A 44,981-nucleotide genomic window follows, 5' to 3' on the forward strand; every position below is an offset into this window, starting at 1 on the left:
GATTTGCGTTCCAATGAGACTCGCTCACAGACGCGCAAACGGATTTGCGTTCCAATGAGAGTTGCTCACTGACACACAAACGGATTTGCGTTCCAATGAGACTCTCTCACAGACCCGCAAACGAATTTATGTGCCAATGAGCGACACACAGACAGCAAACAACAAAAAAAGGATTTGGAACCTTCACAAAGTAAGATTCCAAATCCATTTCTCTTATGGTGGTGCATATTTCTCTCGACCCACTAAAAAATCTAGTCAACATAATCAAACACGACTTCATCCTTGTCGTCATCGTAATCTACCAATAGATTTTTATCTTTGAAGAACCATAAATCTTCTTCATATACATAAAATGTGATGCCGTCTTTTTCAGTCGACACTGAATCTGATTTAATGTCGCTATCGATTTCAAAGCCTAGCGAGTAATTCTCTTGGATTGTACTCGTCCCGTAAATTCTGACATAGAATTTAACCATGTCTCCTTCAGAGAGTTGAACATCTTCTTTGAACCAATTAATTGCTGCGTCTGTAACAGTTATATTCATCAACGATTCTCCTTGTCGTTTGTGATTTCTTAAATTAATTTTAAAGGATAAAAGTCTAATAAACAAAGTATTAAGATTAAAATTTGTAGAGCGGAGGAAACTATGGATTTAACTCAATATGGAAAGCCACTACACCGTGGTTCTGCAAATGTTTGGAAACGTGGTGAGCCGGTGCGTGGAAAGTTGTATCTCTTGGAACAGGCGCTCATCCACCAGCAAGAGGGTCACCATTTAAGATCGGATACCTTTATCATCGAGCTAAAAGATGTTGAAAGTGTGTCGTTTAAAAACTTTTTAGGATTCATTCCAAACGGCCTTTTAATAAAAACGATGGATGGTGAAGCGCACAGCCTCGTGGTCAACCGTCGGAAAAACTGGAAAGAGAAAATTGACACGCAACGCCAAACGCTCAAGCAATTGTAAATTTAATGTTAAAATATTAATACAAACTCAACATTATCATGTATGATGAACGTATTAAACTGTATAGGAGTATTCTATGATAAGATTCCAGAATGTTACCAAAAAGTATGGTGAGAAGACAGTAGTAAACGACCTTAATTTCGAAATTGAGCAAGGTGAAATTTTTGTGCTTATTGGTCCTTCAGGCTGTGGAAAAACGACGACTTTAAAGATGATTAATCGATTGATCCCACTTACAACTGGAACTATATTCTTTAAGGATAAGATGATTAGCGAATACCCTGAATTTGAAATGCGCTGGGATATCGGATATGTACTGCAACAAATCGGGCTATTCCCACACATGACAATTGAAGAAAACATTGAACAAGTACCTTTGATGAAGGGGTGGGATAAAGATAAAATCGATGCACGTATTGATGAACTGCTCGAAATGGCAGGACTTGATTCGAAAACGTATCGCAAGCGATTCCCATCTGAACTTTCTGGTGGACAACAGCAGCGCGTCGGTGTTGTGCGTGCATTAGCTGCCGACCCACCGGTGATTTTAATGGATGAACCGTTTAGTGCGCTCGATCCAATTACGCGTGTGCGTCTTCAAGATGACTTGATTGAACTGCAATCGCGCATTAAAAAGACAATCGTCTTTGTGACACACGATATTAATGAAGCGCTGAAACTTGGCGATAGAATTTGCTTACTTAATGCTGGTGAGATTGAACAGCTCGGAACACCAGATGAATTCATTAACAATCCAGCATCGGACTTCGTCAGAGATTTCCTCGGTGACATCGATACGTTCTTGCTCAACCAAGTGAAGTTAAAAGATGTTATTAAAGATGTACCACCGCTCGAATATCATGACAATGTCGATTATCCTGTCGTGAGTGGTGATTCCTACTTATCTGAAGTGTATGAGGAACTTGCGAATGCAAGTCCGATTTTGGTGAAGTCTGGTATGGAACTACGCCTACTGAAGCGAAAAGATGTCTTCCGAATTCTTGCAGACAGCAAGCGAGGTGACGCTTCATGAATGAACTAATTAACACGTTCTCAGCTCGAAGCGATCAGTTGTTATGGGCGCTTATTGAACACATTCAATTATCGTTTGTGTCTTTAATTATCGCTGCAGTGATCGCAATCCCACTCGGAATTTGGTTGACGAAAACACAAAAACTGGCAGAGATTATCATTAACATCACTGCAGTACTGCAGACGATTCCATCACTTGCCATTCTCGGTTTAATGATTCCGCTCTTTGGTATAGGAAAAGTGCCTGCAGTGATCGCATTAGTCATTTATGCACTACTTCCGATTTTAAGAAATACATATACGGGGATAAAAGGCGTCGATGCATCCCTGTTAGAAGCTGCAGACGGTATCGGAATGAATCCGATGAAACGTCTTTTTAAAGTTGAGTTACCCCTAGCGATGTCAGTCATCATGGCTGGTGTACGGACGGCGATGGTACTGATTGTTGGTACAGCAACGCTCGTTGCCCTTATCGGTGCAGGTGGTCTCGGTGATTTAATTTTGCTTGGTATCGACAGAAATAATTCTGAGTTAATTTTACTCGGTGCAATCCCTGCAGCAATTTTAGCGATTACACTTGATTTCGTGTTAAGAGTGATTCAAAACTTATCATATAAGCGAATTGTTCAAACACTTGTTGCGATGTTACTCATCATGTTACTCGTTTCGCTCATTCCGTTCATGTCGAACCGTGGTAGCGATATAAGCATTGCTGGTAAATTGGGTACAGAACCATCAATTATCACGAACATGTATAAGATATTAATTGAAGAAGAAACGGACTATACAGTGCGTGTCAGAGATGGACTTGGACCGACTTCATTCGTCTTTAATGCACTCGAATCGGATGAAATCGATGGCTATTTAGAATTTACAGGCACGGTGCTCATGGACATTGTGGATAGTCCGCCTGAAGAATATGACGCTGAAGCAGTATATGAACAAGCACGTGATGCAATTTTAGAAAGTCACGACCTTGCATTGTTAGAACCGATGCAATTTAACAATACGTATGGCCTAGCAGTGAAACGTGAGTTCGCGGAAGAACATAACCTAGAATCAATCAGTGACTTAGGCAGCATTGAAAGTCAGATCGTTGCAGGCTTTACGGCAGAATTCAACGACCGTGAGGATGGTTATCCAGCCATTCAAGAGACATATGGTCTAGAATTCAATGAAGTATTTACGATGGAACAACAGATGCGATTCACAGCGATCGAATCAGGTGATGTGAACTTGATGGAAGCTTGGGCAACCGATGCTGCACTTGTTGAATACGATCTTGTCGTACTTGAAGATGACCGAGATGTCTTCCCACCTTATCAAGGTGCACCATTATTTAAACAAGAATTCATCACAGAATTTCCTGAGATTGAAGAGGCACTGAATCAATTGTCAGGACTCATTACAGATGAAGAGATGCAGGAGATGAATTATCGCGTCCAATTTGAAGACGAAGCACCATATGATGTTGCCTATGAATTTTTATCTGAAGCAGGGCTTATAGATGAATAATATATGATGGAGGCGTACGAATAGATGAATTTTACAATAAACTATTTTAAAGTTTCCGCATTGATTATTGCAGGTATTCTATTCATCATATATTTCTCAATTGTTGGTTCAAACGCATTTGAGCCAGGTATGCTCACGTTAACGGTATACTTAGTCATCGCAATATTTGCATTTCCATTTGTTGCAGATAACTATAGTAAACAATTAAAAGAGAAATACTTTATGAGAAGCCTGCTCTATATTGTACTTTATATTTTTGCACCATTTATATTTATAATCCTGTTGTTTATCCCAGGAAAAGATAAACATCAACAAGAAAAGCAGAAATGAGGGTGGGAGTATGAATCAATTGCCGAATTGTCCGGAATGTAATGAGACATACACTTATGAGGATGGCGAGAATTACGTCTGTCCGATGTGTGGACACGAATGGACGAAAGCATCGCAAGCTGAAGCGGATGAAGCATCGATTGTGCGTGATGCAAACGGAAACGAATTGCAAGATGGTGATACCGTTTCGATCATTCGTGATTTGAAGATAAAAGGCTCGTCCGATTCTATTAAACAAGGTACCAAAGTTAAAGGCATACGATTGATTGAACCTGTTGATGGTCATGATATCGACTGTAAGGTACCTGGATTTGGTGCCATGAAGCTAAAGAGTTCAGTCGTTAAAAAAATAGATTAACAAGCTTGCTATGGGCAATCGCTCATAGCAATTTTTAATGTGTTTAAGTTTCTGTTTACAGGTTAAACGTAGAATATGTTTATTTGAAACTTTTCTGCTATAATTTTTAATTGACTAAATAAGAGAGCGAGTGATATCCATGCGAAAAGTAATAGCAACAAACTTAGCAAAGCTAGGACGAAGAGTCAGTCGTTTAAGAGGTGGAGAAGGCTCGACAATTCCTGGTAAAATTGCACAAAGGGTAGACCCAGATATTGCAAAATCTGTAACAGCAGGATTCGATGATATCATTTTTATCTCGGGAACGAATGGGAAGACGACGACGAGCAATTTAATCGGCCATATACTGAAAGTTAGCGGTCGAGACATCGTTCATAACATTGAAGGATCAAATATGTTTGAAGGTATATTATCGAGTTTTGTTATTCAAAAAAATAGTAAAACAAAAATTGCAGTCATTGAAATCGATGAAGGTAGTATTGCGAAAACATTTAGACACTTTCAACCAACAAAGATGGTCTTCACGAACTTTTCGCGTGACCAGATGGATCGATTTGGTGAATTAGATACACTTGTAGACCAAATTATTGATTGTCTGAAAGACCAAGATATCTCGCTTATTTTAAACAGTGACGATCCATTTGTCAGACGCTTAGCAAAAGCGGGTAATGATGCCATCTACTACGGTATTGATGCAGGGATTTATGAATTCCAAGAGGCGAATATGACGGAGAGTAAATTCTGTCCGAAATGTGGTAAGCCACTAGATTATTCATGGATACACTACAGTCACATTGGCCACTACACATGTGAATGTGGATTCAGCCGGAAAGAACCTAAATACGCGATAACAGCGCTAAGTTCCGGTTTATCTTTAGATATGTCAATCAATGATATACCATTAAAAACGCGTGTTTCTGGCGACTATAACGCGTATAATGTGTTGGCATCATACGCTGTTCTGCGAGAAATTGGACTGAGCGAAGAAGAAATTATAGAAGGTATCGAATCATTCCAACTGTCAGATGGGCGCATGCAGTACTTCAAAAATGATAACCAAAATGCAATGGTGAACTTAGCCAAAAATCCAGCAAGCTTTAACATGAGTCTGACGATCGGTCATAATATTGTGTCTGAAGAAAATGAAGCGGTCAGCTATTTGATGGCACTTAATGACTATGGTGCAGATGGTCGAGATGTTTCGTGGATCTGGGATGTTGACTTTGAACATTTAAACAATGAAAACATTGATTTTATTATCTGCACTGGTTCTCGCGCAGAAGAACTTGCGCTCAGACTTAAATATGCAGGATTACCAAAAGATAAAGTGTCATGTAACCAAAATATTGTTGCAGCAACGGAACAAGCATTAAAACAATCGGTACATCTCATTGCAATTCCAAACTATACAGCCCTAACTCCGATGCATCGCAGCATTGAGAAATATTTTAAGGAGAGATAATTATGAGTAAAACAATTAAAATATTTCATTTCTTTCCAGATAAACTGAATCTATACGGTGATATCGGCAATGTGACGGCACTGAAGAAACGTGCGGAATGGCGCGGACTGAATGTTGAAGTCGTCAATGTCACAGCGTCTGAAAAAGTGGATCTCTCTGAAGCGGATATATTATTTATTGGCGGCGGGAGCGACCGTGAACAAAAGATTGCAACGCTCGACATCTTCAATGTGCAAGAAGAGTTTAGAGCATTGATTGAAGATGGTATACCAGCACTGATGATTTGTGGCGGCTATCAATTTTTAGGACATAGTTATGTGACAGCTGATGGTACAGAACTCGAGACATTAAATATTCTTGACTTCCGTACGGAATCTAAAGTGGACCGTCTGACTGGAAACATCATTTTAGAATCAGAACAGTTCGGAAAAATTGTTGGATTTGAAAACCATGGTGGTCGTACGTACCATAATTACGAACCGCTTGGAACAGTCGTCAGCGGTTACGGAAATAATGCTGAAGACGGTGGTGAAGGTATCCATTACAAGAATATGATCGGCACGTATTTACACGGCCCACTGCTCCCAAAAAATCCGAAAATTACAGATTATTTAATCGACAAAGCGTGTGAAAGAAAAGGGTATAGTGTGCCACCTGTGTATGAAAATAATGAAATTGAAGAGCGTGCAGCTGAGGTAATGATTGATCGATTGCTCTCAAAAAATAAATAATTAGTCATAAAACGTCTTCGGACGTTTTTATTTTTGTGAAAGTAACGCATAGTTATTGTATACTAGCTATGATTAGAGAAATGTACATTTATGAACGGTGGTGTTTATATGTTATGCCCGTACTGTGACCATGAGCTATCAGAAAAGGATGAAATTTGTCCCAATTGTGGTGAACATGTTGAACGAGAAACAGAAGAAGAAATAGATGAAGAAATAGAAGTGACAGAAGAAGAGGACTTATTAAAAGAAGATAATGCATTCATGGTAATCACGCGAGGAATACTCAGCGGTCTTGATTTTACGTGGCGAGCATTAATACGCCCTGATCAATCATTATCAAGAGATAAGACGCCAATACTCATCTCAACGATTACAGTCGCAGTTCTACTGTTAATTTCAACGCTCATGCTCTATATTTACTTGAGTGGACAACCACTTGATGGTGTAAACATATTATATTGGTTAGAGATGTCGGCGGTATTACTACTCATCTTTATCCTTACATTCGGTGTGATATATACAATTACCAAATTGCTGATCTCAAGAGAAATTTCGACATACCGAATCATTCAAGATTTTAGTACTTTATCAGTATTTACGGCTGTATTTTTAGGACTTGGTGTCGGTGCTCTATTCTTTGGTTTAAGTGAAGTGTTCTTACTATTCATGTTAATTGTATTTAGTTTAATCGTGATCAACCCAGTCGTATTAGTAACGAAATATATGATGACTTACAAAGCAAAAATTGGTCTTTATTTCACTAATCTTTTGACGGTTTTACTTGTGTTGACGCTATTCATGCTCGGATTTTATGTCTCATTGTATGACGTCGTATTTAAGTTAATCCAAATACTTTAAGAGGTGAATGAAGTGGATAAATTACTCGTAAAAGCGAATGCAACAGCAGACGATAAATGGAATCGTTTAGTCGATGCACTGTATAGTGAAGAAAGTTTCGACAACGTGGCGCTCAATCATTTGTTAACGTCGCTTGATTTCTACAATGAAGTTGCATCAGGTGGTTTTGAAGGCGTATTAGAAGCCTATGAGGAACAGATCGATGAAGATGGTATCAACGCGACAAAAGAAGCGATTGCAGAAAGTCTAAATTATATTGATGCAGATCGGGCAGCTGGCATTGTGAGCTCAACATTTCCAACGTTAAAAAATGCGATGGAGAAGTATGACCGTGCATTAGAAAACCGTGAACTGACACAAGTTCAAGAAGAGGGTTTTGTCATTACGTTTAACAACGTCATGAAGAAGTATAGAAACCTTGGTGAGGGGTACTTACACGATAAAATTGTGAACTTTATCAGTGAAAACGATCAGGAATTATTTTCAATCGAATAGATAATCATGCTAATATTCAGTGTATATATGTCATGTCAATGAGTAATCCAATGAATTCGGTGATTGAAGAAGGTGTATATACATTATGAAACGCGAACATAATATTGTGAGAAACCAACATAAAACAAGATATATGCCGGGACTCGACGGGCTACGTGCTGTTGCAGTCATCGCCGTTATCATATACCACCTGAATCCACAGATACTATCTGGTGGATTTCTTGGTGTGGACACGTTTTTTGTAATTTCAGGTTTTTTAATAACAAGCTTACTCTTACATGAATATCGAGAGACGGGCAGCATCGACTTAAAAAACTTCTGGATACGACGATTTAAACGGTTGATACCAGCAGTTGTATTTTTACTGATGGTCCTCGTATCATATATGGCCATCTTCCACTTGGAGCGACTGGCTGTAATTAAAGCAGACTTCATTGCAGCGCTCATCTATTTGGCAAACTGGTGGTTTATCTTTGAAGACGTGAGTTATTTCGAAGCGCTCGAAGCAAACCCGCTCAAACACTTATGGTCGCTAGCGATAGAGGAACAGTTCTATATCATCTGGCCGGTGATATTACTCTTATTACTTGTGCTTGTAAAACGCATGAGTAGAATCTGGTTGATTACATTCGGAATCTCGCTCGTGTCGTTGATTGTAATGATCGTTTTGAGCGTACCGCTCGAGGACAACTCGCGTGTCTATTTTGGTACAGACACACGTGCGCACTCATTGCTTATCGGTGTGTTGCTCGCATATATTTTTCCGCCGTTTAGACTGAAAAAAGAAATAGATACAGGCTCTAAAGTCGTTCTAAACTTAATCGGATTCGTTACTTTAGGTATTTTGATTTATATGTTTACTTTTGTTAGCGCAAGCCACTACTGGATATATGCCGGTGGTCTGTATGCAATCGCTGTATTAACATCATTATTGATTGCAGCAAGTGTCCATCCGTCAACATTCTTTGCGAATAAATTGTTAGGGAACCCGATGTTTGTTTTTATTGGACAGCGGTCATATTCATTGTATTTATGGCATTACCCAATCATCGTGTTATCGAATACGTACTTTGTAGCAGGACAAGTGCCGATTTACGTGATTATTATTCAAGTCATTTTGACATTTGTTATGGCAGAAGTGTCATATCGATTTATAGAACAACCATTCCGACGAAATGGATTTAAAGCATTTGGATTTTCAGACGTGATCAATCGAACTAGACTAATCGTCGTCGGCGCGCTCGGTGTTATGATGGTGTTGTTCTTAACAGGCGTGCTCGATGATCCAATCGATAAAGTGCTAGAAACACGCGAACAACAAAGAGACTACGAAGAGATGGCATTCACCAGCTCGATAAAAACCATCGAACAATCCATTGTGAATGAAGAGTCAATTCGCACACTCGAACCGCTCTTTATCGGAGACTCTATTACTGTTGATATACAAGATGAAGTATTATACAGAATGCCATATGCGACAGTCGATGGCGAGATTGGTAGACAGCTGTGGGATGTAGAGACATTGATTCAGGGGAACTATGCGAATTACACAGAAACAGACGACATCGTCGTGCTGCAGCTTGGTACAAATGGCGTTATTGCAGTCGATGACATGCAGGCTGTGATTGATCAGTTAGATGAGGCGACGATATATGTGATCAACACACGCAGTCCGAGAGACTGGCAAGCCGATGTGAACAGCATGCTGAACGAGATTACAGAGAACAACGAGAACGTACATCTGATCGACTGGTTTGGTATAAGTGAGGGACATCCAGAATACTTTAGTAATGATGGTGTGCACCTGACACCGCTCGGCAAACAAGTCATCGTCCAAGAAATTGTGGATAAGATTGATGAAATGAGTTTGGAATAGATAGGAGTTTGTTAGGTTAGTGGTGTAGTATTCATTTAACGGACTATGAGCAGAACTCATAGTCTGTTAAATGGATTTGCGCGCCAATGAGAGTAGCTCATAGTCCGTTAAATGGATTTGCGCGCCAATGAGAGTGGCTCATAGTCCGTTAAAAGGATTTGCGCGCCAATGAGAGTAGCTCATAGTCCGTTAAAAGGATTTGCGCGCCAATGAGAGTAGCTCATGGTCCGTCAAATGGATTTACGCGCCAATGAAAGTGGCTCATGGTCCGTCAAATGGATTATCGCGCCAATGAAACTGGCTCTTAGACACGAAAACCCAGTTTAAACTTAATAAACCCAACAATTGCACAACCAACTCAATCACCCAAACAAAAAAGTAAGCCCATTATCTGCACACAACCGATAATGGGCTTATTTAATTTTAAAATGAAGCTAATTCAATAGACTTGCCATTGTTCAAACGTGATTCTTCTGCAGCAAATGCCATCAAGTGACTTTGTAGTGATTTATCGATTGAAGATAAACTTTCAGAACCGGTTTCTTTAGGTCCAATTTGTTGAATGAACTGTTTCATGATTCGCTCATCACCACCGCCATGACCGCTTGTTGGTACAGGAAACTTAATCACAGTTTCTTCTCAAAAACTGTATAGATCATTCAGCAGCTGATTGTATTTAGACGGTAAAACAAATGTCCCTTTACCATGTCTACGCACGACAAGCTGTTCCTGTTCAAGCAATTCGAGTGCCTGTCTAATCGTAATACGACTTGCTTCGTAGTGTTCACACAAATGGCGTTCTGACGGCAGTTTATCGCCTTCGTTATATACGCCGTCTTTAATCTGCTGCCTTAAATCATCAGCGATATTTCTATAAAGTACAGTAGACAATGGTCAAACCTCCAGACATTTATACATTTACACTAGATTAACATAAAAAGTTGTCTTTAGAATATATAAATAATACGATGGTTGTAAATAAGGAGGCAGCACCATGTTAATTAAAAACGTCACAATCGTTACGCACGAAGAAATTCTATATAATCATTGGATACATATACAGGATAATACCATCCAATCAATTGGTAAAACCGGCGACGAACCTGAAGATGCCGACGTATATGATGCAAAAAATCAATATGCGCTGCCCGGCGCAATCGATATACATATCCACGGTTCACATGGTGTCGATGCGATGGACGGGAATGCGGCCTTCTTCAACGAAATGGCGGCACAATTACCGAATATGGGCACGACATCTTATCTAATGACGACGATGACAGAAGCTCTTGAGACCATCCGGCATGCACTGGCATCTGTTAAAGATTACCGCTACGAATCCGGTGCTGAAATGCTCGGTATTCATGTGGAAGGGCCGTTTATTAATGAAAAGCACCGTGGTGCACAAAATGCTGAATACATTATTAAACCCGACGTCACATTAATGAAAGAATTCATGGCGCTTACTGAAGACAAAATTAAAATTGTGACATTTGCTCCCGAACAAGATAAAGAGCTGGCGCTTGCGAAATATCTTCATCAAAACAATATTATCCCTTCAGTCGGGCATAGCGATGCGACATACGACACACTAAAGGAACTGGAACAACTCGGCGACACGCATCTTACACACTACTTCAATGGTATGCGCGGCATCCATCACAGAGAACCGGGTGTTGCAGGGTTTGGCTTGATGGGTAGACCGTTCGTTGAGTTAATATGTGACGGTATACATGTGTCAAAAGACATGGTGAAGTTTGCATATAATTTCATTGGACCGGAGCGCTTGATGCTCATCACCGATGCGATGCCCGCGCAGGGATTGGAAGACGACACGTACCCGTTCGGCGGACAGGAAGTCGTGCTTAAAAATGGCGAAGCTCGCTTAAAATCAGGATCCCTCGCAGGCAGTGTGGTGTCTATAAAAGAATCCATCAAGAACATGAAAGAATTTACAAATTGCACTTGGATGGACATCGTAAAGATGACAAGTTATAACCAGTCAAAACGACTGCATCTGGAAGACCGTGGCGTAATTGAGCCAGGGAAGCTTGCGGATATTGTGATTTATGATGATGAAGTTGAGTTAAGAGAGACGATTGTGCAGGGGAAGGGGGGTCAAAGAACTTTAGAAAGTGACTAAAAATTAGCTTCTTAGGAATCCCCGCTCCCCCCGAAAATATGTTTGAATGTTACCTCAGTAATACACATATAAGTTATAATGATTGCTCAAAATCATCCAAAATAATATTAGTAATGAGAAATAACGATAAGGCATTGAGTCCTAAATATAAATAAGCAACTGTTTGCTATTCACAAAGTAGTCGCTATGATTTAACTCAAGATAAGTCCGACATAATATTTCACAGATGCTTTAAATGTCATAATCACCTTAGATAATACGGTGTTTATTTATTTTTGAAGTCGTCGAACTAGGTAGAATTTTCTTTGTCAACAACTAATGGTTTACCATCCTCAAATATATACAACTCTAGGAAGTTTTCAGTAAATTGTCGAGGATTAAATGTGTGTTATTCAAAATTTTGAAATTTGATTTGTATCTCACTATTTGTTTCAACGAGCATACTTAATGTCAATATTTGATGCTCTAAAGTATTTGATACTACTAACCTCTCTTATTCTGAGCCATCGAATATTGGTACAGATAAATTAAGAGACCCGTTTTTAACCAAAATAGGCAGTTAGAAAAACTTCTGAAAAATATTCAGTATCCATTTTTTCACTAGACCTTCTAACCAAACAGCCTCAGATTGACCTATGAGAGAGTCTTCATCACTATCAAATGCGTCCAGAATTAAAATTAAGAAGAGTATTATGGTTAATTCTTTCACAATCACTATTCAGTCCTCACATCAATGTTTATCTGAGTATCCTACTAGTTAATTCTCGCATTTGATGTATCTATTAAAGTCTCTTCAATATTATGTAAACCTTAATATATTTTTAAAAATAACAATATGAGTTCCGTGTAAACTGTTGCAAAAATTAGAAGGATTGGAGTAATAAAGACTATTAAAACAAGTGCAGTTAAAAATGCAAAAGCACTTTCATAAAATAGCGAACCTATTATCAAAACAATAGCTGATAATATGACTAATGCAAATAGTATCCAAAACAACATAACAAAGATTGATGGTGTGATAAAATGCTCTAATCTCAAAAGCTTCTTAATATAATCTACACTTGTTCCTCCCCAATATTATTATTCCCAAATTAATACTACAATATAGTTTCTAAAATACTTCATAAAAATACTGTGGCCATAAATATATATTCTAATATTTGTGTCTTAGTTAACTCTCAACTAAAAACTTATACATATGAACATATGAATATTAAAAATGTGTGCTCATGTACAATAAATTGATTAAAATCATTCTAATTTCTAACATTTTACATTTAGGAGATATGTTATAATTTATGATAAATATAACAATTTAAAGGAGATAAGCATGAAAAAAATATTACTATCTTTTCTTGTTACAACTATTTTCTTTACATTCTCTAATAATCAAATTTATGCTAACAGTGATTCTGATTTATCTGATGAACAGATTGTTGCACTCGCTTTGATAGCAGAGAAAGAAGATCCATATTTTTACCCTCGTGAAATGTTTGAACAAGGTTGGTATGAAAGTTGTTATCCAGGTGTTTCAGAGAGTATGCGTGATATACCCTTTTATAAAATTCCTATAGTAGAAAGATCAAGTCAACTAGATATGATAAATGCTCCAGGTGATATGCGTGGCTTTAGCTTGCCCCCTTTTGGATGTCGTTTAACACCTGAAATTTTTTTCAATGATACTGATATTTTAATTAGGGATAGTGGTAGCGGTGTAATGCTTCCTACAGAATACGGTGACCCGAATGATACTTCTAGTCATTTATTCAAGGTGGAGGAATTATATGAGTTACACAAGGACGATCCATTGTTTGAGAAAGTAACTAACATGATCGTTACGGATAACTCAGCCGGGATTGCATATTTTCTTTCAAATGAAAATATTGCGAAGATAATTGCTCTTAGTTATGGGAAAGACACTCAAGAGTTTAATTCCTTCAAAATTGAAGAAGCAAGACTTATGAATGAATTCAAAGATTTTTCTTTTTCCACAAATCTAAGAATTACTGCATCTAATGAATCTCAACAAGATGTAATTGCTTTCGAATTGTTAAGAGATGGAACAATTATAGTACTAGATATGGATAGCGTGAATCATGTTCGTTATTCTGAAGACCCATCACTCGCTTATGAAGAATCAAAGAAAGCAGCCTTAGAAACGTCTCAAGAATTTCATCTAAAGGATGCTGAAAACATAGATATTAGTGATATATTACCACTAATAGATAGTTCTAATATCAATGATTACATTAATGATACCTCAATAAGACTTGTAGGGAGAGAACTGATTGAACTCTTTTTCGATTCTTATTTCATAGAATTAAATAATGCCTATAGAACTAGTGATTTCTCAACAATATCTCAATACATTGATGAGGACTCTAGTTACTATAACCATATCCAAGATAGTGTAACAGATGATACACGGACAAGTTCTTTGATTAATGATTATGAGATAGTTGAGTTTTATTCTCACTCGGATTCTTTAACAGTTATAGTACATGCTGCATTACATACTGGTACTTCAAGTCCCTTAGTGTATTATCATACATATTCGATAGATAACACAGGTGAAAGACTTAAAATCCTCTCCTATACAAGAGATGTGGATCCGGAGTCGTTTGCAATGAGTTTCTTTCGGACATTCTTTTCAAACTTAGAATTAGCATATGAAACTGCTGACTTTAATTATATTGCGAGTGATTTATTAGAGAACACTGAGTACTACAATAGTATGAAATATAATGTTGAGAATCAGTTGTTTAATAATTTTGTAGTTCACAACATAATAATTGAGGAAGTTATTAGTTATGATGCAAACGAAGTATATATAAGAGTAAATACAGATCGAGAGCATGATCTCTCTGATGGTATAGTGAATCTTATCGGAGAGTATACCGTGAGAGTGGATGGCATTAGTAATTGGAAAATTGTTGATTACAATTCATATGCGCAATAATGGTTCAGTATATTTATTATCATATGACTGTATTACTTTATTAAGGCATAACGGCTAGAATAATATAACTCTTGTCATATTTTTAAAATTAGATAATTAACATAGATAAGGAGTTTTTGTGATGAAAAAATTAGTCAGTATTTTATTGTTATCTGTATTTTTACTTATTGCTTGTGGAAATGGGGATACTTTAGAAACTAGCGAAAATGAAGAAAATAACGAGGACATAGTAGGAGTTTCTAATAATATGTAAAGTAATGAAAATATAGAAGAAATAATAGAGTCAAACGAAAATAGTGATAATACAGACGAAGAAGCTATTAAGAAGTTAGAAGAAGCATATGAAAGGGCGGCGGAAGAAGCTGCATGGGAGTCTGATGAGTTAGAATTAGAAGAAAACATTACTTTTGAAGATGCTAAAAATTACTATTTCTACCATGAAATTGAAGGCATAGATGCTAATATCCCAGAATATAGAAGTGATGAGTGATACGGATGAATTGGTCGGTCTTTACTATCTTTATGATGAATATAAATACAAAGATAATATGCTATATAAGACTCCAGAACGACAGTATATAGAAATAAATAATGATGGAACATTTACAATGTATGAATACAGAGAACCGGATATTGTTTATGAAGGAGATACTGACAGTGCAATTAACTTATCTCTTGAAAGATTTTTAGAAAGTACTCCAGATGTAAATAAAGAAATGGTGAGATCGAGAAATGACGTTGTATATAATTATTTTCTAGAAGGTTCGTATTACATTGATAAGAATAACAACGTAAATCAAAGTTTTGACAATCTTACACCGTTGTCGGATATAACTGTAATTTCAGGTTATTTAAAACAAGAGTATGGAGAAATAAATCTTCAGTTTTTGGATTATGTCTCGTTTAATGTAACCAACAACCAAGATGGTGAAATTGATTTTTTAATTATCGTTGGTGAAAGTCATCACCTAACTAGTTTTAATAAGACAAGTGATAGTGTATTGGAAACCGAGAGATTATTGAATATTCCATTCGGAGAACCTAGTGTTACTTTGTTTAATAAGGAGTCTTTTCAAAGAATATCAATGAACGAGATTCCATTTGAATTCATGATAAAAGATAATAAATTAAAAAGTGCAAACCAATTGCAAACAGAAGTAAATATTGCGGCACAAGAGCGAGAAAATCTTTATAATTTAAACGAATCTGAGCATGGTACAGGAATTTACGCAAAAAAAAATTTTAAATCCAAATAACTAAGCTTTCCATCCTTGGTTAATGAGATATTTTCTAATATTTGAATAGTTGGATCTTTTTTTGTAACTCTCATAGCAATTAATATAGGTATTACTTTTAATAATTCAGGTTGATTATTAAATAAATAACGTGCTTCCTCTTTAATATTTTCCTTGCCGAGCAGATAATTAAGTGTATTTAAAGATATAGATAATTCTCTGACTTTATCATTAACTCTACTCCAATTCACGAAATACTCAGCATTTTTATTAGAAGTAGCTAAATTACTGATAAAATAATTGAATTGTTCTTCGCCGTTTAGTTTACGAAATTCTTCAAATGAATACATAGCATGCCTCCCGATTTAAATTTAGATAAAACATGGATTATTTATTCCCATCAATAAACCTAAACATATTGTAATCAACAGTATGTTTCAAAATGAAATTCATCTTAGCAACCTTATGTTGATCATCATGCAAACCAATCATTGTATTTTCTGCTGAATCCAAGTCAATATCTACTTCTCCCATATAGTAATGATACACACCCTCGTCATCATCTCTTTTTACAAACAGGTATATGGCGGTATCATTATTCTGGTAATCTTTGATAATTTCTCTATTGATTTTTGATTCTAGATTTGTCCCTTTTCTCGTATACCACTGAAAGATATGTGAATCCAAGAATCTGTCATCATATCGTACAGATTCATCGATATCATCTGACTTATGATAATTCACAAAGATAGGTGTCGTATTATGTTTGTTCTTATAACCATAAATCGTGCTCGTTTCATCTTTCTCCCAATTCAACAATCGACACACATCGGTTCTACTATATTTTTCATTTAAAGTCAGTTGGACAGTTTGGTCGTATTCTTCTGATTGTAGTAACCCAAGCTCAATCACATCTTCTACTTGTGCTTTAAAATAGTCATCGTTTAAAGAAGATCTAAACTCTTGTGTTAGTGATACAAAATCCCCATTAACTTCTATTAAAGGATAAGCGTATTTCGTCCGTTTTTGTTGTGTATAGAATTCTAATGTAAACATCCTAATTATCGACGTCATCGTTGAATCATTCATAAAGTATCTTTTCTGATACATATCTTTTTGGAAGTCTGCGATGTTAACTGGACCTTTTAATAATTCTTTTAAAAGTAAAATCTCAGTCACTCTTTTTCCATCTACGATTTCCTGAGACAGGAATGTAAGAATACGATCTTGTCCATTTGTTAATGGTTCGGTTTCTTCTTTGAGTTTCCCTAAGAACGTAACATAATGATCATATTTGTTAAGAACGAGCATTGGGTTCATAGCTTCTTGATCTTTATGGAGATCAACTAAAGTAGGAATCTTACCAAGTTTATTTTTAGTGTAGCTATACATGCGTCTTAAATTTGCCAGAGAATCGAGTGTTGCTTTTGAAATTGAATTAAATATTCTATCTTGAGCAATGCGTTCAAAATTAATTGTCGACTCACCAGTAATTACAGTGCCATCAATCACATCTTTTCGCAGTCTGTCTTTGTTAAAAGATTTATCACCTGTTAGTGCGACAGGGATAAGATAGTTATTTTTATAGTTACCAATAAAATCTATGACAGTCAGAAATTCTTTATCTTCGTGTTTACGTAATCCACGGCCAAGTTGTTGAACAAAGATGATGCTTGATTCTGTTTGTCTTAACATTACAACCTGGTTTATAGACGGAATATCTACACCTTCATTAAAAATATCTACAGTGATTAAGTAATCTAGTTTATTTGCTTCAAGTAATTCAACCGCGTCTTCACGTTGCTGTTGGGTATTAAGTCCAGTTAAGGATTTAGTTTTATAGCCTCTTTGGTTAAGCAACTCTGAAAGTTGGTGTGCTTCTTCTCTATTGGATACAAACATTAGTCCACGAACATGTTCCCCAGCGTGGGAGTAGTAATGTAATTTATCAATGATGTGTTGTATTCTTTCTTCATCTAGAAGGTCTTTCAATGAACTAGTATCACTAATTGTTTCTCCGTCAACAATGTAATCTGTAACACCAAAGTAATGAAAAGGCGATAATATTTCTGCCCCTAATGCCTGTTGAAGTCTAATTTCATAAGCGATATTGAAGTCGAATAACCCAAATATCTCATTATCATCTGTTCGTTCTGGTGTAGCTGTCATTCCTAATAAGAATTTCGGTTCAAAGTAGTTAATGATTTTCTCATAAGAATTTGCACTACTTCGATGGGCTTCATCTATGATGATGTAGTCAAATCTATCGCTAGCGAATTGTTTTAGGTGATTGTCTTTAGAGAATGTCTGTATGGTTGCAAACATATATTTTGCATCTGCATCTCTTCTAGCACCTGCATAAATACCATAGTCAGCTGGATCTCCACCAATTAAGTTTCGATAATCGTTTAAGGATTTATTAAGGATTTGTTCACGATGTGCAATAAATAATACGCGGTCTGGATTCATACTTTTTACATCGAATGCTGATAAATATGTCTTACCAGTACCTGTAGCAGATATTACTAATCCCTTTGTTTCACCCATTAATCGCAAGTTCTTTAGAGAATCTAATGCTTCGACTTGCATAAGGTTTGGGGTGATTTCTTTAGGATCTAGATTGTTAAAATGGTAAGGTTGTTTTGTTTCTAATATCTTTAAGACTTTCTCATCATGCTTTGACTCTTCATAAATCTTTTCGTAATCATTTATCCAAGTAGTTGTTAGCGGTTCTGAAGCTTCCCATAATTCATCAAATTGTTCTGAGAAATGCTGAATAACCGCACCGTTATCGAGTGAAGTTAATTTTAAATTATATTCATAGTTTTTCTTTAATGCAGAGTCAGTGAGGTTAGAGCTGCCAATAAACATGATGGAATATTTCTTTTTCTTAAATACATATCCTTTTGCATGAAAACCTGATTGTCTTGTAATATGAACATCTACATTTGGAATTTTTAAAAGTTCTTTAAAGACTTTTGGTTTATTAAAATTTAAATATGTTGAAGTGATTATGCGTCCTCTCACGCCACGTTTATTCAGTTCGTACAGAGCTGTTTTCAGTGAAGCAATGCCTCCCTCTGTAATAAATGCGACAGAAATTATAAAAGAATCACATGATTCCAGTGCGTCTAACATTGGTGATAATACATTTTCTTCTTTCGAATTTATAATTAATTCAGGTGGATGATGTGATGTCTTAGGTGTAAAACGGTCTATAAATCCTCGCTCATAAGCATTTAATAAGTTTATTTTTTTCGCTTCCATAGCATCCCGTCCGTTCGGTTGTATATGTATACATTATATGGTAGTTAAATTGATAATGAAAGATCTGAAAACATTATTGTGAAATTTCTTTTAGAGAAGCAGCGATAATATATTATTAAATTTTATTTCTACAATATTATCATTATAATAAAATAAAACATTATTGTTAATATTCAGAATATTGTGTAATATAAGAATTGAATTTCTTCATATATATAAATAACGGAGGATGATTATGGAAACAAGAATAGATAATGTAGTAGATAATTTCCACGGCACAGATGTGGCAGATCCTTATAGATGGTTGGAAGATGAATCGTCAGAAGAGGTAAAAGAATGGACGAATAAGCAGCAGGAACTAACTAAAAAGTATTTTGATAAAATTCCAATTAGGGATTCAATTAAAGATAACATCATAAAATACACTGATTTCCCTAAATACTCTTCACTTAAAAAGAAGGGTGACTATTATTACTTTTTTAAAAATGACGGACTGCAAAATCAACCTGTTTTTTATAGAAGCAAATCATCGAATTTGAGTGATCTAGAAGAAATAATTAATCCAAATGAACTTAACGACGAAGGTACAGCAGCGGTCACAAATATTTCTTTCAGTCCTGACAATTCAATGATGGCTTATGCAATCTCATACAACGGCAGTGATTGGCAGGAAATCAGAATAAGAAATTTAGAGACTGGCCAGGATTATAATGAGCTGTTAGAAAAGTGTAAGTTTACGAATATCAGCTGGGATAAAGACAATGGTGGCTTTTATTACAGCTGTTACCCGAATGCAGATGATTTCTCTTTAGCAGGCGGTGCTGATCTTAACTCGGTGTATTATCATGTTGTAGATACGCCGCAAAAGGATGACAAGTTAGTTTATCAGGATAAGGAAAACAGTCAATATTCTTATGTCGCAACTGTGTCTGATGATGATAAATACATCATACTAAGCAGGTATTATGGCACTGAGCTTAAAAACAATGTGTATTATAAATCACAGGGTTCGGACGAGGATTTTACGGGTTTAATTGAAGATGGTGAGGGTTATTACTCATACATAGCGAATGAAGATGATGTCTTTTATTTTTATACAACAAACAATGCGCCAAAGGGCAGGGTTATAGCTATAAATATTAAGCATCCTGAGAAGGAAAATTGGGAAGAGGTGATTGCTGAAGGTAAAGACACGCTCTCAATTATAAAACTAATAAACAACAAATTTGTCATTACTTATTTACATGATGCTTACAGCATCGTAAAAATCTTTAACATGGACGGTTCTGAAGAAAAGCAGCTGCAACTGCCTGATTTCATCAGTGTGTATGAAGTGAATGGCGAGAAAGAAGATACAGAGATGTTTGTCGGGTATACTTCTTATGCTTATCCTCTGAAGATAGATAAATACGATTTTGAAAAGGACGCACTTGTATCTGTTACAGAGGAAATCAAGCATATAAAATCTGAATCTTTTGAAACAAAACAAATATTCTATACTTCTAAAGACGGTACAAAAATTCCAATGTTTATTACGCATAAGAAAGGATTGAATCTTACCGGGGATGTTCCGACATTACTTTATGGATACGGTGGATACAATGCCAGCATGACACCGTCCTACTCTGCATCTCAGTTAATGTGGCTGGAATCTGGCGGGGTTTACGCGGTGGCAAATATCCGTGGTGGTGGAGAATATGGTCAGGAATGGAACCATGCCGGTATTCTCGAGAAAAAACAAAATGTCTTTGATGATTTTATCGCAGCAGCAGAATGGCTAATTGAATCCGGATATACAAAACCGGAACGGCTTGCAATTATGGGCGCAAGTAACGGTGGGTTGTTGGTCGGTGCATGCATTAATCAACGTCCGGATTTATTTGGGGCTGCCCTATGTATGGTACCAGTTACAGATATACTTAGATTCCACCGTTTTACAGTTGGTCGTTTTTGGACAAAGGAATTCGGTAACGCTGAAGAAAACCCGGAACATTTTGAGTTTATGTACAAATATTCACCGCTTCATAATGTTAAAGATGGTACGCGTTACCCGGCGACTCTTATTACAACTGCCGATACAGATGACCGTGTTGTCCCGCTGCATGCAAAGAAATTTGCTGCAAGATTACAGGCAGCGCAGGCAGGTGAGAATCCAATTTTGTTAAGAGTGGAAAAAAATGCTGGACATGGGATGGGTAAGCCGACTTCAAAAGTAATAGAAGAACAAACTGATTTATATACTTTTCTATTTAATGAACTGGATATTCAGCACGATTTTTAAGGAATTGAATATAAATATTTGTATATGAAATATCCCGGGAGTTTATTCTTCCGGGATATTGCCTTTGTAGATTTAATTATTCGTTCGATACTTTACTTATTGCCTGTAATACTGCCCCGCGTGCGCCCTGCTGGTTTTGGGCTTTTGAAATATACGTACGGTTGAGTATGTGTGCCTGGTCGGGCAACAGCATGTCACTTAATTTTTGTTTAATGGCTTCTAAATACTCCGGGTTGTGTGTAATGACACTGCCACCGAATACAATTGTGTCCGGATCAATCAGAGCATTGACTTGATATAATGCAACAGCCATCATTTGAGCAGCCTCGTCGATAATAATTTTTGCATCTTCATTGTCTTTGTAATGATTAAAAAGGTCTTTTGTGTTCAAGAGCCCATTACCGGTAACGGCTCTGTATCGATTCCTGAGTGCAGGTCCACTGATAATATTTTCAAGGCGTTGATATTCCCCATTATGCATGAAGAATGTTTGTCCAAGTTCGCCTGCAAATCCATTCCCCCTGAAAATCTCGCCATTTATAATTGTCGTGATTGCAATGCCCGTGCTGATTGTCACGTACACAAATGTTTTGCTCGATTGTACATTATGCCACTCATTATATGCAGCCACAGCCACATCATTATCAATCGTGACTCTGACATTTCCAAAGTGGTCTGACATTCTTTTAACTACTGGAAAGTTTTGCCACGGAATATTGCTCTGATAGACAGCAATACCTTTTTTAGCATTTACCAAACCTGGCACACCGACACCTATCGCTGTAATATCGTTATGATTCATATTTTTACTTTGTAGAAGACTTTCTATGGATATAACCACCGAATCAAATAGATGCTCTTCTGAGCTTGTATCTGTTGCAACTTGATAATCGCCGATAACTTCTTTATTTTCATTCATCAATACAGTTAATATCTTTGTACTATCGATATCAACGCCTATATAGTACTTCATGTTTACATCCCCTCAGATCTAATATCATAAATTTACTATACTTGTATTGAAAGCTAATTAAGACATCTTATAAAGTAAATCATAAAAAAACACCAAACAGGTTATGACCTGTCTGATGCTTTTATTGTATGTCTGAGAATATCTTCAAGTATATATGTCTCGCCATGCTTTGCTGGAAAGTGGTTGGCACCCTTCAGCCTGTGCGTATTTAACCCATGCACAGCGGTATATGCTTTAGGATTAATCTCAGTGATCATATGCTTGATTTGTCCCGCTTCTGCATGCCCTGACGTCCCATGATTCACAATTTCCAGATTGTAATATCTCAGCCAGTCAAGCAGCACGTTATAGTTTGAATCGTATGGACCGAGCGGTGTGCCATTCAAATGTAAATAGCATGCACGTTCGAGATTAAACCGCTTTAGGGCTGCGATATTTTCGAAACTGTTTTGTACAAAGCCACGCGTGATGACCTCGATGTCCACTTTTTGAATGGTTCTCGGTGTATTTTCTGACGGTGTGTCATAATAATACACATTCGATTTCTCACCATTGTTTAAATAATTCTCTAGCAGACGTGCTGTCTTCTTCTCAAAGACAATCGGCTGTCCATGTTCTGTTGCGTAACGGACCAGATATTTTAAACGGTTGATATCACGATGATATGCATTAAAGATAAACAAATCATAATTGAGCATTGCCACGCCTTCAAGCAGTTCGCTCGAATCGATATTTTCAGTCAATTCTTCTGTTTCCACGTAATCTTTATCTTCAAAGAAGCCGGTGGATTCTATGATGAGATAATCTGTGTGCTTAACACGACGCATCCATTCGCGTGTTTCCTTATCGTGTTTATGCAAGCGCACATCTCCTGAGAATACGACTGTACCATCTGGTGTTTCAATCATCATGCTTGAAGCACCGGGAACATCATGGTTCACAGGGATAAAGGTCACGCTGATGTTCGGTGTGACCTTAACTTTCGTATTATAGGTAATGCCGCATGTATTTTTAATGTGACTGCCAGTCTCTTCGTTAATATAAATGAGCTGTTCGTATAATTTTTTCGACGGTTCACTCATATAGATTGCGATGTCATTCGGCAGGTAATCGAGCATACCCGTGTGATCGATGTGCAGGTGTGACACACCAACGGCTACGATCGCATCTTTATCGTGCATGCGTTTGATGTCTGGAATATACCCAATATCTTTTAAATCCGCTCGGCTGAGGTGGATATCTTTTGAAAATAGTGGGTGATTCATCGGTTTACCATAATCACAAATGAATGATTCTTTGCCGTAAGACACCTCAAAAATAATACCACCAATTGTATCTATGCCTCTATAAAATGTGATGGAAGTTTCCATAGGCGCTTACTGAGCTCTGTCGATTTCGTCTTGTGCAGCTTGGCTCATTTCCTCAAGCGTTGTTTCTGGGTCTAAACCTTCATAGATCATACTTTCAAGTGAAGTTTGCATTGCGTTTTTCATAGCGAATGCACCAGGTACACGCTCTTCGATGAAGCCGATATCAAACTGGCTTGCAGGTGCAGCGAATACTTCGTTTTCTTCCACATAGCTTGTCCACTCTTCACTTTCAAGTGCACTTTCTCTTACCGGTAAGTAACCTGTTGTCTGTGCCCAGCTCACAGTGTTTTCACCGTTTACTAAGAACTTCATGTATTCGAATGCAGCTTCTTGTTCACCTTCAGTCGCTGAAGCGAACATCGTGATGTTTGTACCTTGGAATGGTGCAGCAGCTTCAACATCAGTTGGAACAGGTGCAGTTGTCCAGTTCATGTCACCCGCGTCGTTTTCAACGAATGGGATACCAGCAGATGAACCGATGTACATTGCAACGTCACCTGTTGTGAATGGACCAGATAAGTACTCATCTTCACCAGCGATACGACCGAAGTCACTGTTGATTAAGTCGTTAATGAAAGTTAATGCTTTTAATCCTTCTTCTGAGTTGAATAATACTTCATTGTTTTCTTCGTCAACGAATTCTCCACCCGCTTGTTTTACCCACATTGGGAATTCGTGCTGTAATCCATTTTCGAAACCGAATCCGATAACGCCAGCTTCTTCATATACTGTTTCTGAAACTGATAAAAGATCATCCCAAGTTTCAGGTGCTTCAACGCCAACTTCTTCAAGAAGGTCATTGTTTACAAATAATACACGTGTCGATTTGTTGAATGGTAAACCGTAAACAGCGTCACCAAATGTATTGTCCTCACGGAATACTTCGAAAATATCTTCGTATGGTTCTTCTTCATCAAAACCGTTCTCAATGAAATCAGTTAAATCAACAAGTTGATCATTTGCTTCGTAATCTAACATCCACTCACCATATGCCTGTGAGATTGTTGGTGCAGTGTTACTTCTAACTGATGCAAGTAAACTTTGAGATAAAGCACCGTAGTTACCTTGGTTTTCAAGAACAACAGTAACGTTATCATGTAAACTATTAAATTCTTCAGTTGCTTCAACTAACCAATCTTGGTGCGCGTCATTCATTGCATGCCAGAATACAACTTCAACTTCTTCTCCACCAGCGATTTGATCGTCCTGTGCATTAACTGTTTGGCTTAAGCCAACACCTAAAAGTGCAACACTTGCTAAAGAAACAAGAGATAATTTAAACTTCGAATTCATGATAGAACCCTCCAAATATTTTTGTGCGCGAGTGCTAGAGTGACGGTATATATTATTTAAATTGCCTTTTTATCCTTTAAGACCGGAACGCGAAACACCACTGATGATGTAGCGTTGTAAAAAGACAAATAAAATAATCATAGGTAAGATGATCATTGCTGATGCGGCCATCAACAATTCATAGTTCGTACCAGCCTCTGATGTGAATGCAGTTAAACCGACTGGGAGTGTACGCATATTCGTTGAGTTCGTGACGATAAGCGGCCATAGGAATGCGTTCCATGAGCCGATTGCTTTAAGCAGTGTGATCGTGATAATCGCTGGCATCGCGATCGGTACCATCACTTGCCATAAGTATCGCCAATCGGTACAACCGTCTATGCGGGCGGCATATCCGAGTTCATCTGGGACAGACTTGAAAAACTGTCTCAGTAAGAAAATCGAAAAAATTGAAGCAAGCCACGGAATAATTAATGCTTCATATTGGTCAATCCATTGAAAGTTTGCAAGGGTTACAAAGTTCGGTATTAACAACATCTCGCCTGGTATCATCATCGTTGCAATGAGAATGGCAAAGAGTACATTTTTCCCGAAGAACTGAACTTTAGCAAATGCATAGGCTGCGAGTATTGTCGTCATGAGCTCACCGATCGTGCTGAGCACGGTAACAATCATTGAGTTCATGAAATATGTTGCGAACGGTGCGACTTCGAATGCAATTAAGTAGTTGTCAAAACGAAACTCACTCGGTATCCATATCGGTGGCATCACACGTACTTCAAAGGATGGTTTAATGGATGTTAATAACATCCAAACGAATGGGAGTAACATTAACAAGCTACCAATGATTAAGAAAGTGTATATGAACGTCTTAGATAGTGGTTTCATGTTTCTCCTCCTAATATGTGACGCGTTTGCTTCCGATGTACATCTGTATCATCGTGAAGATGAATATAATGATGAACAATACGAGCGCGGCAGCGGATGCGACACCAAAGTCCCATTCGCCATAGAATTTGTTGTACATATAATACACGACGGTTAATGCGCTATTTGCGACACCTGGTCGGTCGTTGAAAAGTGCGTATACTTCATCAAACACTTTAAACGCATTGATAATCGAAATAATTGAGATAAAGAACGTCATCGGTGCGAGCTGTGGCAATGTGACATTTAAGAAGCGCTGCCACGTATTCGCACCATCGATCTGTGCGGCGTGGTAATACTGTGTATTGACCATCTGTAAGCCCGCCAGGAAAATGATGATGTTATAGCCAAGTCCCTTCCATATTGAAAGGATAATCAATGCCGGCATATTCCAGTTCGGATCGGTCAGCCACCGGATTGGATCGATGCCGACTAAACCTAAAAAGTAGTTCATCAAACCGTAATCCCCGTGGAAAATCCAGCGCCAAACGATAGACACCGCAACGACACTCGTCACAAACGGGATAAAATAAATCATCCGAAACAACGGTTTAAAATTAATCTTTGTATTTAAGGCCATCGCAATTGCCAGTGACAGTATGATCGATACAGGTACGACGCCGAGCACATAAATAAATGTGTTACGGAGTGCGCGATGAAATAGTGGGTCTTCCCATAAATAGATGAAGTTATCGAATCCATATGCATAGACAATGTCATTAAAGAAATCATAATCTGTGTAAAATGCCATGACGACAGATTTATAGATTGGATATAGCGTAAATATGGCAAGTATGACTAGAGCCGGTAAGACATAAAGCCAACCTTTAATATGACTTTTCTGTTTCATAGGCTTCACCTACTCGCTTGCCACGCGCATCGAATAATAGTACATGTTCATCACGCGCATTGAGATAAATATTTTGTTCCACTTCTAAGATGTGGTCTTTCTCGACATAGAAACGAATTTTTCTCTCATTATGTTCTGCAACGACGAGCGTATCTTTTCCTTTTTGTTCAATAATCGTGATAACAGCTGGAATCCCTTTATCGTCGACATAAAGATGTTCCGGTCGAATTTTAATCGATTCAATCTCTTGATTTAAATATTTAGCAAACGGAGTGTCGTCTAATTCTGAATTCTTTAAGTTGAATGTATTGATTTGAGGCGCACCAATAAAGTCAGCAACGAACTCTGAGTTCGGGTGATCATAGAGATTATTTGGAATTCCATGTTGGATGATATTGCCGTTTTCCATAACGATGATACGGTCGGAAATACTCATCGCCTCTTCTTGGTCATGTGTGACAAAGACAGTCGTAATACCAAGTTCTTGCTGGATACGTCTAATTTCTTCGCGCATAGTGACGCGCAGTTTCGCGTCTAAGTTTGAAAGTGGTTCATCGAGCAATAGTACGTCTGGTTTTCTAACGATTGCACGTGCGATTGCAACGCGCTGTTGCTGTCCACCAGATAATTGACTTGGTTTACGTTTACTTAAGTGTGCGATTTCTACGAGTTCTAGAGCTTCCATCGCTTGTTTTTGGCGTTCACGACGTTTCACACCGTGCATTTTTAGTGGAAACATAACATTTTGTAACACAGTCATATGAGGGTATAGAGCATAGTTTTGGAACACCATACCAATGTTTCTTTTTTCGGGTGTAATTTTTGTTACTTTTTTATCGTTGAAATAAATTTCGCCAGAATGAGGTGTATGTATACCTGCGAGCATAAATAGTGTTGTGGATTTTCCACATCCAGAAGGGCCAAGTAATGAAACGAGTTCTCCTGTTTCAATTTTAAAGTTGATGTTATTAACAGCTGTTACATCATCAAACTTCATTGTAAGATGATCAATCCTAATAGACATGTGTAACCTCCTGATTACTTTGTGCGTCATTTTTTAGATTACCAAATGAATGCTAAGTAACTATAAATATTTTGTAAATATTGAGTAACGATAGTAACTTTACGTTTAATTCTTGAAACGATAAACGACAGATGTTATAATTATCTCGAATTCGAGATAATAAAAGGAGTGAAATGGAATGACAATAGAACTATTAGGACTACACCACGTAACAGCAATGACAGATGACGCGAGTCGCAACTACAAATTTTTCACAGATGTATTGGGTATGAGACTTGTTAAGAAAACAGTGAACCAAGACGACATTCAAACATACCACACTTTTTTTGCAGATGATGAAGGCAATGCGGGAACGGACATGACATTTTTTGATTTCCCAGGACAACCGCAAGGAATTCGTGGTACAAACTCAATTTCAAGAACGAGTTTTAGAGTGCCAAATGATGAAGCAATTGAAGTATATAAGAAGCGTTTCGAAGAATTTGATGTAGAACATGGAGAAATAGAAACATTATTCGGTCACAAAGTACTAACGTTTGAAGAAGAAGATGGTCAGAGATTCCAGTTAATCAGTGACGAGAATAACGAAGGTGTTTCTGCAGGTATTCCATGGCAAAACGGACCCGTTGATACAAAACACGCAATTTATGGACTTGGTCCAATTGAAATTACAGTCACTTATTTCGATGAATTTAAAGAAGCATTGACTGAAATTTATGGTATGACGGTCATTAAAGATGAAAGCGAAGTTGCATTACTTGAAATGGGCGAAGGTGGAAACGGTGCGCAAGTCATCTTACGCAAAGATGATACATCACGTCCAGCGATGCAAGGATATGGTGAAGTACACCACGTGTCGTTTAGAGTAAAAGATCACGATGCAATTGTTAAATGGCATGAAAAGTACAAAACACATCGCATGGGTAACTCAGGCATCGTCGACCGCTTTTATTTTGAAGCACTTTACACGAGAATTGGTCACATTTTAATTGAGTTATCTACTGATGGACCGGGATTTATGACAGATGAACCGTATGAAACGTTAGGAGAAAGTTTAGCTTTACCACCTTTCTTAGAGCCAAAGCGTGAAGAAATTGAAGCACAAGTGAGACCATTTGATACGACGAGGAGCGATAAATAATGGAACATATTTTTTTAAAAGGCAATAACGACCGTGTTTTAATCACATTGCACGGCACGGGTGGAGACGCACAAGATATTGCCGGACTCGGCCGAGCAATCGATGAAGACGCAGCGATTTTAAGTGTTAATGGACAAGTAATGGAAGGCGGCATGCGCCGTTTCTTCAAACGTCATGGTGAAGGGGAATATGATGTAGAAGATTTAAATCTTAGAGGAAAAGAGTTGCTCGACTTTTTAGTTGAATCGAGTAAAGAATATGACTTTAAGTTAGAAGATGCTGTACTTGTCGGATTTTCTAACGGATCTAACATTGCAATCAACATGATGTTAAGAGAAAATTCTCCAGTAAAAAATGCACTTTTATTCGCACCGTTGTATAATGTAGATGTGGATGAAAATGTAACGCTTGAGAATGCAAATGTATTCTTATCGATGGGTGAAATGGATCCGATTGTACCGAAAGCAGCGAGCGAACATGTCATTTCGTTGTTCGAATCAAGAGGCGCCAATGTTGAAAAATATTGGGTTGGCTCACACGAGATCACTGCTGGCGCAGTAAGTGCCTCACAGGCATTTTTATCTAACCTATAAACTGAAAGTGGGAGACACTCGATCGATATCAATGAATATTTAGACGGTTACAGCGAGACTCAACAAGCATTCGTGCAAGAGATTTTTGATTGGATTAGTGAAAAGTATCCCCAGTTAAAGCAAGAAGTAAAGTGGAATCAACCGATGTATACGCATGAAGGTACGTATATTATTGCATTTAGCTTATCGAAAGCGCACATGTCAGTTTCTCCTGAATTTAAAGGGATGGATGTGTTCAAAGATAAGATAGAAGCGGCAGGCTATACACATTCAAAGATGTTATTCCGCATTAAATACACGGACAAAGTGGACTATGACTTACTCAGCGAAATGATTGAGTTTAACATCGAAGATAAGGCTGGCTATACGAAGTTCTGGAGAGGTTAAAATAATGCCGAACACTATATAAGAGTGCTCGGCATTTTAATTAGGCGTAAATATAAGCCAGTACTTCAATCGCTTGATCGATTGTTTCAACGGTAACATTTGCCTTGTTCGATAACTCTTTCATCGCGTGGATGTGCTCTTTCGGACGAATGATGATAAGCGGTTTACCTAAGTTGATCGCTGTTGTTGCGTCCATCGTCGTGTTCCATTGTTTGTACTTGTCTCCGAACAGCGCGATGACAACATCTGATTTCTGCATTAAAACTGTTGTTCTTAAATTGTTGATGGCACTTGCAGCATCATCTCTAAAGAAGTCATTCGGTTGTTCGCCTAATATATTTTCACCGATAGCATCTGATAGATCATGTTCAGTCTGTGGATGAACGAACTGAATGGGTAGACCTTTATCCTTTGATGCAGCTTTTACAACTTCGCGCCAATCACCATGTACGTGACCTGCCAAATATACAGTTAATTCCATGATAAAAACGCTCCTTTTAAAGTCTATATTCTTATGTTCAGTCTTCCCTATATGATAAAATAGAAACATAAATATATTGGGGGAAGAAGTCATATGAAAGTCGCACTATTTGATTTTGATGGTACGCTATATCCAGGTCAAACGTTTAATGTTATGCTCAAACATCTAAAAGATCACCCACAATATAGTAAAAACTATCTTAAGTTTATGAGTCGTTTCAGGTTGGTATATATCGGCTATAAACTTAAACTCGTTTCAAAGGATACGATGCGTTCAGAAGCAATGAAACTCTATATCCTTTCTTTTAAGGACAATACGAAAGAAGAGATCGTCGACTACTTCAAAGAACTTGGACAAGAAATTAGGCAAGATCTGTATCAACCGTTAATCGAAAAGGTAAAGGCGTTAAAAGCAAAAAATGTGTATACAATGGTTATTTCTGGTGCATATACAGAGCTGCTTCAAGGCATTCTAGAAGATGATTTTGACCATTTGATCGGTACAACAATTCCATTTAAAGAAGATAAAATTGACACATCCAATGAGATTTTGCATATGCAATCCGATGTCAAAGTCAAAGAAATTAAGAAGCATTTAGAGGATAAGGATGTTGACTGGGCAAACAGCTATGCGTTTAGCGACAGCATTACAGATTTAGACATGCTACAACTTGTTGGTAATGCATATGCAGTCAGACCGGATGATGAACTTAGACAATATGCAGAAGTAAATGGATGGGGGATTATTTCAAATGAGTGAAGTTGATATTTTAAATATTACAGAATCAGATTTATACCCAACTGAACGTTTCGGTCCGAAACTCGTTGGTACGATGCTATACAAACTTGGTGAAACGAGTGCATTCAAAACAGCGTATATCACAACAAATGAACGTCTAATTATGAATGCAGATATGAATGGTGAACTTTACACACGCGTGTTCAGCTATCAGGATATTGAAGAAGCGACGTTTGAAAAAGATGGTGTGATTATCACATTTAAAAATGGTATGAAAATTCCAATGGTAGAAATCATTGATGGAAATACAGAGGCATTTCTAGAATTTGTTAAAGAACGTCTTTAATTAAAGCACCCACATCGATGGTAATTATCGGGTGGGTGTTTCACGTTTAAGAGATTGGTTGTATAATGGAAATATATATATGGAGAAAGAGGGAAAATGATGTCGGAAGTTAAAGAACCGAGAGAAGTCGTGCTTATCGGTGGCGGAATCATGAGTGCAACGCTAGGAATATTGCTGAAAAAATTAGACCCAAGTGTGAACATTACAATATTCGAAAAACTGAGTGGTCTGGCTATGGAGAGTACGGATGCATGGAACAATGCGGGTACTGGCCACGCAGCACTCTGTGAGTTGAACTACACAAATGAAAATCCTGATGGGACAATGGATGTTTCAAAAGCGCTGAAAGTTAATGAACAGTTCAATGTATCAAGACAATTCTGGGCTTCATTAGTTAAAGAAGGATTGATAGAAAATCCTGCTGAGTTCATTCGTTCAGTCCCACATATGAGCTTTGTAATCGGTAAAAAGAATATTGAGTTCTTAAGAAAAAGATATGAAGTGTTAAAACAATATCCAACATTTAAAGAAATTGAGTTTACAACTGACAATGTAACGCTGAGCCAATGGGTGCCACTGATGATGGTGGATAGAGATAACAAAGAAGAAGTTGCAGCAACGAAGATGGAACAAGGTACAGATGTTAACTTCGGTGCCCTATCTCGTAAGCTGTTCAAAAATCTCGAAGAACAAGGTGTAAAGATTTTTACAGGACATAAAGTCGAAGATTTAAAGCGCAACAGTGATGGTACTTGGCAAATCAAAGTGAAAGACTTAAATGCGAACGCACAAAGCTTTGTAACTGCTGACTTTGTCTTCGTTGGTGCAGGTGGTAATGCGCTGCCACTATTACAGAAAACAGGTATTCTAGAATCTAAACATATCGGTGGATTCCCTGTCAGCGGATTATTCTTAAAGAGTAAAAATGAAGATCTCGCTGTTGCTCATAGTGCAAAAGTTTACGGAAAAGCAAAAGTTGGTGCACCACCGATGAGTGTACCGCACTTAGATACACGATATATTGATGGAAAAACTGAAATATTATTTGGACCATTCGCTGGATTCAGTCCTAAGTTTTTAAAGACAGGTAAAATGTTAGACTTACCACTTTCAGTTAAAACATATAACCTCACGACGATGCTAGCTGCAGGAATGAAAGAGATGGGCTTAACAAAGTATCTGATTCAACAATTGATGTTAAGCCATAGACAACGCATGGATGACTTACGTGAATTCATACCATCAGCAAAAGATGACGAATGGGAAATTGTAAAAGCTGGTCAACGTGTACAGGTGATCAAAGATACACAAGATAAAGGAAAAGGTACGTTGCAGTTCGGTACAGAACTGATTACAAGCGAAGATGGAACTATTTCAGCATTACTAGGCGCATCACCTGGTGCATCTGTTGCTATCTCTGTCATGTTAGAACTTGTTGGAAAATGTTTCCCAGAATTAATCGAAACGAATGAAGATAAGATTAAAGAAATGATTCCATCATACGGTCAAAATTTATATGAGAACGAAGAACTATTCAAACAAGTTATGGAATATTCAGCAAAAGAACTTCGTTTAACAAAGTAATCTATTTTTAAATTTAACGGTATATCGAAAAGATATACCGTTATTTTCTTTTTCTAACGTTATAACGCATAAAATATATGGATTTACCATAGAAAATAAAGGGAGTTATGCTACACTAACGTTATAATGTTAATAGATAAACGAATGTGGAGGCCGTATAATGGAGAATAATAGTACGATTTTTTTTACGACAGCACAAGTTACAGAAATGGTCGAGTTATCCGATCAAAACGTCCGTAAGTATGTGCGTCTACTTGAAGATAGAAATTATGAAGTGACGAAAGATGAACACAATCGTCGCTTATTTTCAGGTGAAGATATTGCTGTGTTAAGAGAACTAATTAAACTTGCTAAACAACCCGGTTATACACTTGAAACAGCTGCAGACCATATAGCAAGTAAAGCAACTGGCGATGTTGTACAATCAAACTCGAGAGTACCAGTCGTCGAAACTAATAATGAAGTGACACAATTATTAACCTCAGTTGTTGATAAAATGCAGGAAATGCAAAATGACCATCAAGAACTGAGAGAAAAGATGGACCAACTCTTAAGTAAGCTGGATGAGACGTCAGTTGCACTAGAAAATAATAATCAACTGCGTGAGACGAATGATTCTAAAGTTGGTGCTGAGGTAGAAGAAGAAGTATCTCAAGAAGAGGAATCAGAAGAAGAAACTTCTAATGAAGAAGAGAAAGACGCTGAAGAACCTGTAGACACTGATGAAGTTAAGACTGATGAAACAGAAGAGAAAGAAGATACAGAAGAAAGCCAGTCAGAAGATCCGACTGGAGAAGAAGCACAAACAGTAGAAAAGTTTGAAGCACATAAGAGAGAAAATGAAAGAAGTGTTGATATGTCTTCATATGAAAATGAAAAACCTGAATCTTCATCTGACAATGGTGGAGCAACATCAGAGCAAGTAGAAGAAAAAGGTGCCTTTAGTAAGTTTTTAGATTTTTTAAGGGGTAAATAATTAACATATAAAGGACCGAGTGTATGGTAAATAAAGCATGGTTTCAGACAGCAACAGCCATTGTCATGACGCTAATCATCATCACACTTGTGATGAATGTCGGTGTACTTTTCCAACCCGCTGCCATCGTATTGAGTACGGTTTTTATCCCGCTCCTAGCAGGCGGTCTCTTATACTACGTCACCATGCCAATTCAGAAGTTCTTAGAACGAAGAGGTGTAGGGCGTGGGTCTAGTATTTTTACTATCTTCGTCATCATACTGATTGTTATTACTGCTTTAGTGTTGATTATTGCACCGATGATAGTGAATGAGATCCAAAAATTTGTTGCGCGATGGCCACTTATCCAACATGAAATAGCGTATCTGTTTGATTTTGTTCTAGAACAAACTGAGCGCTTTGATATTGATATTGGTAACCCAATCAATGAGTTAGTTGATCAGGGTTTATTTCTATTGAGACAGATCACGGTGAACTTCTTCTCTATTGTAGCTAACACCGTAACTGCATTATTAACGTTGATCTTAATACCGTTCTTTTTCTTTTTTATGCTGAAAGATCACGAGAAATTAATACCGACAATTACAAGACCACTTAAAGGAAGCTTTCGTGGATTCGTTGTAAAGTTGTTAAACAATATCGATAAAACGCTAGCATCTTTCGTGCAAGGACAAATTATAGTGAGTATCATCCTAGCTGCGCTGTTGTATATCGGTTATACATTAATTGGATTGGAGTACGCGTTGTTGCTCGCGATATTTGCTCTATTTATGAACGTTATCCCATTCATCGGTCCGTGGATAGCATATTTTCCGGCATTGATTTTAGCACTTATACAAGATCCAATCTTAGTGATTGGAGTGAGTATCATTACACTCGTAGCCCAGCAAATCGACGGGAACATCATCACACCGAATATTATCGGAAATACATTGAAACTACACCCGTTAACCGTAATAACAATTGTGCTCGCTGCCGGAAACATAGGTGGTTTCATCGCAATGCTCATTGCCATTCCATTTTATGCAGTCGTTAAAGTTATTGTTGTCAGCATATACGATTACCGCGAGGATCTGCGAGAGTCGATGTTTAGGCATATCGAGTAAGTTGTTTTCAGCACAAAAGACACCCCAGAAGTAAACCTCACTTCTGGGATGCCTAATACTTACAAAAAAATTATTTCTTTACTTCAATCTCATCTTTAAATCCGTCGTAACCTTTCAACACGTTCTTCGCATTTTTATAACCGCGCGCTTTCAACACACTAACTGCGATTGCTGAGCGTCCGCCACTTTTACAATGGACGAGAATTTCTTCATTCTTATCGAATGGGATATCTGCATCTCGCATAGTGCCGTGGTGTCTGTGTATACCATGACCAACGTGGCCAGCATCATATTCGCCTTGTCCGCGTACATCCAATATATTCGCATTTTCATACTTATCAACAAATGTTTCTGGAGATACTTTTTCGTAGCTATCATTAACAAGCGATTCAATAGAATCTTCAGGAACGATTCTCGCAATATCATCAAAACCAATAGAAGCTAGATCCTTCTGATATTGTTCAGATAACTCTTGTTTCCCAATAATCGTCAACGGCTGATTGTAATCGATAAACCACCCCGCTTGTTTAACAAAGCCAGTATTGTAAGGGATGTTAATCGATCCCCTCACAAACCCATCAGCAAATGCATTGCTATTTCTTAAGTCAAATACTTGTCCATTTAATGTCTCTGGTGTTTCTACAGGTACATCTTTCAAATTGAACGCTGGTAATCCTTCTTTGTTAACGCGTTTCATCTGTGCGAAATAATTTGGTGGCTCAGGTTGTGCGTTTGTAATTTCTTTTACGAAGTCAGCCTTGCTCGGACTTTGTAATGCCCAGTTAAACTGACGCTCGTAACCGAATGTAGATAAAGGAACCGCACCCAGTGATTTACCACAAGCACTACCCGCACCATGGCCAGGCCAAATTTGTAAATGGTCATCGAATTTTTTTATCTTTTGTAATGAATCATATAAATCTTTTGCACCGATTTCTGTCGTGCCTTCAAAATGTGCAGCCTTTTCAAGTAAATCAGGTCGACCGACATCGCTGACGAACAAGAAGTCGCCTGTAAAAATACCCATTGGCTCATCGACGCCGTTGTCTGTAAGTAAGAAAGAAATACTTTCAGGCGTATGTCCAGGTGTTGCGAGTACTTCAAATTGGATGTTTCCAACTTCAAAGATATCTCCACCGTTTAGGAATACAGTATCCTTCGGCATGTTTTGGTATTTCCAATCTGCATCTCCTTCATCCGATACGAATAAAGTCGCATCAAATTTACGCGACACATCTCGTAAACCCGATGCGAAGTCTGCATGTATATGAGTTTCTGTAGCATGTGTGATTTTTAAACCTTCTGCGTCAGCAACAGCCTTGTACTCATCTAATACACGAGCTGGATCGATAATGATTGCTTCACCCGTTTTCTGACAACCGACTAAATACGAATATTGCGACAGCGTACTATCAAAAAATTGTCTAAAGAACATGATTAAGTGCCTCCTTGAGTAAATAAGACATGCTATTATTATTACATAAGTAATCGAGATAAGTAATCAGAAGGGCGTGAGATTATCGATATTCTAATTGTTATTTTAATTATTGTACTCATTGTGTTATTCTTTGTCAGTCGCTCGTCATTAAAAAATGCTTCGCAAAAGGTAGAGCACTACGAAAGGTTACAAGAAATGTACAAGACCGTCTTTGAACTAGAAGAAAAAAGATTAACGGATGATGAGATTATAGATAAGTTACAAATGAAATATAGATTAAGTTATAATGAAGCAAAATACTTATTAAATAAAAGTAGAAAATAATCAGTGAGATAATTGCATTTTTTGTAATTCACTCTATAATTAGATACAGGACTTTGAAGCAAGATAATATTTTAGTTGTTAAGCTTTAATGTAATATTAAAAACGAAAAGGTGAGGCTGTTGGATACTAATCCAGATATTTCTTTGATAATTGATAAGTTAACGCCATATCAAATAAGCCAAGCATTAGATATATCATTAGATGATGCAACAGCGTTGATAGCAGGGAAACTTAAACTAGAAGAACTCGACGAAAACACATCTAGACTATTAATTGATTTGAACGATAAATTAGGAAGCTGATGCTTGGGCATCGGCTTTTTTAATTCTTTTAAATGTATTATTGGCACAATGAATGATAGAATATGATTGTTAATTTTTAGAGGAAAGGCGGGGTTGTATTGGCGAAGAAAAATCAATTGGTATGGGATAAGCGTGTCATGTGGGCAATTACTGCATTGATTGTTCTATTAATCATCGCGTTCTTTATATCCAGCCGAAGCGATCAGTGGTTTTTAGATCGCGGCGAAGATATTGAACAATTCGAAGGTCCATTATTTGAAAATGCAACGCATCGTCAATATAATGCATCGTCACCACCGATGGTACATACCGGTGGACCCGCATTGTTTGAAAGAGCAAACTTACTCGAAGTGCAAGAGGCGATGCAAATCAATGAGAATCGTCCATTAGAATTTCTCGATTTAAGAGAAATGGTGAGAATTAGTGAAGATGAATTAAATGAAGTACTTGAAGATAAAGGAATTCTAGCAGGTCATGGGGACTCATTCCTACGTGCGCAAAGAAACTATAATGTCAACGTGTTTTATCTTATTGCGCATGCGCTGGTTGAGACGGGACATGGTGAATCCGAACTTGCTGCTGGCATCGATCATGAAGATGAAACGTATTATAACTTCTTTGGAATCGGTGCGTTTGACACAGGTGCTGTGAGTGAAGGCCATGCCTACGCAGTGAATGAAGAATGGACATCGCCAGAAGAAGCGATACTCGGTGGTGCGAAGTTTATTAGTGAGAGCTATGTGCACAATAATCAGTTCACGACATATGCGATGCGTTGGAATCCAGAGAATCCGACGAGCAACCAATATGCCACGGATGTCAATTGGTCACGTGTCATCGCAGAGATTACTGAAAGCTACTATGATTACTTTGACTTAGAACCGAGCCGATTTTATAGAAATTACTACAATGAATAATCCAGCGACTACTTCATAAGGTCGCTGGATTTTTTGTGTGAACATTTATTTTGTTAAGCTTACAGATTCATCGACACCAAGTGCTGAAGTATCGATGCGCATCGGATGACTGTAAACATTGAATGATTTGTTGCGGATAAAACCGACAGTCGTGATGTTTAAATCCTCCGCTAATTTAATCGCAAGATCAGTCGGTGCAGATTTACTCAGAATAATTCCGACTCCGATTTTTGAAGCTTTCGTCAATACTTCTGACGAAATCCGACCGCTAAACACTAAAATCTTGTCGCTCACTGAGATTTTTTTCTCTAAACAATACCCATATAACTTATCAAGTGCATTATGTCGACCGATGTCACCGCGGTGGATGAATGTTGCTTCAGGTGTTGCAAGACTGGCGTTGTGAATCCCACCCGTCTCTTTAAAGACAGTCGAACTATCCTGCATCTCTTTCATCAGCTGGATGCACTGCTCAGGTGTAATCTTCGTTTTAGACATGGATATTTTTGCAGTTTCCATATCACTTTGGTGATAGAATTGACGGCTTTTACCACAACAAGATCCGAGCACACGTTTCGTAAATTTGAAAAAGTCTGTTGGGATTTCTTTATGAAGTTCTATGTGACAATATCCGCCCTCTTCATCCAAATTGAACGATTTAATCTCATCGCGTTTTCTAATGACGCCCTCTGATGCAACGAATCCAATCACTAATTCTTCCAAATACTGAGGCGAGCAAACGAGTGTTGCGAATTCGACATCGTTTAGAAAAATCGTTAACGGAAACTCTTCTGCAATCGTATCCTCAGCGGTAGACAGCTGCTCGTCACTATATCTCCAAATTTCTCTACGCGTTGTAATCTCCATCATAATCACCCTCGTTGGTTTTTATCGTATTACAAATAGTATACCAACTTTACAACAATTGATAAAAAAGAAAATTCCAGATTATGTGTAGTTAGAGATTGAATAGTTTCTAAGGGTACTTGAAATCAATAGAATGTAGTATAATGTAAACAAATGATTTTAGTGAAAGGGTGTAAGAAATGGGAAAAACACTTCATACAGGTCCGATTAAGAAGACGAAAAAGTGGGACCCGAGTCTGTGGGTAAGTAAAGTACCTTTTGGATTGACGAAAGTAAAACCACGTCATATGACTGACACTGCCAAAATCGCATGGAAGAACAAAGACAACTTGTTCTATGCTACGAATATAATTACACAAGGTGTTTGTGATGGATGTGCACTCGGAGTTGGTGGGCTTCAGGACCAAACGTTAACAGGTCCACACCTTTGTACAACGCGCTTGAACGTATTGCGCTTAAACACTGCACCGCCGATCAAGCCAGAGATTTTGCACTCGGATATCAATGAGTTAAAGAAATATACGAGCGCCGAATTACGTGAACTTGGACGTATTCCATATCCAATGATTCGTAAAAAAGGCGACGATCGATTCGTCAGAATTTCATGGGATGAAGCGATGGATACAATCGCAAGCAAGATGAAGGAACTCGACCCTAAAAATTTTGCGTTCTATTTAACGAGTCGCGGTATTACGAATGAATCATATTACGTTGCTGCGAAAGTTGCGCGTTACTTAGGAACGAACAACATCGATAACGCATCACGTATATGTCACTCGCCATCGAAAACAGCAATGATGCGTTCTGTTGGTGTTGGTGCTTCGACGTGTAACTACAAGGACTGGTTAGGTACAGACCTATTAATTTTCTGGGGTTCAGTTGCAGCGAACTCTTCACCAGTTTCTACGAAGTATATGATGGAAGCTAAAAAGCGCGGTACAAAAATTGTTGTCATTAATCCATACAAAGAACCTGCAATGGAAAATTACTGGGTACCATCTGTGCCAGAATCTGCATTATTTGGTACAAAAATTGCAGATAAGTTCTATGAAGTAAGAATTGGTGGCGACATTGCATTCATGCATGGAATCATGAAGCATTGGTTCGAGATGGAAGAGAAAAATCCAGGCTCAGCAATCGATCATGAATTCGTAAAAGATCATGTGAATAACTTTGAAGATTTAAAAGATAAAGTCCAAGAACAATCATGGGATCATATACTAGAGTCATCTGGGATTTCTAAAGATGAGATCGTAGAGTTTGCTGAAATGATCGCAAGATCTAAAAACGGTGTTCACGTTTGGGCGCTTGGTTTAACGATGCACAAACATGCGACAGATAACATTTCACAAGTTGCAAACCTTGCGTTACTACGCGGATGGTTAGGACGCGAGCATACAGGTTTAATGCCACTCCGCGGACACTCAAGTGTTCAAGGATCTGGAGAGATGGGTGCAGATCCATTCTCATTACCAGGCGGTGGTTGGGAGCATCCGAACGTCGATCGCATCCAAAATGTATGGGGCTTTGATTTACCAGACTGGCCAGGAGATACAGTCGGTGTAACGATTGAGAATGCGATGTTACCAGAAGGTCATGAGCGTAAACTTAAAATGTACTATATGTCTGGTGGTAACTTCTTAGAAACAATGCCAGACCCAGCATTCGTAGAAAAAGCATTAGCAAACTTAGAAATTCGCGTGCACCAAGATATCATCTTGAACACGTCGACATTAGTTGAAGCAAAAGAAGCGGTCATCGTATTACCTGCGAAGACTCGATTCGAACAAGATGGCGGTGGTTTATCGACGTCGACAGAGCGTATGGTGTACTACTCTCCACCAATCAAAGGTAACCGTAACCCAATACGTGAAGCACGCAGTGAATGGAAGATCTATTTAGACTTAGCGAAGCGTGTTAAACCAGAACAGTATGATCTCGTACATTTCAATTCAGGTCAAGAAATCAGAGAAGAGATTGCGAAAGGTAACCCGAACTATGATGGTGTTCAGTACTTGAGAAAGTCTGGAGATGTTTATCAGTACGGTGGTGCATGGTTATGTGAGGGCGGTATTTGTCCGACAGATGATGGCCGTGCAAGATTGATTTCAGTCGACATTCCGGACAATAAAAAGAAACCTGGTAAATTTACTCTGTTGATGCGTCGTGGTAAGCAGTTCAACTCAATGGTTTATGGCGATCACGATGCATTTAATGCAATGGGACGCTATGATGTGTTGATCAATGAAAAAGATGCGAAGCGAGAAGGAATTATCGACGGTGAAGCAATCGTACTTTACAACGATAATGGTACATTTCAAGGATTTGCGAAGTATGCGGACATAGCAGTGGGTGATTTAGGCATGCAGTTCCCTGAAGGGAACCAGCTCGTTTCAAAAGGTATTTATGAGTCATTCGCTAAAATGCCGGATTACGTTGCAGATGTAACGATGGAAAAGGCAGAGCGATTCACAGCAAATAAAGACCGTCAATACTATGAAAAACCAATCCCGGAATTAGAAGATAATCCGAACTAATATTCAATTTAGCCGAGATAATGTCTCGGCTTTTTATATGCAGTCACACATATTTATGGTAGATTTATGCTAATAGAAAAAAGGGGTGAAGCGTATGGAAAGAGCACAGTGGGGCTCAAAAATTGGATTTATACTTGCAGCAGCAGGATCAGCGATAGGACTTGGAGCACTGTGGCGTTTTCCATATATGATTGCAGAACATGGTGGTGGCGCGTTTTTAGTCGTCTTTTTAGTGATGACAATCTTTATTGGTCTACCATTACTATTGTCAGAATTTATAATCGGGAAAGCCAGTCAGAAAAGTCCAATCGAAGGCTTACAAATGCTTGGTGGACGTAAAGTGTATGGCCTATTCGGTCACCTGGGTAACGTTGGTGTATTTTTACTTTTATCGTTTTATAGTGTGATCGGCGGTTGGTTACTCATCTATTTGATCATATCCATATTGACAATGTTCAATATCATGACAATCAGTGACTATGACAATCTGTTTAATACGGTGATATCAAATCCACTCTATGCGATCGGTGCACAAGGATTGTTTATATTTTTGACTGCTATAATTGTTACAGGTGGTGTTGAAAAAGGTTTAGAACGCGCATCGAAAATTATGATGCCACTGTTGTTCATATTATTTATTATCATTATTATCCGTTCACTTACATTACCCGGTGCAATGGATGGTGTGTCATTCTTCTTAAATCCTGATTTTGGTGAATTAAATACAGAATCGATACTCTATGCGCTCGGTCAATCATTCTTTGCGCTAAGTGTCGGGGCAACGACGATGATGACATATGCTTCATATACGAGTGATAAAATGAACATCACACAGTCAGCAGTATCAATTGTTCTTATAAACATATCGATTGCGATACTCGCAGGTCTTGCAATATTCCCAGCATTGTATTCGCTCGATGTTGAATCAACGTATGGCCCGGGTTTAATATTCGTCGTACTTCCTGCCATTTTCGCTGAGATTCCATTTGGCGGTATCATATTTGTAATGTTCATCATAGCGTTTATATTTGCAACAGTGACATCATCGATTTCGATGTTAGAAATCAATGTCGCCAACTGGATAAAAGGCGATGATACAAAGCGTAAGAAACGAGCATATACAGTTGCAGTACTCGTGTTCATCGTAGGTATTCCATCGGCTTTAAGTTATGGTGTGTTGTCAGACGTCATCGTTTTTGACAGGTCGATATTCGATAATGTCGACTTTTTAGTATCCAATATACTGCTGCCGATTGGAGCATTGTTCGTGACGATCTTCGTGGGTTACATTATGGAGAAACGGATTGTCATGCAGCAGTTAGAATTAACGCATGCAGAAAATATATTCTTTAAAGTGTTTATTGCTTTACTGAAATATATCTTACCAATCGTGATTATTGCGATATTTATTGCACAATTATTCGGTATTTAGACTCGGAATCGCTCCGGGTCTTTATTTTAAAAGCTCATGTTAGATTTTCTAACATAGATTTTGTGAGATAAAAATAATATGCTAATATTCCCTTGTGAGGTATTTTTACAATGAATAATGACAAGCTTAGACGCTCCTCACCTGTCTTTCCAATTTCCTCTGCAATACGATTGACAGGGCTTACCGCTCGGCAGATTCGCTATTATGAAGAGAAACAACTTGTTTTACCCGCTCGTTCAGAAGGTGGTACTCGTATTTTTTCGATGAATGACTTGGATACATTGCTAGATATAAAAATGTATTTAGAAAAAGGATTCAAGATGGAACGGATCAGTGAACTACTTCGTCCACGTGACGAATCGATAGATATTTCACAACTTCAGGCGCGTGGAAAAACGCCTGTAAACCGTAGTGATTTATCTAGATTCTTTAAATAAAAAGGAGAAAGCACATGACAAATTTTACAAGAGAAGACATCCACCGCATCATCAAGGAAGAAAACGTTAGGTTTTTACGCTTGCAGTTTACGGATATTTTAGGAAGTATTAAAAATGTAGAAATACCAGTGACACAACTCGATAAAGCCCTGGACGGAGACATGATGTTTGACGGTTCTTCAATCGAAGGATTTGTCCGTATCGAGGAGTCGGACATGTATTTAGTTCCAGACATCAACACATTTAAAATTTTCCCATGGTATACGGATTCTAAAGCGAAAGTGGCGCGTTTTATCTGTGATGTGTATGACGTCGATCGTAAGCCGTTCGAAGGGGATCCACGCTCGAACTTGAAGCGTGTGCTAAAAGAAATGGAAGAGATGGGTTATACATCTTTTAACCTAGGGCCAGAGCCAGAATTTTTCTTGTTCAAATTAGACGAAAAAGGTAAACCGACGATGGACTTAAATGACAACGGCGGTTACTTCGATTTAGCACCGACAGATTTAGGAGAAAACTGTCGTCGAGATATCGTTTTAGAGCTTGAAGATATGGGCTTTGAAATCGAAGCATCGCACCATGAAGTTGCAGAAGGTCAGCATGAGATTGACTTTAAATATGCGGATGCAATTACTGCGTGTGATAACATTCAAACATTTAAATTAGTCGTAAAAACAGTTGCGCGTAAACATAATCTACATGCGACATTTATGCCGAAACCTTTGCACGGCTATGCAGGTAACGGGATGCACTTCAACGTCTCGCTATTTAAAGATAAAGAAAATGCCTTCTATAATCGGGACATGGAAAATGGGATGAGCGAAGATATGCTGAGCTTCATGGCAGGTATATTAAAACATGCAAGAGGTATGACGGCAGTGTGTAACCCGCTTGTGAACTCGTACAAGAGACTTGTGCCAGGATATGAGGCACCGTGTTATATCGCTTGGAGTAACAAAAACCGCAGTCCACTATTGCGTGTACCTTCTTCTAGAGGATTATCCACACGCGCTGAAGTACGTTCAGTAGACCCATCGGCGAACCCTTACTTAGCACTCGCTGTAATTTGTAAAGCAGGATTAGAAGGTATTAAAAATAAAGAAGAAATTCCAAATGAAATTAACGATAACATTTATGAAATGACTTTAGAAGAACGTCAGAACTTAGGTATCGGTGACTTACCATCAACGCTACATACGGCGCTAAAAGCATTGAGAGAAGATACAGTCATTCAAGACGCACTTGGCAAACATATATACCGCCAGTTCTTAAACAGCAAGCAAATCGAGTGGGATATATATCGTCAACAAGTCTCAGAGTGGGAACTTGATCAGTACTTAGAGAGATACTAGGTTTATAGATATTTGTTGCGCGCCAATGAAAGTAGCTCATAGTCCGTTAAATTGATTTGCGCGCCAATGAAAGTAG

General features: G+C 38.0%; 44 protein-coding genes. 30 read left to right on the forward strand and 14 right to left on the reverse strand.

Going from position 1 to position 44,981, the window contains the following annotated elements; translation table 11 throughout:
* Positions 1 to 251: 251 nt before the first annotated feature.
* On the reverse strand, positions 252 to 545 hold the full coding sequence (locus BMW30_RS04665; RefSeq protein WP_091474395.1) for a HesB/YadR/YfhF family protein: 294 nt from the start codon (positions 543 to 545) through the stop codon (positions 252 to 254).
* A gap of 102 nt (positions 546 to 647) precedes the next feature.
* Between BMW30_RS04665 and BMW30_RS04670 the strand changes: the two genes are divergently transcribed.
* The 10 genes from BMW30_RS04670 (at position 648) to BMW30_RS04715 (ending at position 9,625) form a co-directional block, all read left to right on the forward strand.
* On the forward strand, positions 648 to 968 hold the full coding sequence (locus BMW30_RS04670; RefSeq protein ID WP_091474397.1) for a hypothetical protein: 321 nt from the start codon (positions 648 to 650) through the stop codon (positions 966 to 968).
* Positions 969 to 1,044: 76 nt separating this feature from the next.
* Positions 1,045 to 2,001 (forward strand): ABC transporter ATP-binding protein, encoded by a 957-nt coding sequence (locus BMW30_RS04675; RefSeq protein ID WP_091474399.1) that lies wholly within the window; start codon positions 1,045 to 1,047, stop codon positions 1,999 to 2,001.
* Positions 1,998 to 3,515 carry an ABC transporter permease/substrate-binding protein gene (locus BMW30_RS04680; protein WP_091474401.1) on the forward strand — a complete coding sequence of 506 codons (1,518 nt, stop codon included), beginning with the start codon at positions 1,998 to 2,000 and terminating at the stop codon, positions 3,513 to 3,515. The genes BMW30_RS04675 and BMW30_RS04680 overlap by 4 nt, the downstream gene beginning before the upstream one ends.
* A gap of 24 nt (positions 3,516 to 3,539) precedes the next feature.
* Positions 3,540 to 3,845 carry a hypothetical protein gene (locus BMW30_RS04685; protein WP_091474403.1) on the forward strand — a complete coding sequence of 102 codons (306 nt, stop codon included), beginning with the start codon at positions 3,540 to 3,542 and terminating at the stop codon, positions 3,843 to 3,845.
* A 10-nt stretch (positions 3,846 to 3,855) separates the two neighbouring features.
* Positions 3,856 to 4,203 carry a zinc ribbon domain-containing protein YjdM gene (locus BMW30_RS04690; RefSeq protein ID WP_091474405.1) on the forward strand — a complete coding sequence of 116 codons (348 nt, stop codon included), beginning with the start codon at positions 3,856 to 3,858 and terminating at the stop codon, positions 4,201 to 4,203.
* 139 nt (positions 4,204 to 4,342) lie between these two features.
* Positions 4,343 to 5,665: a Mur ligase family protein gene (locus BMW30_RS04695; RefSeq protein WP_091474406.1), complete on the forward strand. Its 1,323-nt coding sequence runs from the start codon at positions 4,343 to 4,345 to the stop codon at positions 5,663 to 5,665.
* A gap of 2 nt (positions 5,666 to 5,667) precedes the next feature.
* A complete protein-coding gene (locus BMW30_RS04700) occupies positions 5,668 to 6,396 on the forward strand; it encodes a type 1 glutamine amidotransferase (protein WP_091474408.1) in 729 nt (242 codons plus the stop codon).
* A 90-nt stretch (positions 6,397 to 6,486) separates the two neighbouring features.
* Positions 6,487 to 7,254, forward strand: coding sequence for a zinc ribbon domain-containing protein (locus tag BMW30_RS04705; RefSeq protein ID WP_143248991.1), 768 nt, complete (start codon positions 6,487 to 6,489; stop codon positions 7,252 to 7,254).
* 12 nt (positions 7,255 to 7,266) lie between these two features.
* A complete protein-coding gene (locus tag BMW30_RS04710; RefSeq protein WP_091474411.1) occupies positions 7,267 to 7,749 on the forward strand; it encodes a class-II aminoacyl-tRNA synthetase family protein in 483 nt (160 codons plus the stop codon).
* 85 nt (positions 7,750 to 7,834) lie between these two features.
* Complete coding sequence (locus BMW30_RS04715) at positions 7,835 to 9,625, forward strand: acyltransferase family protein (RefSeq protein ID WP_091474414.1); 1,791 nt, start codon at positions 7,835 to 7,837, stop codon at positions 9,623 to 9,625.
* Between the two features lie 423 nt (positions 9,626 to 10,048).
* Here BMW30_RS04715 and BMW30_RS04720 read toward each other — a convergent pair whose 3' ends face one another.
* The gene (locus tag BMW30_RS04720) at positions 10,049 to 10,255 is read right to left on the reverse strand and encodes a hypothetical protein (protein WP_091474416.1); all 207 of its coding nucleotides are present in this window, start codon (positions 10,253 to 10,255) and stop codon (positions 10,049 to 10,051) included.
* A 9-nt stretch (positions 10,256 to 10,264) separates the two neighbouring features.
* Positions 10,265 to 10,516: a GntR family transcriptional regulator gene (locus BMW30_RS04725; protein ID WP_091474418.1), complete on the reverse strand. Its 252-nt coding sequence runs from the start codon at positions 10,514 to 10,516 to the stop codon at positions 10,265 to 10,267.
* Between the two features lie 103 nt (positions 10,517 to 10,619).
* Between BMW30_RS04725 and nagA the strand changes: the two genes are divergently transcribed.
* The 4 genes from nagA (at position 10,620) to BMW30_RS04740 (ending at position 15,983) form a co-directional block, all read left to right on the forward strand.
* Positions 10,620 to 11,768 (forward strand): N-acetylglucosamine-6-phosphate deacetylase, encoded by a 1,149-nt coding sequence (nagA, locus tag BMW30_RS04730; RefSeq protein WP_091474420.1) that lies wholly within the window; start codon positions 10,620 to 10,622, stop codon positions 11,766 to 11,768.
* Between the two features lie 1,330 nt (positions 11,769 to 13,098).
* Positions 13,099 to 14,727 carry a TcaA NTF2-like domain-containing protein gene (locus BMW30_RS04735; protein ID WP_091474423.1) on the forward strand — a complete coding sequence of 543 codons (1,629 nt, stop codon included), beginning with the start codon at positions 13,099 to 13,101 and terminating at the stop codon, positions 14,725 to 14,727.
* Positions 14,728 to 14,848: 121 nt separating this feature from the next.
* The gene (locus tag BMW30_RS10790; protein ID WP_281242138.1) at positions 14,849 to 14,980 is read left to right on the forward strand and encodes a hypothetical protein; all 132 of its coding nucleotides are present in this window, start codon (positions 14,849 to 14,851) and stop codon (positions 14,978 to 14,980) included.
* 229 nt (positions 14,981 to 15,209) lie between these two features.
* Entirely contained in the window at positions 15,210 to 15,983 is a 774-nt protein-coding gene (locus BMW30_RS04740; protein ID WP_143248992.1) for a hypothetical protein, read from the forward strand.
* Here the strand turns inward: BMW30_RS04740 and BMW30_RS04745 are convergent.
* Together BMW30_RS04745 and BMW30_RS04750 are read right to left on the reverse strand one after the other, a co-directional pair.
* On the reverse strand, positions 15,953 to 16,312 hold the full coding sequence (locus tag BMW30_RS04745; protein WP_091474426.1) for a DpnII family type II restriction endonuclease: 360 nt from the start codon (positions 16,310 to 16,312) through the stop codon (positions 15,953 to 15,955). The genes BMW30_RS04740 and BMW30_RS04745 overlap by 31 nt on opposite strands.
* Positions 16,313 to 16,349: 37 nt before the next feature.
* Entirely contained in the window at positions 16,350 to 19,229 is a 2,880-nt protein-coding gene (locus BMW30_RS04750) for a DEAD/DEAH box helicase (protein ID WP_091474428.1), read from the reverse strand.
* 235 nt (positions 19,230 to 19,464) lie between these two features.
* Between BMW30_RS04750 and BMW30_RS04755 the strand changes: the two genes are divergently transcribed.
* The gene (locus BMW30_RS04755) at positions 19,465 to 21,510 is read left to right on the forward strand and encodes a prolyl oligopeptidase family serine peptidase (RefSeq protein ID WP_219314695.1); all 2,046 of its coding nucleotides are present in this window, start codon (positions 19,465 to 19,467) and stop codon (positions 21,508 to 21,510) included.
* A gap of 76 nt (positions 21,511 to 21,586) precedes the next feature.
* On the opposite strand, the gene BMW30_RS04760 is transcribed toward BMW30_RS04755, so the two are convergent.
* The 6 genes from BMW30_RS04760 to BMW30_RS04785 form a co-directional block, all read right to left on the reverse strand.
* On the reverse strand, positions 21,587 to 22,483 hold the full coding sequence (locus BMW30_RS04760) for an ROK family protein (RefSeq protein WP_091474432.1): 897 nt from the start codon (positions 22,481 to 22,483) through the stop codon (positions 21,587 to 21,589).
* Positions 22,484 to 22,584: 101 nt separating this feature from the next.
* Complete coding sequence (locus tag BMW30_RS04765; RefSeq protein ID WP_091474433.1) at positions 22,585 to 23,853, reverse strand: MBL fold metallo-hydrolase; 1,269 nt, start codon at positions 23,851 to 23,853, stop codon at positions 22,585 to 22,587.
* A 6-nt stretch (positions 23,854 to 23,859) separates the two neighbouring features.
* Positions 23,860 to 25,146, reverse strand: a complete 1,287-nt coding sequence (locus BMW30_RS04770) for an ABC transporter substrate-binding protein (protein WP_091474435.1) — start codon at positions 25,144 to 25,146, stop codon at positions 23,860 to 23,862.
* Between the two features lie 69 nt (positions 25,147 to 25,215).
* Positions 25,216 to 26,034 (reverse strand): carbohydrate ABC transporter permease, encoded by an 819-nt coding sequence (locus tag BMW30_RS04775; RefSeq protein WP_091474437.1) that lies wholly within the window; start codon positions 26,032 to 26,034, stop codon positions 25,216 to 25,218.
* 10 nt (positions 26,035 to 26,044) lie between these two features.
* Positions 26,045 to 26,923, reverse strand: a complete 879-nt coding sequence (locus tag BMW30_RS04780; RefSeq protein WP_091474439.1) for a carbohydrate ABC transporter permease — start codon at positions 26,921 to 26,923, stop codon at positions 26,045 to 26,047.
* A complete protein-coding gene (locus BMW30_RS04785) occupies positions 26,901 to 27,947 on the reverse strand; it encodes an ABC transporter ATP-binding protein (protein ID WP_091474441.1) in 1,047 nt (348 codons plus the stop codon). The genes BMW30_RS04780 and BMW30_RS04785 overlap by 23 nt, the downstream gene beginning before the upstream one ends.
* Before the next feature lie 178 nt (positions 27,948 to 28,125).
* Here BMW30_RS04785 and BMW30_RS04790 point away from each other — a divergent pair, with 178 nt between their 5' ends.
* From BMW30_RS04790 to BMW30_RS04800, 3 genes are read left to right on the forward strand one after another with little or no spacing between them, the layout of a single operon-like run.
* Positions 28,126 to 29,088 (forward strand): ring-cleaving dioxygenase, encoded by a 963-nt coding sequence (locus BMW30_RS04790; RefSeq protein ID WP_091474443.1) that lies wholly within the window; start codon positions 28,126 to 28,128, stop codon positions 29,086 to 29,088.
* A complete protein-coding gene (locus BMW30_RS04795) occupies positions 29,088 to 29,681 on the forward strand; it encodes an alpha/beta hydrolase (protein WP_091474445.1) in 594 nt (197 codons plus the stop codon). Before BMW30_RS04790 ends, BMW30_RS04795 begins: the two co-directional genes overlap by 1 nt.
* A gap of 21 nt (positions 29,682 to 29,702) precedes the next feature.
* Positions 29,703 to 30,068: an iron chaperone gene (locus tag BMW30_RS04800; protein WP_091474447.1), complete on the forward strand. Its 366-nt coding sequence runs from the start codon at positions 29,703 to 29,705 to the stop codon at positions 30,066 to 30,068.
* A 40-nt stretch (positions 30,069 to 30,108) separates the two neighbouring features.
* On the opposite strand, the gene BMW30_RS04805 is transcribed toward BMW30_RS04800, so the two are convergent.
* Complete coding sequence (locus tag BMW30_RS04805) at positions 30,109 to 30,549, reverse strand: YtoQ family protein (protein ID WP_091474449.1); 441 nt, start codon at positions 30,547 to 30,549, stop codon at positions 30,109 to 30,111.
* Positions 30,550 to 30,642: 93 nt separating this feature from the next.
* Here BMW30_RS04805 and BMW30_RS04810 point away from each other — a divergent pair, with 93 nt between their 5' ends.
* From BMW30_RS04810 to BMW30_RS04830, 5 genes are all read left to right on the forward strand, one after another.
* Positions 30,643 to 31,308, forward strand: a complete 666-nt coding sequence (locus BMW30_RS04810; protein ID WP_091474451.1) for an HAD family hydrolase — start codon at positions 30,643 to 30,645, stop codon at positions 31,306 to 31,308.
* On the forward strand, positions 31,301 to 31,633 hold the full coding sequence (locus tag BMW30_RS04815) for a hypothetical protein (RefSeq protein WP_245705633.1): 333 nt from the start codon (positions 31,301 to 31,303) through the stop codon (positions 31,631 to 31,633). The genes BMW30_RS04810 and BMW30_RS04815 overlap by 8 nt, the downstream gene beginning before the upstream one ends.
* Positions 31,634 to 31,732: 99 nt before the next feature.
* Entirely contained in the window at positions 31,733 to 33,217 is a 1,485-nt protein-coding gene (mqo, locus tag BMW30_RS04820) for a malate dehydrogenase (quinone) (RefSeq protein WP_091474455.1), read from the forward strand.
* 160 nt (positions 33,218 to 33,377) lie between these two features.
* Positions 33,378 to 34,193, forward strand: a complete 816-nt coding sequence (locus tag BMW30_RS04825; protein ID WP_091474457.1) for a helix-turn-helix domain-containing protein — start codon at positions 33,378 to 33,380, stop codon at positions 34,191 to 34,193.
* 23 nt (positions 34,194 to 34,216) lie between these two features.
* Positions 34,217 to 35,299, forward strand: a complete 1,083-nt coding sequence (locus BMW30_RS04830; RefSeq protein WP_091474458.1) for an AI-2E family transporter — start codon at positions 34,217 to 34,219, stop codon at positions 35,297 to 35,299.
* Positions 35,300 to 35,369: 70 nt separating this feature from the next.
* Here BMW30_RS04830 and BMW30_RS04835 read toward each other — a convergent pair whose 3' ends face one another.
* Positions 35,370 to 36,734: an MBL fold metallo-hydrolase gene (locus BMW30_RS04835; RefSeq protein WP_091474460.1), complete on the reverse strand. Its 1,365-nt coding sequence runs from the start codon at positions 36,732 to 36,734 to the stop codon at positions 35,370 to 35,372.
* Positions 36,735 to 36,932: 198 nt separating this feature from the next.
* Between BMW30_RS04835 and BMW30_RS10795 the strand changes: the two genes are divergently transcribed.
* The 3 genes from BMW30_RS10795 (at position 36,933) to BMW30_RS04845 (ending at position 38,280) form a co-directional block, all read left to right on the forward strand.
* Positions 36,933 to 37,061 carry a hypothetical protein gene (locus tag BMW30_RS10795; RefSeq protein ID WP_281242139.1) on the forward strand — a complete coding sequence of 43 codons (129 nt, stop codon included), beginning with the start codon at positions 36,933 to 36,935 and terminating at the stop codon, positions 37,059 to 37,061.
* Between the two features lie 119 nt (positions 37,062 to 37,180).
* On the forward strand, positions 37,181 to 37,363 hold the full coding sequence (locus BMW30_RS04840; protein ID WP_091474462.1) for a hypothetical protein: 183 nt from the start codon (positions 37,181 to 37,183) through the stop codon (positions 37,361 to 37,363).
* A gap of 98 nt (positions 37,364 to 37,461) precedes the next feature.
* A complete protein-coding gene (locus BMW30_RS04845; RefSeq protein ID WP_091474464.1) occupies positions 37,462 to 38,280 on the forward strand; it encodes an N-acetylglucosaminidase in 819 nt (272 codons plus the stop codon).
* A 45-nt stretch (positions 38,281 to 38,325) separates the two neighbouring features.
* Here the strand turns inward: BMW30_RS04845 and fdhD are convergent, their stop codons facing one another.
* Positions 38,326 to 39,147 (reverse strand): formate dehydrogenase accessory sulfurtransferase FdhD, encoded by an 822-nt coding sequence (gene fdhD, locus BMW30_RS04850; protein ID WP_091474621.1) that lies wholly within the window; start codon positions 39,145 to 39,147, stop codon positions 38,326 to 38,328.
* Between the two features lie 179 nt (positions 39,148 to 39,326).
* Between fdhD and BMW30_RS04855 the strand changes: the two genes are divergently transcribed.
* From BMW30_RS04855 to glnA, 4 genes are all read left to right on the forward strand, one after another.
* Positions 39,327 to 41,684, forward strand: a complete 2,358-nt coding sequence (locus tag BMW30_RS04855) for an FdhF/YdeP family oxidoreductase (RefSeq protein WP_091474466.1) — start codon at positions 39,327 to 39,329, stop codon at positions 41,682 to 41,684.
* A 94-nt stretch (positions 41,685 to 41,778) separates the two neighbouring features.
* On the forward strand, positions 41,779 to 43,116 hold the full coding sequence (locus tag BMW30_RS04860; protein WP_091474468.1) for a sodium-dependent transporter: 1,338 nt from the start codon (positions 41,779 to 41,781) through the stop codon (positions 43,114 to 43,116).
* Positions 43,117 to 43,226: 110 nt separating this feature from the next.
* Positions 43,227 to 43,553, forward strand: a complete 327-nt coding sequence (locus BMW30_RS04865) for a MerR family transcriptional regulator (protein ID WP_091474469.1) — start codon at positions 43,227 to 43,229, stop codon at positions 43,551 to 43,553.
* Between the two features lie 14 nt (positions 43,554 to 43,567).
* A complete protein-coding gene (gene glnA, locus BMW30_RS04870) occupies positions 43,568 to 44,905 on the forward strand; it encodes a type I glutamate--ammonia ligase (RefSeq protein ID WP_091474471.1) in 1,338 nt (445 codons plus the stop codon).
* Positions 44,906 to 44,981: the final 76 nt, after the last annotated feature.

The organism is Aliicoccus persicus, assembly GCF_900110815.1.
GTDB lineage: Bacteria > Bacillota > Bacilli > Staphylococcales > Salinicoccaceae > Aliicoccus > Aliicoccus persicus.

Coding starts and splice junctions, on each gene's coding strand:
- BMW30_RS04815 (WP_245705633.1), top strand. CDS start 31,301: ATGAGTGAAGTTGATATTTTAAATATTACAGAATCAGATTTATACCCA.
- BMW30_RS04735 (WP_091474423.1), top strand. CDS start 13,099: ATGAAAAAAATATTACTATCTTTTCTTGTTACAACTATTTTCTTTACA.
- BMW30_RS04700 (WP_091474408.1), top strand. CDS start 5,668: ATGAGTAAAACAATTAAAATATTTCATTTCTTTCCAGATAAACTGAAT.
- BMW30_RS04680 (WP_091474401.1), top strand. CDS start 1,998: ATGAATGAACTAATTAACACGTTCTCAGCTCGAAGCGATCAGTTGTTA.
- BMW30_RS04670 (WP_091474397.1), top strand. CDS start 648: ATGGATTTAACTCAATATGGAAAGCCACTACACCGTGGTTCTGCAAAT.
- BMW30_RS04690 (WP_091474405.1), top strand. CDS start 3,856: ATGAATCAATTGCCGAATTGTCCGGAATGTAATGAGACATACACTTAT.
- BMW30_RS04705 (WP_143248991.1), top strand. CDS start 6,487: ATGAACGGTGGTGTTTATATGTTATGCCCGTACTGTGACCATGAGCTA.
- BMW30_RS04745 (WP_091474426.1), bottom strand. CDS start 16,312: ATGTATTCATTTGAAGAATTTCGTAAACTAAACGGCGAAGAACAATTC.
- glnA (WP_091474471.1), top strand. CDS start 43,568: ATGACAAATTTTACAAGAGAAGACATCCACCGCATCATCAAGGAAGAA.
- BMW30_RS04860 (WP_091474468.1), top strand. CDS start 41,779: ATGGAAAGAGCACAGTGGGGCTCAAAAATTGGATTTATACTTGCAGCA.
- BMW30_RS04665 (WP_091474395.1), bottom strand. CDS start 545: ATGAATATAACTGTTACAGACGCAGCAATTAATTGGTTCAAAGAAGAT.
- BMW30_RS04830 (WP_091474458.1), top strand. CDS start 34,217: ATGGTAAATAAAGCATGGTTTCAGACAGCAACAGCCATTGTCATGACG.
- BMW30_RS04685 (WP_091474403.1), top strand. CDS start 3,540: ATGAATTTTACAATAAACTATTTTAAAGTTTCCGCATTGATTATTGCA.
- BMW30_RS04755 (WP_219314695.1), top strand. CDS start 19,465: ATGGAAACAAGAATAGATAATGTAGTAGATAATTTCCACGGCACAGAT.
- BMW30_RS04790 (WP_091474443.1), top strand. CDS start 28,126: ATGACAATAGAACTATTAGGACTACACCACGTAACAGCAATGACAGAT.
- BMW30_RS04810 (WP_091474451.1), top strand. CDS start 30,643: ATGAAAGTCGCACTATTTGATTTTGATGGTACGCTATATCCAGGTCAA.
- fdhD (WP_091474621.1), bottom strand. CDS start 39,147: ATGGAGATTACAACGCGTAGAGAAATTTGGAGATATAGTGACGAGCAG.
- BMW30_RS04770 (WP_091474435.1), bottom strand. CDS start 25,146: ATGAATTCGAAGTTTAAATTATCTCTTGTTTCTTTAGCAAGTGTTGCA.
- BMW30_RS04825 (WP_091474457.1), top strand. CDS start 33,378: ATGGAGAATAATAGTACGATTTTTTTTACGACAGCACAAGTTACAGAA.
- BMW30_RS04780 (WP_091474439.1), bottom strand. CDS start 26,923: ATGAAACAGAAAAGTCATATTAAAGGTTGGCTTTATGTCTTACCGGCT.
- BMW30_RS04835 (WP_091474460.1), bottom strand. CDS start 36,734: ATGTTCTTTAGACAATTTTTTGATAGTACGCTGTCGCAATATTCGTAT.
- BMW30_RS04805 (WP_091474449.1), bottom strand. CDS start 30,549: ATGGAATTAACTGTATATTTGGCAGGTCACGTACATGGTGATTGGCGC.
- BMW30_RS04740 (WP_143248992.1), top strand. CDS start 15,210: ATGAGTGATACGGATGAATTGGTCGGTCTTTACTATCTTTATGATGAA.
- BMW30_RS04715 (WP_091474414.1), top strand. CDS start 7,835: ATGAAACGCGAACATAATATTGTGAGAAACCAACATAAAACAAGATAT.
- BMW30_RS04795 (WP_091474445.1), top strand. CDS start 29,088: ATGGAACATATTTTTTTAAAAGGCAATAACGACCGTGTTTTAATCACA.
- BMW30_RS04750 (WP_091474428.1), bottom strand. CDS start 19,229: ATGGAAGCGAAAAAAATAAACTTATTAAATGCTTATGAGCGAGGATTT.
- mqo (WP_091474455.1), top strand. CDS start 31,733: ATGTCGGAAGTTAAAGAACCGAGAGAAGTCGTGCTTATCGGTGGCGGA.
- BMW30_RS04865 (WP_091474469.1), top strand. CDS start 43,227: ATGAATAATGACAAGCTTAGACGCTCCTCACCTGTCTTTCCAATTTCC.
- BMW30_RS10790 (WP_281242138.1), top strand. CDS start 14,849: ATGAAAAAATTAGTCAGTATTTTATTGTTATCTGTATTTTTACTTATT.
- BMW30_RS04760 (WP_091474432.1), bottom strand. CDS start 22,483: ATGAAGTACTATATAGGCGTTGATATCGATAGTACAAAGATATTAACT.
- BMW30_RS04775 (WP_091474437.1), bottom strand. CDS start 26,034: ATGAAACCACTATCTAAGACGTTCATATACACTTTCTTAATCATTGGT.
- BMW30_RS10795 (WP_281242139.1), top strand. CDS start 36,933: ATGTACAAGACCGTCTTTGAACTAGAAGAAAAAAGATTAACGGATGAT.
- BMW30_RS04765 (WP_091474433.1), bottom strand. CDS start 23,853: ATGGAAACTTCCATCACATTTTATAGAGGCATAGATACAATTGGTGGT.
- BMW30_RS04855 (WP_091474466.1), top strand. CDS start 39,327: ATGGGAAAAACACTTCATACAGGTCCGATTAAGAAGACGAAAAAGTGG.
- nagA (WP_091474420.1), top strand. CDS start 10,620: ATGTTAATTAAAAACGTCACAATCGTTACGCACGAAGAAATTCTATAT.
- BMW30_RS04695 (WP_091474406.1), top strand. CDS start 4,343: ATGCGAAAAGTAATAGCAACAAACTTAGCAAAGCTAGGACGAAGAGTC.
- BMW30_RS04785 (WP_091474441.1), bottom strand. CDS start 27,947: ATGTCTATTAGGATTGATCATCTTACAATGAAGTTTGATGATGTAACA.
- BMW30_RS04675 (WP_091474399.1), top strand. CDS start 1,045: ATGATAAGATTCCAGAATGTTACCAAAAAGTATGGTGAGAAGACAGTA.